Annotated in this window: 52 protein-coding genes, 3 pseudogenes and 1 riboswitch (1 of these 56 only partly in view); of the genes and pseudogenes, 25 read left to right on the top strand and 30 right to left on the bottom strand. The window is 73.1% G+C overall.

From position 1 onward, the window contains the following. Positions 1-71, top strand: partial view of an acyltransferase family protein gene (locus tag N8I86_RS23620; protein ID WP_263278652.1) — the 3' end only. 1,138 nt of this gene lie to the left of the window's left edge; the window shows 71 of its 1,209 coding nt (coding positions 1,139-1,209); its start codon lies beyond the left edge, outside the window; it ends in the stop codon at positions 69-71. A 50-nt stretch (positions 72-121) separates the two neighbouring features. After that, positions 122-1,054: a class I SAM-dependent methyltransferase gene (locus N8I86_RS23615; RefSeq protein ID WP_263278651.1), complete on the top strand. Its 933-nt coding sequence runs from the start codon at positions 122-124 to the stop codon at positions 1,052-1,054. Between the two features lie 8 nt (positions 1,055-1,062). Here N8I86_RS23615 and N8I86_RS23610 read toward each other — a convergent pair whose 3' ends face one another. After that, on the bottom strand, positions 1,063-1,713 hold the full coding sequence (locus tag N8I86_RS23610) for a TetR/AcrR family transcriptional regulator C-terminal domain-containing protein (RefSeq protein WP_073888916.1): 651 nt from the start codon (positions 1,711-1,713) through the stop codon (positions 1,063-1,065). A gap of 71 nt (positions 1,714-1,784) precedes the next feature. Here N8I86_RS23610 and N8I86_RS23605 point away from each other — a divergent pair, with 71 nt between their 5' ends. Continuing rightward, positions 1,785-3,176: an FAD-dependent monooxygenase gene (locus N8I86_RS23605; protein ID WP_263278650.1), complete on the top strand. Its 1,392-nt coding sequence runs from the start codon at positions 1,785-1,787 to the stop codon at positions 3,174-3,176. A 4-nt stretch (positions 3,177-3,180) separates the two neighbouring features. Here N8I86_RS23605 and leuE read toward each other — a convergent pair whose 3' ends face one another. After that, positions 3,181-3,831, bottom strand: a complete 651-nt coding sequence (leuE, locus tag N8I86_RS23600) for a leucine efflux protein LeuE (RefSeq protein WP_263278649.1) — start codon at positions 3,829-3,831, stop codon at positions 3,181-3,183. Positions 3,832-3,878: 47 nt separating this feature from the next. After that, positions 3,879-5,459 (bottom strand): acyl-CoA mutase large subunit family protein, encoded by a 1,581-nt coding sequence (locus N8I86_RS23595; protein ID WP_073888912.1) that lies wholly within the window; start codon positions 5,457-5,459, stop codon positions 3,879-3,881. A gap of 80 nt (positions 5,460-5,539) precedes the next feature. Here N8I86_RS23595 and N8I86_RS23590 point away from each other — a divergent pair, with 80 nt between their 5' ends. Further along, positions 5,540-6,358, top strand: coding sequence for a L,D-transpeptidase family protein (locus N8I86_RS23590; protein WP_123436897.1), 819 nt, complete (start codon positions 5,540-5,542; stop codon positions 6,356-6,358). 213 nt (positions 6,359-6,571) lie between these two features. Here the strand turns inward: N8I86_RS23590 and N8I86_RS23585 are convergent, their stop codons facing one another. The 4 genes from N8I86_RS23585 to N8I86_RS23570 form a co-directional block, all read right to left on the bottom strand. Next, the gene (locus N8I86_RS23585) at positions 6,572-6,913 is read right to left on the bottom strand and encodes a hypothetical protein (protein ID WP_263278648.1); all 342 of its coding nucleotides are present in this window, start codon (positions 6,911-6,913) and stop codon (positions 6,572-6,574) included. Positions 6,914-7,699: 786 nt separating this feature from the next. Next, positions 7,700-8,362 carry an RNA polymerase sigma factor gene (locus tag N8I86_RS23580; RefSeq protein WP_123436899.1) on the bottom strand — a complete coding sequence of 221 codons (663 nt, stop codon included), beginning with the start codon at positions 8,360-8,362 and terminating at the stop codon, positions 7,700-7,702. Positions 8,363-8,640: 278 nt separating this feature from the next. Next, entirely contained in the window at positions 8,641-9,594 is a 954-nt protein-coding gene (locus tag N8I86_RS23575) for a hypothetical protein (RefSeq protein WP_263278647.1), read from the bottom strand. Positions 9,595-9,735: 141 nt separating this feature from the next. After that, positions 9,736-10,368: an RNA polymerase sigma factor gene (locus N8I86_RS23570; protein ID WP_073888905.1), complete on the bottom strand. Its 633-nt coding sequence runs from the start codon at positions 10,366-10,368 to the stop codon at positions 9,736-9,738. Positions 10,369-10,578: 210 nt separating this feature from the next. Here N8I86_RS23570 and N8I86_RS23565 point away from each other — a divergent pair, with 210 nt between their 5' ends. Continuing rightward, on the top strand, positions 10,579-11,004 hold the full coding sequence (locus N8I86_RS23565; RefSeq protein WP_263278646.1) for a hypothetical protein: 426 nt from the start codon (positions 10,579-10,581) through the stop codon (positions 11,002-11,004). On the opposite strand, the gene N8I86_RS23560 is transcribed toward N8I86_RS23565, so the two are convergent. Further along, positions 11,001-12,029, bottom strand: coding sequence for a hypothetical protein (locus tag N8I86_RS23560; RefSeq protein WP_263278645.1), 1,029 nt, complete (start codon positions 12,027-12,029; stop codon positions 11,001-11,003). The genes N8I86_RS23565 and N8I86_RS23560 overlap by 4 nt on opposite strands. A 450-nt stretch (positions 12,030-12,479) precedes the next feature. On the opposite strand from N8I86_RS23560, the gene N8I86_RS23555 reads away from it, so the two are divergent. Next, a complete protein-coding gene (locus tag N8I86_RS23555) occupies positions 12,480-13,076 on the top strand; it encodes an FG-GAP repeat domain-containing protein (protein ID WP_263278644.1) in 597 nt (198 codons plus the stop codon). 55 nt (positions 13,077-13,131) lie between these two features. Here N8I86_RS23555 and N8I86_RS23550 read toward each other — a convergent pair whose 3' ends face one another. The 3 genes from N8I86_RS23550 to N8I86_RS23540 form a co-directional block, all read right to left on the bottom strand. Further along, complete coding sequence (locus N8I86_RS23550) at positions 13,132-13,518, bottom strand: hypothetical protein (RefSeq protein WP_073890373.1); 387 nt, start codon at positions 13,516-13,518, stop codon at positions 13,132-13,134. 192 nt (positions 13,519-13,710) lie between these two features. Beyond that, complete coding sequence (locus N8I86_RS23545; protein WP_073888846.1) at positions 13,711-14,292, bottom strand: hypothetical protein; 582 nt, start codon at positions 14,290-14,292, stop codon at positions 13,711-13,713. 116 nt (positions 14,293-14,408) lie between these two features. Then, positions 14,409-15,980, bottom strand: a complete 1,572-nt coding sequence (locus tag N8I86_RS23540; RefSeq protein WP_263278643.1) for a beta-N-acetylhexosaminidase — start codon at positions 15,978-15,980, stop codon at positions 14,409-14,411. 208 nt (positions 15,981-16,188) lie between these two features. Between N8I86_RS23540 and N8I86_RS23535 the strand changes: the two genes are divergently transcribed. The 10 genes from N8I86_RS23535 to N8I86_RS23490 all read left to right on the top strand — a co-directional run bounded on the left by N8I86_RS23535 (position 16,189) and on the right by N8I86_RS23490 (position 23,395). Further along, on the top strand, positions 16,189-16,737 hold the full coding sequence (locus N8I86_RS23535) for a 2-oxo-4-hydroxy-4-carboxy-5-ureidoimidazoline decarboxylase (protein WP_073888842.1): 549 nt from the start codon (positions 16,189-16,191) through the stop codon (positions 16,735-16,737). 191 nt (positions 16,738-16,928) lie between these two features. Further along, positions 16,929-17,309: a succinate dehydrogenase, cytochrome b556 subunit gene (gene sdhC / locus N8I86_RS23530; RefSeq protein WP_073888840.1), complete on the top strand. Its 381-nt coding sequence runs from the start codon at positions 16,929-16,931 to the stop codon at positions 17,307-17,309. Positions 17,310-17,314: 5 nt separating this feature from the next. Then, on the top strand, positions 17,315-17,797 hold the full coding sequence (locus tag N8I86_RS23525) for a succinate dehydrogenase hydrophobic membrane anchor subunit (RefSeq protein WP_073888838.1): 483 nt from the start codon (positions 17,315-17,317) through the stop codon (positions 17,795-17,797). 19 nt (positions 17,798-17,816) lie between these two features. Continuing rightward, entirely contained in the window at positions 17,817-19,571 is a 1,755-nt protein-coding gene (sdhA, locus tag N8I86_RS23520) for a succinate dehydrogenase flavoprotein subunit (RefSeq protein WP_123436905.1), read from the top strand. Beyond that, positions 19,571-20,350 (top strand): succinate dehydrogenase iron-sulfur subunit, encoded by a 780-nt coding sequence (locus tag N8I86_RS23515; protein ID WP_073888834.1) that lies wholly within the window; start codon positions 19,571-19,573, stop codon positions 20,348-20,350. The genes sdhA and N8I86_RS23515 overlap by 1 nt, the downstream gene beginning before the upstream one ends. A gap of 100 nt (positions 20,351-20,450) precedes the next feature. Then, positions 20,451-21,089 carry a Uma2 family endonuclease gene (locus N8I86_RS23510; RefSeq protein ID WP_073888832.1) on the top strand — a complete coding sequence of 213 codons (639 nt, stop codon included), beginning with the start codon at positions 20,451-20,453 and terminating at the stop codon, positions 21,087-21,089. 96 nt (positions 21,090-21,185) lie between these two features. Then, positions 21,186-21,596: a VOC family protein gene (locus tag N8I86_RS23505; RefSeq protein WP_263278642.1), complete on the top strand. Its 411-nt coding sequence runs from the start codon at positions 21,186-21,188 to the stop codon at positions 21,594-21,596. 118 nt (positions 21,597-21,714) lie between these two features. After that, positions 21,715-22,122: a hypothetical protein gene (locus N8I86_RS23500; protein WP_073888828.1), complete on the top strand. Its 408-nt coding sequence runs from the start codon at positions 21,715-21,717 to the stop codon at positions 22,120-22,122. A gap of 5 nt (positions 22,123-22,127) precedes the next feature. Continuing rightward, positions 22,128-22,649: a thiol-disulfide oxidoreductase DCC family protein gene (locus tag N8I86_RS23495; protein WP_263278641.1), complete on the top strand. Its 522-nt coding sequence runs from the start codon at positions 22,128-22,130 to the stop codon at positions 22,647-22,649. An 11-nt stretch (positions 22,650-22,660) separates the two neighbouring features. Beyond that, positions 22,661-23,395, top strand: a complete 735-nt coding sequence (locus N8I86_RS23490) for a TetR/AcrR family transcriptional regulator (RefSeq protein ID WP_263278640.1) — start codon at positions 22,661-22,663, stop codon at positions 23,393-23,395. 24 nt (positions 23,396-23,419) lie between these two features. Here the strand turns inward: N8I86_RS23490 and N8I86_RS23485 are convergent, their stop codons facing one another. From N8I86_RS23485 to N8I86_RS23475, 3 genes are all read right to left on the bottom strand, one after another. Beyond that, positions 23,420-24,964, bottom strand: a complete 1,545-nt coding sequence (locus N8I86_RS23485; protein ID WP_263278639.1) for an ABC transporter substrate-binding protein — start codon at positions 24,962-24,964, stop codon at positions 23,420-23,422. Positions 24,965-25,179: 215 nt separating this feature from the next. After that, on the bottom strand, positions 25,180-26,460 hold the full coding sequence (locus N8I86_RS23480; RefSeq protein ID WP_073888822.1) for a metallophosphoesterase: 1,281 nt from the start codon (positions 26,458-26,460) through the stop codon (positions 25,180-25,182). 16 nt (positions 26,461-26,476) lie between these two features. After that, positions 26,477-26,716: an SCO4848 family membrane protein gene (locus tag N8I86_RS23475; RefSeq protein WP_073888820.1), complete on the bottom strand. Its 240-nt coding sequence runs from the start codon at positions 26,714-26,716 to the stop codon at positions 26,477-26,479. Between the two features lie 91 nt (positions 26,717-26,807). On the opposite strand from N8I86_RS23475, the gene N8I86_RS23470 reads away from it, so the two are divergent. Continuing rightward, entirely contained in the window at positions 26,808-28,043 is a 1,236-nt protein-coding gene (locus N8I86_RS23470) for a D-alanyl-D-alanine carboxypeptidase family protein (RefSeq protein ID WP_079192310.1), read from the top strand. Here the strand turns inward: N8I86_RS23470 and N8I86_RS23465 are convergent. Beyond that, the gene (locus tag N8I86_RS23465) at positions 27,991-28,899 is read right to left on the bottom strand and encodes a YihY/virulence factor BrkB family protein (protein ID WP_123436910.1); all 909 of its coding nucleotides are present in this window, start codon (positions 28,897-28,899) and stop codon (positions 27,991-27,993) included. The two genes, N8I86_RS23470 and N8I86_RS23465, sit on opposite strands and share 53 nt — an antisense overlap. A 142-nt stretch (positions 28,900-29,041) precedes the next feature. Here N8I86_RS23465 and N8I86_RS23460 point away from each other — a divergent pair, with 142 nt between their 5' ends. Both N8I86_RS23460 and N8I86_RS23455 read left to right on the top strand, forming a co-directional pair. Next, positions 29,042-30,412 (top strand): FAD-binding oxidoreductase, encoded by a 1,371-nt coding sequence (locus N8I86_RS23460; protein WP_263278637.1) that lies wholly within the window; start codon positions 29,042-29,044, stop codon positions 30,410-30,412. A gap of 1 nt (position 30,413) precedes the next feature. Beyond that, on the top strand, positions 30,414-31,169 hold the full coding sequence (locus tag N8I86_RS23455) for a decaprenylphospho-beta-D-erythro-pentofuranosid-2-ulose 2-reductase (RefSeq protein ID WP_263278636.1): 756 nt from the start codon (positions 30,414-30,416) through the stop codon (positions 31,167-31,169). Positions 31,170-31,239: 70 nt separating this feature from the next. Here N8I86_RS23455 and N8I86_RS23450 read toward each other — a convergent pair whose 3' ends face one another. From N8I86_RS23450 to N8I86_RS23435, 4 genes are all read right to left on the bottom strand, one after another. After that, entirely contained in the window at positions 31,240-31,824 is a 585-nt protein-coding gene (locus N8I86_RS23450) for a 2'-5' RNA ligase family protein (RefSeq protein WP_073888810.1), read from the bottom strand. Between the two features lie 148 nt (positions 31,825-31,972). Beyond that, the gene (gene trpS, locus N8I86_RS23445) at positions 31,973-32,986 is read right to left on the bottom strand and encodes a tryptophan--tRNA ligase (protein WP_073890369.1); all 1,014 of its coding nucleotides are present in this window, start codon (positions 32,984-32,986) and stop codon (positions 31,973-31,975) included. Positions 32,987-33,155: 169 nt separating this feature from the next. Next, positions 33,156-34,604 (bottom strand): glycine hydroxymethyltransferase, encoded by a 1,449-nt coding sequence (locus N8I86_RS23440; protein WP_073888808.1) that lies wholly within the window; start codon positions 34,602-34,604, stop codon positions 33,156-33,158. A 31-nt stretch (positions 34,605-34,635) separates the two neighbouring features. Then, positions 34,636-34,725, bottom strand: a riboswitch (ZMP/ZTP riboswitch). Positions 34,726-34,822: 97 nt separating this feature from the next. Further along, a complete protein-coding gene (locus N8I86_RS23435; RefSeq protein WP_263278635.1) occupies positions 34,823-35,320 on the bottom strand; it encodes a nuclear transport factor 2 family protein in 498 nt (165 codons plus the stop codon). A 51-nt stretch (positions 35,321-35,371) separates the two neighbouring features. On the opposite strand from N8I86_RS23435, the gene N8I86_RS23430 reads away from it, so the two are divergent. After that, the gene (locus tag N8I86_RS23430; protein ID WP_263278634.1) at positions 35,372-35,947 is read left to right on the top strand and encodes a TetR/AcrR family transcriptional regulator; all 576 of its coding nucleotides are present in this window, start codon (positions 35,372-35,374) and stop codon (positions 35,945-35,947) included. A 43-nt stretch (positions 35,948-35,990) separates the two neighbouring features. Here N8I86_RS23430 and N8I86_RS23425 read toward each other — a convergent pair whose 3' ends face one another. Beyond that, a complete protein-coding gene (locus N8I86_RS23425; protein ID WP_263278633.1) occupies positions 35,991-37,175 on the bottom strand; it encodes a glutathionylspermidine synthase family protein in 1,185 nt (394 codons plus the stop codon). 14 nt (positions 37,176-37,189) lie between these two features. Continuing rightward, complete coding sequence (locus tag N8I86_RS23420; RefSeq protein ID WP_093475309.1) at positions 37,190-37,543, bottom strand: hypothetical protein; 354 nt, start codon at positions 37,541-37,543, stop codon at positions 37,190-37,192. 132 nt (positions 37,544-37,675) lie between these two features. Here N8I86_RS23420 and N8I86_RS23415 point away from each other — a divergent pair. Beyond that, positions 37,676-38,523: pseudogene (locus N8I86_RS23415) on the top strand (DMT family transporter). 16 nt (positions 38,524-38,539) lie between these two features. Here the strand turns inward: N8I86_RS23415 and pdxR are convergent. Continuing rightward, positions 38,540-39,962, bottom strand: a pseudogene (pdxR, locus tag N8I86_RS23410) (MocR-like pyridoxine biosynthesis transcription factor PdxR). 47 nt (positions 39,963-40,009) lie between these two features. Between pdxR and N8I86_RS23405 the strand changes: the two are divergent. Both N8I86_RS23405 and N8I86_RS23400 read left to right on the top strand, forming a co-directional pair. After that, positions 40,010-40,510: a carboxymuconolactone decarboxylase family protein gene (locus N8I86_RS23405; RefSeq protein WP_263278632.1), complete on the top strand. Its 501-nt coding sequence runs from the start codon at positions 40,010-40,012 to the stop codon at positions 40,508-40,510. Beyond that, on the top strand, positions 40,507-41,268 hold the full coding sequence (locus N8I86_RS23400) for an isocitrate lyase/PEP mutase family protein (RefSeq protein WP_263278631.1): 762 nt from the start codon (positions 40,507-40,509) through the stop codon (positions 41,266-41,268). Before N8I86_RS23405 ends, N8I86_RS23400 begins: the two co-directional genes overlap by 4 nt. A gap of 6 nt (positions 41,269-41,274) precedes the next feature. Here N8I86_RS23400 and N8I86_RS23395 read toward each other — a convergent pair whose 3' ends face one another. From N8I86_RS23395 to N8I86_RS23375, 5 genes and pseudogenes are all read right to left on the bottom strand, one after another. Continuing rightward, entirely contained in the window at positions 41,275-42,243 is a 969-nt protein-coding gene (locus N8I86_RS23395; RefSeq protein WP_263278630.1) for an ABC transporter substrate-binding protein, read from the bottom strand. Between the two features lies 1 nt (position 42,244). After that, on the bottom strand, positions 42,245-44,182 hold the full coding sequence (locus N8I86_RS23390; RefSeq protein WP_263278629.1) for an ABC transporter permease: 1,938 nt from the start codon (positions 44,180-44,182) through the stop codon (positions 42,245-42,247). Next, positions 44,182-45,441 (bottom strand): quaternary amine ABC transporter ATP-binding protein, encoded by a 1,260-nt coding sequence (locus N8I86_RS23385; protein WP_263278628.1) that lies wholly within the window; start codon positions 45,439-45,441, stop codon positions 44,182-44,184. Before N8I86_RS23385 ends, N8I86_RS23390 begins: the two co-directional genes overlap by 1 nt. Further along, positions 45,438-46,970, bottom strand: coding sequence for a GMC family oxidoreductase (locus tag N8I86_RS23380; RefSeq protein ID WP_073888786.1), 1,533 nt, complete (start codon positions 46,968-46,970; stop codon positions 45,438-45,440). The genes N8I86_RS23385 and N8I86_RS23380 overlap by 4 nt, the downstream gene beginning before the upstream one ends. 47 nt (positions 46,971-47,017) lie before the next feature. Continuing rightward, positions 47,018-48,537: pseudogene (locus tag N8I86_RS23375) on the bottom strand (aldehyde dehydrogenase family protein). A gap of 299 nt (positions 48,538-48,836) precedes the next feature. On the opposite strand from N8I86_RS23375, the gene N8I86_RS23370 reads away from it, so the two are divergent. Next, positions 48,837-49,778 carry a bifunctional helix-turn-helix transcriptional regulator/GNAT family N-acetyltransferase gene (locus tag N8I86_RS23370; RefSeq protein WP_263278627.1) on the top strand — a complete coding sequence of 314 codons (942 nt, stop codon included), beginning with the start codon at positions 48,837-48,839 and terminating at the stop codon, positions 49,776-49,778. Here N8I86_RS23370 and N8I86_RS23365 read toward each other — a convergent pair. Then, complete coding sequence (locus N8I86_RS23365; protein WP_073888780.1) at positions 49,775-50,689, bottom strand: LysR family transcriptional regulator; 915 nt, start codon at positions 50,687-50,689, stop codon at positions 49,775-49,777. The genes N8I86_RS23370 and N8I86_RS23365 overlap by 4 nt on opposite strands. A 100-nt stretch (positions 50,690-50,789) precedes the next feature. Between N8I86_RS23365 and N8I86_RS23360 the strand changes: the two genes are divergently transcribed. Continuing rightward, positions 50,790-52,178: an MFS transporter gene (locus N8I86_RS23360; protein WP_263278626.1), complete on the top strand. Its 1,389-nt coding sequence runs from the start codon at positions 50,790-50,792 to the stop codon at positions 52,176-52,178. A gap of 120 nt (positions 52,179-52,298) precedes the next feature. Here N8I86_RS23360 and N8I86_RS23355 read toward each other — a convergent pair whose 3' ends face one another. Together N8I86_RS23355 and N8I86_RS23350 are read right to left on the bottom strand one after the other, a co-directional pair. Further along, positions 52,299-53,288, bottom strand: coding sequence for a malate dehydrogenase (locus tag N8I86_RS23355; RefSeq protein ID WP_263278625.1), 990 nt, complete (start codon positions 53,286-53,288; stop codon positions 52,299-52,301). 391 nt (positions 53,289-53,679) lie between these two features. Beyond that, positions 53,680-54,966 (bottom strand): helix-turn-helix domain-containing protein, encoded by a 1,287-nt coding sequence (locus tag N8I86_RS23350; protein WP_263278624.1) that lies wholly within the window; start codon positions 54,964-54,966, stop codon positions 53,680-53,682. Positions 54,967-55,126: the final 160 nt, after the last annotated feature.

Below are 55,126 nucleotides of genomic sequence, written 5' to 3'. Positions count from 1 at the left end.
TCCGAACACCGGAAATCTCCTCGCAGTTCACCTCGGCGAAAGACGGAAAGGAATCGGCCGGTTCCGTGTGAGCGCCGGGAATTGGGCAGTCGTCGCCGTACCGAGGGAGTGCCTCCGCCGCATGGCCACCATCCAGGAAGCGACCCGACCGCCCCATCGTCTCGACGACGTCCCGGGGTGGTTCCCGGTCCTCGACCAGCTGCTCTTCGACTGGCTCCTGAACCGGCAGGAGGCCGCCGGAATGCGCGGCGACCTGCTGGAGATAGGGGTCTACCTGGGCAAGAGCGCGATCTTCACCGGCCGGCACCGCCGGCCGGGCGAGAAGTACACCGTGTGCGACCTCTTCGAGGGCGAGGCCCCGGACGACGCCAACCGGGCGGAGTCCGCCAAGTCCTACAGCGCGCTGACCCGAGGGCGCTTCGAGGCCAACTACCGGGCCTTCCACGACGAGCTGCCCCGGGTCCTGCAGGGGCCCAGCTCGCTGGTGGCCGCCGAGGTCGAGCCGCGGTCCTGCCGGTTCGTGCACGTCGACGGCTCGCACCTGTACGAGCACGTGCGCGACGACATAGGGGCGGCGCACGAGCTGCTGGGGCCCGAGGGCATCGTCGTGCTCGACGACTTCCGCTCCGAGCACACGCCGGGGGTGTCCGTCGCCCCGTGGGAGGCGGTGCTCAACCGCGGCCTGCGCCCCGTCTGCCTGAGCACGCAGAAGCTCTACGGCACCTGGGGCGATCCGGCGCCGGTCCAGCGGGAGCTGCTGGCCATGGCCCGCGAGCGGTCGGACTGCCATGTGAGCGTCCAGGAGGCCGCCGGGCACCGGATCGTCCGGCTGAAGTCCAAGGGCATGCCGGCGCCGGCGTTCCCGCTCTCCCGGCACGCGGAGGAAGCCGCGGAGCCGGCGCCCGGAGTGACCCTGCGGGCGGCGGCGCCCGCACCGGCGCCGGCCGCCCGGCCCGCTCCCCGCTACGGCCGGCGGGTCCGCCGGGTCGCCGTCGACCTGCTGCCGCCGGTCGTCACCCGGGCCATCCGCAACGCCCGCGCGGCCCGGGGCTGACCGCCCCCTCAGCCGATCCCGTACCGCGCCCCGACACCCGCGATCACCAGGGCCAGCCCCTCCTCGAACTGCTCGTCGTAGTCGTCGAAGAGCAGCTGCCCGGCCTCGGCCGCCAGCGGGTGGGCGGCCATGCGCCGGGCCCGCTCCGCCACGTCGTACCCTTCCCGGCGCTCGCCGGGCAGGGGGACGACGCCCTGTTCCTCGGTGACGAAGCCGATGGTGAACATGCTCGCGGTCCGGGCCGCGTTGACCGCCTGCGCGAGGCTGAGCCCGGCGGCCGTCAGCACCCTCAGGTGCTCCTCCATCCCGCGCGCGTGCTCGGTGCCCGTGAAGCGTGAGCCGCTGAAGACCTTGGCGCCGTCCCGGTAGCCGAGCAGCGCGGCCCGCAGCCCGCGGTTGGCCTTGAGCAGCCGCTCCCGCCAGGTGTCGGCCGGGTCGAACACCGTGCCGGCGACCATCCGCCGGTACATCTCCGTCGCCATCTCGTCGAGCAGCGCCTGTTTGTCCTTGAAGTGCCAGTAGAGGGCGGGCGCCTTGACGTCCAGCTCCTTGGCGATGGCGCGCAGCGTCAGCCCGTCCAGGCCGACCTCGTTCAGCAGGCGCAGCGCGGTCCGGGCGACCCGCTCGCGGTCCAGGGGCGTGCGTCGTTCCGTACTCACACTTGACAGCTTAACAGCGTTAAGGGCACGCTCGTCGGCAACGGAACTTAACGTTGTTAAGGAGACAGGTGATGGATGTCCTGATCGTGGGCGCGGGGCCGACGGGTCTCACCCTCGCCATCGACCTCGTCCGGCGCGGGGTGGACGCGCTGGTGGTGGAGCGGGCCGAGGGACTCTTCCCGGGCTCGCGCGGCAAGGGGATCCAGCCGCGCACCCAGGAGGTCTTCGACGACCTCGGCGTCCTCGGCGCGATCCGCGCGGCGGGCGGCCCCTACCCGGCGATGATGATCTGGAAGGACGGCGAACGCCAGGGCGAGCAGCGGATGTTCGACGCCGTGCCGGCGGACGGGCAGAACCCGTACACCGAGCCGCTGATGGTCGCGCAGTGGCGCACGCAGGAGGTCCTGTACGCGCGGCTGACCGAACTGGGCGGCCGGGTCGCCTTCGGGCACGAGGTGACCGGCCTGACCCAGGACGCGCAGGGCGTGACCGTGGAGTGCGCCGACGGCACGCTACTCGGCGCGCGGTACGTCGTCGCGGCCGACGGCGGCCGGTCCGTCGTGCGCCGGGCCCTGGGCGTCGGCATGACCGGGGAGACGGTCGACCCGGCGCCGTTCCTGGTGGCGGACGTGACGGTCCGGGGGCTCGACCGGAACCACTGGCATGTGTTCCCGACGGGCGAGGGCACCGCCGTCACCCTCTGCCCGCTCGCCGGGACGGACGTCTTCCAGCTGAGCGCGCGCTGCGCGGAGGGCACCGCGCCCGAACCGGCCCTGAACGGCGTCCGCGAACTGGTCGGCGCGGCCACGCACCTGGCCGCCGCGGACGTGACGGAGCTGCGCTGGGCCTCCGGCTTCCGGCCGCGCGCCGCCCTCGCGGACCGGTTCCGCGTCGGCCGTGTCTTCCTGGCGGGCGACGCGGCCCACGTCCACTCGCCGGCCGGCGGGCAGGGCCTGAACACCGGTGTGCAGGACGCCTACAACCTGGGCTGGAAGCTGGGCGCCGTACTGCGGGGCGGGGCGCCCGACGCCCTGCTGGACACCTACGAGGAGGAACGGCGCGCGAACGCCGCCGCCGTGCTCGACCTGTCGACGGGGGTCCACCGCGGCGAGGTGCGGCGCGGGAGGGCGACGGTCCAGCTCGGGCTCGGCTACCCGGAGTCCTCGCTGAGCGTCGACACCCGGGGCGCCGGCGAGGAGGCCACCGGAGTGCGCGCGGGCGACCGGGCACCCGACGGCGCGGTGGACGGCGTACGGCTCTTCGACGCCTTCCGCGGGCCGCACTGGACCCTGCTGGGGGCGGCCGGCGCCCTCCCCGGCGTGCGGACGCTGCCGGCCGCCCCGGACTCCTACGGCCCGGGGGTCTTCCTGGTCCGCCCGGACGGCTACGTCGGCTGGGCGGGCACCGGCACGGAGGGCCTGCGCGCGTACGCGGCGCGCACCGGGGCCCTCGTCGCGCCGTGAGGCGTCAGGAGCTCGCGAGCGACAGCTTCACCGCGAACCCGAGGAACAGCGCGCCGGCCGCCGAGGTCGCCGTCGCCGACAGCCGCTTGCGGCGGCGGAAGGCGGCGGCCAGGCGGGTGCCGCCGAAGATCAGCGCGGTGAGGTACAGGAAGCTGGCCACCTGGGCGAAGGCGCCGAGCACCACGAAGGACAGCGCCGGATAGGCGTACCCGGGGTCGACGAACTGCACGAAGAAGGCGACGAAGAACAGGATCGCCTTGGGGTTGAACAGGCTGACGACGAGAGCACGGCGGAAGGGCCGCTCCACGGTGCCGGCCGCCGTGACGGCGTCCTCCACGGCCTTCTTCCGCCGGGTGCGCCACATGGTCCACGCGGTCCGCATCATGCCGATCGCGAGCCAGGTCAGATAGCCGGCACCGGCGTACTTCACGATCCCGAACAGCACGGCGTTGGCCTGGAGGAGGGAGGCGACCCCGGCGGCGGACAGCGTCATCAGCACGGTGTCCCCGCACCACACGCCGGCGGCGGCCGTGTAGCCGGCCCGCACACCGCGGCGGGCGGCCACGGACAGGACGTAGAGGGAGTTGGGGCCGGGCAGCAGGACGATCAGCACGAGACCGGCCAGATAGGTGGGGAGATCGATGACGCCGAACATGAGAAGGAGTGTCGCACGGCGGTACGACGGCGTCTGCGGCGCCGGTCTCAGAACGCGTCGCTCGGCACGTGGCTCCCCCACACCTCGCGCAGCGCCCCGCACACCTCCCCCACGGTCGCCCGGGCGCGCAGCGCCTCCTTCATCGGGTACAGCACGTTGTCCTCGCCCTCGGCCGCCTTCTTCAGCGCGTCCAGGGCCGAGGCCACCGCCGCCCCGTCCCGGGCGGCCCGCAGCTCGGCCAGCCGTGCCGTCTGCCGGGCCTCGATGGCGGGGTCCACCCGCAGGGGCTGGTACGGCTCCTCCTCGTCGAGCCGGAAGCGGTTGACACCGACCACCACCCGTTCGCCCGCGTCGGTCTCCTGCGCGATGCGGTAGGCGTTGCGCTCGATCTCGCCCTTCTGGAAGCCCTGCTCGATCGCCGCCACGGCGCCGCCCAGGTCCTCGACCCTGCGCATCAGGCCGACGGCCGCCTCCTCCACGTCGTCCGTCATCCGCTCCACGGCGTAGGAGCCCGCGAACGGGTCGACGGTCGCCGGCACGTCCGTCTCGTACGCCAGCACCTGCTGCGTTCGCAGCGCCAGGCGGGCGCTCCTGTCGGTCGGCAGCGCGATCGCCTCGTCGAAGGAGTTGGTGTGCAGGGACTGGGTGCCGCCGAGCACCGCGCCGAGGGCCTGCACGGCGACCCGGACCAGGTTCACCTCCGGCTGCTGGGCCGTCAGCTGCACGCCTGCCGTCTGGGTGTGGAAGCGCAGCATCAGCGACTTCGGGTTCTTCGCGCCGAACTCCTCCCGCATCACCCGCGCCCAGATCCGGCGCGCCGCGCGGAACTTCGCGACCTCCTCCAGCAGCGTCGTACGGGCCACGAAGAAGAAGGACAGCCGCGGGGCGAAGTCGTCGACGTCCATGCCCGCCGCCACCGCCGTACGGACGTACTCGATGCCGTCGGCCAGCGTGAACGCGATCTCCTGCACGGGCGAGGCACCCGCCTCGGCCATGTGGTAGCCGGAGATCGAGATCGTGTTCCACTTCGGGATCTCCGCGCTGCAGTAGCGGAAGATGTCCGCGGTCAGCCGCAGCGAGGGACCCGGCGGGAAGATGTACGTGCCCCGCGCGATGTACTCCTTCAGTACGTCGTTCTGGATCGTGCCGGTCAGCCGGTCCGCCGGGACGCCCTGCTCCTCCGCCACCAGCTGGTACAGCAGGAGCAGCAGCGCCGCCGGCGCGTTGATCGTCATCGACGTGGACACCTCGCCCAGCGGGATGCCGTCGAACAGCACCCGCATGTCCTCGATCGAGTCGATCGCCACGCCGACCTTGCCCACCTCGCCGTGGGCGAGGGGCGCGTCGGAGTCGTGGCCCATCTGGGTGGGCAGGTCGAAGGCGACCGAGAGACCGGTGGTGCCGTGGGCGATCAGCTGCCGGTAGCGGGCGTTGGACTCGGCGGCCGTGCCGAAGCCGGCGTACTGCCGCATGGTCCAGGGGCGGCCGGTGTACATGGTCGGGTAGACCCCGCGGGTGAACGGGTACGCGCCCGGCTCGCCCAGCTTCGCGGCCGGGTCCCAGCCGGCCAGACCTGCCGGCCCGTACACCGGCTCGACCGGCAGTCCCGACTCCGACTCGTGCGTCATGGATGCCTCCGCGGTACGTGGTGCTCCCCCTCACCATGCCCCGTAGTTCGGCGGCGGTCACGCGGGGAAGCATCCCCGGCATGAGGAACACGGTCAGATCCGCCGCCGTACTCGCCTCGGCCGCCGCTCTCGCGGCCCTCTTCGGCTGCACCGTGCAGCCCGTGGGCCCGGACGGCAAGCGCTCCTTGCCGGTGCACGTCGAACTGCCGTCGAGCCGGGCTCCCGACCCCACCCGTTCGGCCGCCGGCACACCCCCCGCGTCGCCGTCGCGGGTGCTGTTCTCGCGCGGCGACAGCGGGCCGGGCGTACGGGAGCTCCAGGCGCGGCTGCGCCAGGTGGACTGGCTGTTCGACGGGCCGACGGGCACGTACGACGACCTGACCGAACGGGCCGTCAGCGGCTTCCAGGGCAAGCGGGGCCTGCCCCGGACCGGCGCGGCGGACTCCGTGACCTGGCGGCGGCTGCTGGCGATGACGCGCCCGCCGGGGAAGTGGGAGCTGTACCTGATGGGCGGTCAGCCGGCCGCCGCGCCCGATCCGCGCTGCATGACGGGACGGGTGCTGTGCATCAGCAAGACCAGCCGCACGCTGCGCTGGATGGTGGACGGGCGGACCCTGTCGACGATGTCCGTGCGCTTCGGCTCCCAGTACACCCCGACCCGCGAGGGGGTCTTCCGCGTCTACTGGAAATCACGGCACCATGTGTCGACGCTCTACCACTCGTCGATGCCGTACGCCATGTTCTTCAGCGGCGGCCAGGCGGTGCACTACTCCTACGACTTCGCGGCGCGCGGATACGCGGGCGGCTCGCACGGCTGTGTGAACGTCCGGGACGAGACGGCGGTCGCCGCGCTCTTCGCACAGGTGCGCGGGGGCGACAAAGTCGTCGTGTCCTGGTGAGAGAGGGATTCGGGGCGCGGGCGGGACCGGGGGAACGTGTCCCGCCCGCGCCAGGTGCACGAGCCGTAGGTACGGGGGGAACCCCGGCTCAGTGCGACGGCCGATGACCAGTCGGCTCACTCATTACTGCGTCGCGGGGTCCGGAAACGTCACACCTCGCGCCAAGAAATTTTCGCGATGTCTAAAACCGCAGGTCACAGGGGTGAGTAGGGCTCAGAGGGCGGAGTAGGTCGGGCTCGGTACCGAGGTCGGCGAGGTCCCGCCCGGGTGGCCGGGGGTCTTCGGGGCGAAGGCGGAGGGAGCGGGTACGGCACCCCGGCGGTGCCTCCCCCCGCCGCCGTCACCGTGCTCGCCGCCGCGCCGGCCGGGGTGGCTGTCGTCGTCCCCGCCCTGGCCGTCCCGGTCCTCGCCGTCCTTGCCCTTGTCGCGGTCCTTGCCGCCGCCCTTGCCCCGGTCGCCGTCGTCCTGGCCGCCGGCGTCCGTGCCGTCCTTGCCGCCGGTCGCGCCGCCGGGGTGCCCGCCGGCCGCGAGGACGACCTTGCAGTACCGGCTCACCCGCCCGGAGCCGCCCGCCAGGTGCTCCAGCGCGCGCTTGCGGACGGCGGCGGGTTCCCTGCCGTCCCGGAGGTCGCGGCAGGCGGCGGCGACGCCGTCCCACCCGGTACCGGAACTCGCGGAGGGCGGGGCGCCGGGGCCGGGGACGTCGCTCGCACCCGGGTCCTCGTCCGGGGCTGCGGCCTCGTCGGAGGCGCCGCCGGGGGTGCCGACGGCGCTGCCGCCCGGCGTGCCCGGCGCGGTGCCGGACGGGGTGCCCTGGGAGGGCGAGGCGAGCGGTTCCCCGGAGGTCCCGGCGCTGACGGTGACCGCGGGGCCGGGGGTTCGTCGTCGAACGGCGTGGGCAGCACCCCGCTCCCGGCGGCGACCGCGACTCCGCCGAGCGTGCCGACGGCCAGCGTCGCGGCGAGCGCGAAGCGTGCCGGGCGGGCCCAGCGGGGCGGCGCGCGCCGGTTCCGGTACGGCCCGCGCCGCCGATGCGGATCAGGCCCGCGTCGGCACCGTCCGCGGGGGTGCCGGAGCGCCGGCCGGGGGCGCGGGCGGCGAGATCCGCGGGGGTGCGCTCGGCGTCCGCGGCCTCGCGGGCCTTGCGGAACGCGGCCAGGGCGGCCTCTTCACCGGGGAGTTCCCCTGCGGCGGGGCCGGCTTCCGCGGCCAGTGCGCCGAGTGCCCGGGAGAGGCGTTCTGCCTGGTCACGCGCGCAGGGGTCGACGGCTTCCAGCGGCTCTCCGCGCAGCAGGCGTTCCGCCGTCTCACGGTCCAGCCACTTGTCCTGCTCGTCGGCCATCACATGTCCTTCTGCGTCCGCGCACGCGGATGCGTCACAGTGGCGGACGTCACCGCGCGACCGCGCGGTTCTCGCTGGGGTGGCAGCGCGTCGAGCACGCCCGCCGATTCCGGATCGTCGCCGAGCAGCTCCGCCAGCCGCTTCAGGCCCCGGTGCGCGGCGGTCCGTACGGCGCCCGCGCGTTTGCCGAGCGTCTCGGCCGCGCTCTTGGCGTCCAGGCCGACCACCACCCGGAGGACGACCGCTTCGGCCTGGTCCTGGGGAAGGCGCGCGATGAGGGAGAGGGCGCTGCCGGTCGCCAGGGCCTCGATGGCCTCGCCCGCCGTGTCGGACTCGGCGGCCCGGCCGGTCAGTTCGGTCTCGTCGCCGCCTATGGCGGGGCGGCGGCCGCGCATGCGTATGTGGTCCAGGGCGCGGTTGCGGGCGATACGGGCGGCCCAGCCGCGGAACCGGTCGGCGTCGCCGCTGAACCGGTCGAGGTCCCGGGCGATCTGCAACCAGGCCTCGGACGCGACGTCCTCGGCGTCCGGATCGCCGACCAGCGTGCGCACGTATCCGAGCAGCCGGGGATGCACCGCGCGGTACACCGTACGGAACGCGGTCTCATCACCGTTCTGTGCTGCACGTACTGCGGCGGTCAGCTCCGCGTCGTCCCCCAGCACCGCACTCCCTCTACGCCTGTCTTCGGTCGGCGCGAAAGGCACGTTACGGCGTGAAACCGCTCCTCGTCCATGTCTGTAGAAGATGCAACTAACTCGTGACCGGGTGCGGATGTGCGCAGGGTGAGGACCGGCCGTGGCGGGGTGTGACAGAAAACGCACTCATGGCGCTGTAGGAAGTACGGGCCCGCGCGGCCCGTCCGCGCGACGGCCGGGGCCTCTCCTGTGGGGGGTGGCGGCCCCGGCCGTTGCCTTCGCGGGGCACGGCCGGACGGCCGGACTCACTTCTTGGCGCCGGACCCGCTGTCCGCGGTGGGGCTATCGCCGTTCTTGCCGTTGTTCTCACGGTTGCCGGCATCGCCGTTCCGGTCGCTGTTGCCGGAGTTGTTCCCCTTGTTGGCGTTCGCACCGGGCGAGGCCCCGGCGTTCCGCCCCGGCGAGCCCCCCTGCCGGGCGGCCCGCGCGATCCGGTCGGCGCAGTAGGAGGCGACCTGTTCGGGTCCGCCCGCCGCCGCGGCCAGCCGCTGCCAGGCCGTCGCCTCCAGGGCGTTGCCCCGGTCACCGGCCCGTACGTAGGTACGGCAGTGGGCCAGGGTGTCCTTCGCGGTGTCCGGGTGCCCGGGCCGGGCGCCGGGAGCCGACGGGGACGCGCCGGCGGAACCGGGCGTGGTGCCGGGGGCCCGCGGGTTCGCGCGCACCGACGGGTGCGCGGACCGCGAGGTGTCCCGGCCGTCCGCCGTACCGGACCCGGCCGAGCCGATCGCGGCGACGGCGACCCCGCCCAGGGCGAGGCTCGCGAGCGCCACCGAGAGCCTGCCCTTCAGCGAGAACCGGGTCCGCCGGGCCGCCTTGGGACGCCAGTCGTCCCGGGTCCGCGTCCGCGCGCCGTGCGCCCCGGACTCGCGGGCGGCCCGGAAGGCGGCCAGCGCCCGGCGCTCGCCCTCGGGTTCGGCACCGGACACGGCACCGTCCGCGCGGAGAACGGCGCCGAAGTCCGCCTCGAAGCGGGCGAACTCGGCGGAGTCCGGAAGTGCGGGGGACCGGGTGAGTCCGGGAAGGCCCCGGTGCGCGCGGTGGCGGTGCTCGGGCGCGCCCTGACGCCCGGCGGCCCCGTCCGGACGGCCGGCCGGATCGGCGGGTCCGGGGGTCCCGGCGTGGGCCGACGGGGAGACGGTGCCGCCAGGGTGTGCCCGCCGGCGGCCGGGCAGCCCGCCGCCGCTGTGCCGTTCACCCATGTCCGTTCCCGTCCCTCTGCGATCCGCCCGGCCCACCGGACACGGGCGGTCCTCCGGCCCCGTCGCGGGGGCCGGAACCGATGGTTTTCCCGTATCCATACGGCCCGTGGCCGTCGCCGTTCATCTCACGGCCTGCGCCGTTCATGTCGACTCCCCCAGCGTGCGGGGGTTCGCATCCGTCACACCCTCGTCCGCGGCGTCCGGCACGCCCAGGTGCCGGGCGAGCCGTTTCAGCCCGCGGTAGGCGGCCGTGCGGACCGCGCCGGGGCGCTTGCCGAGGACCCTCGCGGCGGCGGGGCCGTCGAGGCCCACGACCACCCGCAGCAGCACGGCCTCGGCCTGGTCCCGCGGCAGCGCCCGCACCATCTCCAGCGCCCGCTCGGTGGACAGGGACTCCAGCGCCTGGTCGTACGTGCTGTGCCCGCCGGGAAGGTCCAGCACGCTCTGGTCGAGCGCGGCCGCCCGGGGCCGCACCCGCTGGCGGCGCAGGTGGTCCAGGGCGCGGTGCCGGGCGATGGTCGCGGTCCAGCCGCGGAATCCGGCGCCGTCGCCCTTGAACCGGCCGAGGTCGCGGGCTATCTCCAGCCAGGCGTCGGAGGCCACGTCCTCCGCGTCGTCGCCGACGATGCCCCGCAGATATCCCAGCAGGCTCGGCTGCACGATCCGGTAGGCCACGGCGAACGCGGTCTCGTCGCCGTCCTGGGCCCGCGCGACGGCGGCTCCCAGTTCCCCGTCCTGCGGCTGCAGGCGGCGGCGTTCCCCTCCGTGGCCCAAGACCGTCCTCGTTCGTGCCGAGTTCATGGCCACCGCGCGGCGCGTCCCTCACGGTGCGACACGCTCCGGCCGTGTCTCCGCCTTCCAGGATCATCAGCGTCGGGCCCCACAGAAATGTCACAGTCCCCTGCGGCCCGCCACCCGCGCTTGTCAGTGCCCTTCCCTACGCTGCTCGCGCACCGACGAGGAAGCACGAGGGAAGGCATCGGCATGGGCGGCAACTGCTGGACGGACACGGGCCCCTACCAGGAGGACCTGGCGGCGGCCTTCCGCCGGGCGCAGGCGGAGGAACTGGCCGCGGACGACCACGGCTTCGGCGCCGGACGGACCGCGGAGGAGCTGTGGCGCGACCCGGACTGGCAGGAGTACATCCTCACCGGCGGCACCGGCTCGGTCCTGGACTTCCCCCTCATGACCGACGCGGCGGACCCGGACGACGGCCCCTTCCTGCGCCCGCTGACGGAGGCCGAGATCCGCGCCTTCGCGCCCGGCGGCCGCCCCACCCTCGCCGAGTGGGACGCGGCCCTGGACGACGGGCGGCTGGACTTCCCCGACCGGGCGCAGGGCAGATGCACGGTGCTCTACACGGACGGTGAGCCGACCGGCATCGGCTACTGGGGCTGCACCGCGGACTAGCGGGCCGGCCGCGCGTCGAGGAGGCCGCCGACCACCACACCCGTGACGAGGAAGGCGGCCGCCGCGGACAGCAGACCGACCTCGTAGTACGCCGCCGGAGTCGCCCAGGCGGCGGCGCAGGCGGCGCCGGCCGCGTCGAGCACGGCGAGGCCGAGCCGTCCGGCGCCGACCGCCGCGTCGCGCCGCGCCAGGGCGACGGCGGCCACGGCCAGCACCAGCGCCGCCGCCCCGGCCACCGCGGGCGTCCCGAACGTCACGCCGTACCGGATGGCGAGGGCGGGCACGAGGAACAGGGCGAACCAGTGCCGCAGGGCCTGGCGCACCAAGGCGAGGACGGGGCCCGGCGCGGCCGGCTCGCGCAGCCGGGAGGCGGCACGGCGCAGTCCCACGAGCGCGAGGACGGCCACCGCGGCGACCGGCAGCCGCTCGCCGAGCCTGCCCGGGTTGTAGAGCAGGGCGGTGTCGTAGACGACGAGGACCAGGGCGCCCAGCGCGCCGAGCGAGCCGATGAGGACCAGCAGGCCCGGCATCGAGGCGGGGGTGCGGGAGGTCTCGCGGTCCCGGGCCGCGAGCCACCGCAGGAGGCAGGGGGTCACCACGGCCGAGACGGCCCGCACGGCGATGTCGTCGTTCGTGTACGGGTTGCGCAGGTCCCACTCCACCAGGCAGAACACGACCGTGTACGACACGGCGGCCAGCGGCAGCAGCACCGACCGGGCGATCGCCCGGTACAGCCCGGCGTCGAGCCACCGCACCACGACGGCGAACGCCAGCAGGACGAAGGGGAGTTCGAGGAAGGCCTGGACGCGCAGGACCGACGGGGCGAGGAGTCCGGGCGCCGGGAAGCCGTCGGCGAACCGGCGCAGCGCGGGGTGTGCCGGGGCGAGGTCGAACCAGCCCGGCGGCAGGTACCGCGCGACGAAGGACGGATCGCCGCCGTGCACGCGCAGCACGTACACGGTGAACAGCACCTGGTTCAGGTAGATCAGCGCGGTCACCACGGCGAGCGCGGCGAGCGGCGGCACGCGCCGGCCCGGGGACGGCCCCCGGGAGAACTCGGTGCGGCCGGCAGCCGCCGGGCGCGCAGCAGCGCGAGCACGGCGGACACGGCCACCACGGCGTCCACGAACACGCGCGTCCTCACAGCCGGTGCGTCGTGCGGGGAGCCCCGCGCCGGTCCGTCTCGACGTGCCCCGTCTCCCGCGCGCACAGCGCCCGTTCGCCCGCCTCGGTCACGGTCGGATTCTCCTCCGGTCGCCGCCAGGGGTGAACACGGATACGCCGCCCCCTCGTTGACCAAGCGGATGCCGGGCGCGGGGCGTCACGCGTGCGCGGAAGGTGACGTTCGATCGGGGCCCCGCGCTGTGCAGGTGGCACCTGTGACGGCTGGTGCTGTCGTGAACATCGTCCAGAGGTGGGTCAGTGGGTCCTCGCAGTACCCGTGCGTACACACCGCTCAGTCTGAGGAGACGGGCGTGGCTGACGGCCGGGGCGGTCGCGCTGAGCGGCGCGGGCATCGTCAGCTACGCGACGGCCGACCCGCCGGCGCAGTCCGCTCCGTCGCCTCGGCCGACTTCGACGCCGACGGCTACGACGACCTGGTGATCGGCCAGCCGTACACCGCCGAGTCCGGCGACGCCATGGGCTCCTCGGTCTCCGCCGGTGACTTCGACGGCGACGGCCACCCCGACGTGCTGACCGGCCTGCCCGGCGAGGACCTCACGCGCGGCGGGGTGAACCGCTCCGACGCCGGCGCGGTGCTGCTGCTGAAGGGCGGCGCCACCGGGCTCACCGGCTCCGGCGCGGTCGCGGTCTCCCAGGACACCGCGGGTGTCCCCGGTTCCAGCGAGAGCGGCGACCGGCTCGGCTCCTCGGTGTCGCTGACCGACCTGTCCGGCTACGGGCGCGCCGACCTCGTGTTCGGCGGGGCCGGTGAGGACGGCGGCGACGGCGTCCTGATGCACCTGCCGAGCGGCAGCACCGGGCTCGGGTACCCGCAGACGACCGTGTTCGGCAGGCCGGCGCTCGGTACCGCGCCGGGCGCGGCCCTCGGGGCGAACCTGGCGCCGTAGCCACCGCGACGCCGTCCGGCCGGGGCCCCTCGCCCGGGCGCCCCGGCCGGACGGCTCAGCCGAGGGCGGTCGCGTCCCGGCACAGCAGGCGCAGCGAACCGTGCCCCTCGAAGCAGCGCCGGGCCTCGTCCACCGGGTCCCACAGCCGGCCGTCCGGGGTGCGCACCCAGTGCTCGCCACCGGTCGCCCACCACTCGGCACCGGTCTGCCGGACGATCACCTCGCCCGCGTAGGCGCCGAAGCCACGCAGCACGTTCTCCACCGCCGCGTACGGCGGTCCCTCACGGCGTATCTCCTCGATCATCCGGTCCACCCGCCACAGGCTCTGCGCCGAGTAGTCGAGCCGTACCCGCGCACCCTCGCGCATGGTCGCGACCGTGTCCGCCGCCCACCGCACGGGCTTCGCCGCGGCGTGCGGCCTGGTCTCCTGCTGTGCTGTCACGTACTGGGCTGTCACATAGGGAAGAGCGAGCCGGGGATGGCATCCGTCACCGCGATCGGCGACGTTTCACCGACCGTCGCAGGACCGCCCCACGTCCACCGCACCGCTGACACAGGATCGGCCGGTCCGTGAGGTCCGGGGCAGCGGGGACGCCGACGGCCGGAACGACGGGATCCGCTTCCTTCGGCGGCCTCACACGCCCGGCAGGGCGGTACCCCTGGCCCGGCGGGAGACCACCGCGCGCAGGACCCGGCGCCCCTCGACCGAGACGTCCAGTGCGCGGCGCAGCCCCTGCGGGCCGTGCTCGGCGAGGAGTTCCAGGACGGTGACCTGCCGGCGCAGCTCGGCGGCGACGAGCGGGGGCAGATCGCCGGTGTTGCCCGCACGCCCGGCGTCCAGGCCGTCGTCGCCGCAGGCGTCCTCCGCGGCGGGGTCGAGCAGCCGGTGGATGCGCAGGGAGGCGACCGAGCAGGCGTCGGCCCAGACGCGGACGGCGTCGGCGCCGCGCTCGGCGGGGGCCGCGTCCAGCATCCGGCGGGCGAGCCGCCCGGCCTCGTCGGTCCCGCCTTCCCCGTCGGGCCGTGCGGAACCGAGCGCGTCGCGGGCCTTCTCCAGGCCGCTCCCCCAGTCGGACCCGTCGGCGAGGCTGGCCCACAGCGGGCGCAGCAGCTCGTCGTCGCCGCCGAGCAGCGGCAGACACCGATCCAAACTGGCCAGACCGCTGGCCGCCAGACCGCGTTCGTCGGCCTGTGCGATCAGTTCCACCAGGCTCATGAAAGCCTCCCTCGCCAGGGCCCATCCGGTACGGAGCCCGCACTTCCCCTTACTGCGTGCAACGGCGCGGGAGTGTCACAGCCGGAGGTTTTCGGCCAAGAACCGGACGAGGCGCCTCAGTCCAGTCCGTCCGCCAGCCTCTTGAACCCGGCCCAGGACAGGGCCGGCCTGTCCGGGTCCCACAGCTTCTGGATCGTGGCCCGCAGGGGCATCCGGATGCCGGCGGCGACCTGTCCCTCGCTCTGCGCACCGGGGAAGTCGCTCCACACCGCGAACGAACCGCCGAGGATCTGGCCGTCGTAGCGCGCCGGCACGGCGGTCGTGCCGCGCAGCACCCGCGGGTTCCACTGCTCGTAGATGCGCTGTCCCGTCGGGTACACGAAGGTCTGCGGCTGTCCGAGCACGTAGTAGAGGTACTCGTCGTTGTAGTTGAGCACCTCGCGTCCCGCGCTCAGGTACTCCACCGGCTGCCGTGCCCCGATCTCCTTGCCGGTCCAGTAGGCGACCTGGAGGTCCTTGGCCGGCCGCACGGAGGTGCCGCGGTAGAAGCCGTCGTTCCACGCCCGCATGGTCCGGTCGTGGGCACGGACGGTGTCGGCGCGGTCGTTGAGCCAGCCGGTGGCGAGGTCGGCGACGGTGCCACCGGAGCCGTAGGCCTTCCGGGCGGCGGTGGCCAGCTGCGGATACGAGGCCTGCGGGTCCTTCACTGTCAGCGCCTGGTACTCGTCGCCGCCGAGGTGCCACTGGCTCCCGGGGAAGACCCCCGCGTACTCGTTCAGCAGGTCGTCGACGAGTTTCGCGGAGCCCGGCTCGGAGATGTCGATCGCGCCCTTGGTCGGCACCCCGCTCGCGTTGCGCAGCTGGAGTTCCGGGTGGGCCGCGAGAACGGCGCCCAGGTGCCCCGGTGAGTCGATCTCGGGGACGACGGTGATGTGCCGGCTGTTCGCCAGGTCCACGATCTTCTTGACCTGCGCCTTGGTCAGGTGGTCCCGGGAGACGATCTCGGGGTGGCTGCTGGACTCGATCCGGAAGGCCTGGTCGTCGGAGAAGTGCAGCCCCAGCTCGTTGTACTTCAGATCGCCGAGCTCACGTATCCGGTCCTCGATCCAGGCGGCGCTGTACGGCTTGCGCGCGATGTCCACCATGAACCCGCGCCGCGGCTTGGCGGGCTCGTCGCGGACGACGCCCTCCGGTGCCGTGCCGCCTCCGTGCACCGCCTGCTTCAGGGTGCGGGTGCCGTAGAAGACCCCCGCCTCGCCCGGCCCGCTGATCTCCACCCGTCCGTCGCGGACGGTCATCGCGTACGACTCCTGGTTCCCGCCCCCGCCGCCGAGCGCGAGCCGCACGTCACCGGCCCGTGCGTCGTCCTTCTCCCCCGCGTAGGCGAGCCCCAGCTCGCCGGCTATGAGCCGCCCCTCGTCGGCCAGCGCGGGGTCGCCGACGACCACCCGCTCACCGTGCCGGGGTTTCCAACCCGGGCCCCGCGCCGGCGTGTGGGAGCGCACGGCGGGGATGGTGCGCGGCGCCTCGGACATCGGATAGGAGCGGCTGGGCTCCGGACTGGCCGAGGGCGTGGCCGCGCGGCCGGAAACGGCCGCGTCGTGCCCGGCCGGCTCCCCGCCGGTCGCCGCCCACACGCCCACGCCCGTGCCGAGCGCGACCGTGCCGACCACCGCGGCGGCGATCACCGTCCGCTTCCTCACCGCTTGCCTCGCCGGTCCCCGGCGCCTGTGCTGGGCCACCCTGCCAACGTACGACCGATCGCCGCCCCGTTCGTCACCCGGGCGCTCCGAAACTCTCCCGTCCGGGTGAAATTCAGGTATCACACGGACACACAGTGACCACTCTCGATAACCTGGCGACACACATTTCACAGCATCCCCTGCCACACCACATGTGACGCGAGGACCTACGCTGCCCGCCCACCACCTCCCGTATCTCCCCAAGCCTCTCGACGCCTTCAACACGGCGCCGGGCGCCGAGGCGCGCGCGCTTCTGCTGCACTGCCTGGACAGCCTGCGCTGGTCCCACCGGATCGCGGACCACCGCCCCTATCCCGACGTGGAGGCCCTGCTGGCCGCGGCGGACGAGGCGGCGTACGACCTCTCCCCGGCCGACCTGGCGGAGGCCCTGGCCGGGGAGTCGCTCCCGGAGCTCCCCGAGGACACCTACTCGGCGGCCCACATGGCGCTGAGCGCGGCCCACGCGGCCTACGAGGCCAGATTCGGACACGCGTTCGTCATCTCCCTGGGTGATGTGCCGCCGGAGGAGGCCCTCGACCACATCCTCCAGGGCATCCGGTCACGATTGACCAACGATCCGGAGGAGGAGCGGGTCATAGCGGCCGAGGAGCTCCGGCGCCTCGCACGGGAACGGCTGCTGCTCCTGCTCCGGGCCGCGCGCGACTGCGCGACCAGCTCAAATGCCCCCTCACCCGGCAAATAGCGCAAGAACCCACCCCCGCGGTGTCCCCCGCTAGCCCAACCGCGTGCCACTTTGATCACACCGGTAGGCCCCCCGTCAGGCACGGCGCGGCGTCTCGCTACGATGCTGGGGGCCGGTGGACCGTACCCGGCCGGGCCCGACCGACAGTGAAGCCGGCGCGGCCCTAGTCCCCGCTCCCGGAGGGTTCTTCCGTGCCGGCTGGAACGCTGTACCGCGGCCGGGAAGGAATGTGGTCCTGGGTGGCTCACCGAGTCACCGGCGTCCTCATCTTCTTCTTCCTGTTCGTTCACGTGCTGGACACCGCTCTCGTGCGTGTCTCCCCCGAGGCCTACGACAAGGTCGTGGCCACGTACAAGACGCCGATCGTCGCGCTGCTGGAGTACGGCCTCGTCGCCGCCATCCTCTTCCACGCGCTCAACGGCCTGCGTGTCATCGCCGTCGACTTCTGGTCGAAGGGCCCGCGCTACCAGAAGCAGATGTTCTGGACCGTGATGGGTGTCTGGATCGTGCTGATGGCCGGGGCGATCTACCCCGTCCTCGGCCACGCCGCCCGTGTCCTCTTTGGGAGCTGACGCCGATGTCCACGACTGAAACCCCCGCGTCCGGAGTCGGCCCCGTCGAGGGCGCCCCCGTCTACACCGTCGACAACCCGGCCCCGCTGATCGAGGCGCCGCGCAAGCGCACCAAGAAGTCCCCCAAGTCGACCCGGGGCAACTTCGAGCTGGCCGCGTGGCTGTTCATGCGCCTGTCCGGCGTCGTGCTGGTCGTCCTCGTCATCGGCCACCTGCTGATCCAGCTCGTGCTGGACGGCGGCGTCTCCAAGATCGGCTTCGCCTTCGTGGCCGGCCGCTGGGCGTCCCCGTTCTGGCAGGTCTGGGACCTGCTGATGCTGTGGCTCGCCATGCTGCACGGCGCGAACGGCCTGCGCACGGTCATCAACGACTACGCCGAGCGGCCGAACAGCCGGCTGTGGCTCAAGGGCCTGCTCTACACCGCCACGGTGTTCACCATCCTGCTGGGCACGCTGGTGATCTTCACCTTCGACCCGAACATCCGCTAGGCACGGGGCTGCGAGAATCATGAAGATCCACAAGTACGACACCGTCATCGTCGGCGCCGGTGGCGCGGGCATGCGCGCCGCCATCGAGTCGACGAAGCGCAGCCGCACCGCCGTGCTGACCAAGCTCTACCCCACCCGCTCCCACACGGGCGCCGCGCAGGGCGGCATGGCCGCCGCGCTGGCCAACGTGGAGGAGGACAACTGGGAGTGGCACACCTTCGACACGGTCAAGGGCGGTGACTACCTGGTCGACCAGGACGCCGCCGAGATCCTGGCGAAGGAGGCCATCGACGCCGTCCTCGACCTGGAGAAGATGGGCCTGCCGTTCAACCGGACGCCGAACGGCACCATCGACCAGCGCCGCTTCGGCGGTCACTCCCGCAACCACGGCGAGGCCCCGGTCCGCCGGTCCTGCTACGCCGCGGACCGCACCGGCCACATGATCCTCCAGACGCTGTACCAGAACTGCGTCAAGGAGGGCGTGGAGTTCTTCAACGAGTTCTACGTCCTCGACCAGCTGATGACCGAGGTCGACGGCGTCAAGAAGTCGGCCGGTGTCGTGGCGTACGAGCTGGCCACCGGTGAGATCCACGTCTTCCATGCGAAGTCCGTGATCTACGCCTCCGGCGGCACCGGCAAGTTCTTCAAGGTGACCTCCAACGCGCACACCCTCACCGGTGACGGCCAGGCCGCCGTCTACCGCCGGGGCCTGCCGCTGGAGGACATGGAGTTCTTCCAGTTCCACCCGACCGGCATCTGGCGCATGGGCATCCTCCTCACCGAGGGTGCGCGCGGTGAGGGCGGCATCCTCCGCAACAAGGACGGCGAGCGCTTCATGGAGAAGTACGCGCCCGTCATGAAGGACCTCGCCTCCCGCGACGTCGTCTCCCGCTCCATCTACACGGAGATCCGCGAGGGCCGCGGCTGCGGTCCCGAGGGCGACCACGTCTACCTGGACCTGACCCACCTGCCGCCGGAGCAGCTGGACGCCAAGCTCCCGGACATCACCGAGTTCGCGCGCACGTACCTCGGCATCGAGCCCTACACGGACCCGATCCCGATCCAGCCGACCGCGCACTACGCGATGGGCGGCATCCCGACGAACGTCGAGGGTGAGGTCCTGGCGGACAACACCACCGTCGTCCCCGGTCTGTACGCGGCCGGCGAGGTCGCCTGCGTGTCGGTGCACGGCGCCAACCGCCTCGGCACCAACTCGCTGCTGGACATCAACGTCTTCGGCCGCCGCGCCGGCATCGCCGCCGCCGAGTACGCCCACACGGCGGACTTCGTCGAGCTGCCGGAGAACCCGGAGTCCCTGGTCGTCGAGCAGATCGAGCGGCTGCGCACCTCCACCGGCAACGAGCGGGTGGCGACCCTGCGCCGCGAGCTGCAGGAGACCATGGACGCCAACGTCATGGTGTTCCGCACCGAGCAGACGATCAAGACGGCGGTCGAGAAGATCGCCGAGCTGCGTGAGCGCTACAGGAACGTGGCGATCCAGGACAAGGGCAAGCGGTTCAACACCGATCTCCTCGAGGCGATCGAGCTGGGCAACCTGCTCGACCTGGCCGAGGTCATGGCCGTCTCGGCCCTGGCCCGCAAGGAGTCCCGCGGCGGTCACTACCGCGAGGACTACCCGAACCGCGACGACGTCAACTTCATGCGGCACACCATGGCGTACCGCGAGGTCGGCGCCGACGGTTCGGAAACCGTCCGTCTCGACTACAAGCCGGTCGTCCAGACCCGCTACCAGCCGATGGAGCGTAAGTACTGATGGCAACCCCCGTTCTGGACAAGGAAGAGGCGGCCGGCCGCCCCGAGCCCGGATTCGCCGACTCCCCCTACATCACGGTCACCTTCCGGATCCGCCGGTTCAACCCGGAGGTCTCGGCGGAGGCCGTCTGGGAAGACTTCCAGCTGGAGATCGACCCGAAGGAGCGTGTCCTCGACGGCCTCCACAAGATCAAGTGGGACGTCGACGGCACCCTCACCTTCCGCCGCTCGTGCGCGCACGGCATCTGCGGCTCGGACGCGATGCGGATCAACGGCAAGAACCGTCTCGCCTGCAAGACGCTGATCAAGGACATCAACCCCGAGAAGCCGATCACGGTCGAGCCCATCAAGGGCCTCACGGTCCTGAAGGACCTGGTCGTGGACATGGAGCCGTTCTTCCAGGCGTACCGGGACGTCATGCCGTTCCTGATCACCAAGGAGACGAACGAGCCGACGCGTGAGCGTCTGCAGTCCGCCGAGGACCGCGAGCGCTTCGACGACACGACGAAGTGCATCCTCTGCGCGGCCTGCACCTCCTCCTGCCCGGTGTTCTGGAACGACGGCCAGTACTTCGGTCCGGCCGCGATCGTGAACGCCCACCGCTTCATCTTCGACAGCCGTGACGAGGCGGGCGAGCAGCGTCTGGAGATCCTCAACGACCGCGACGGCGTGTGGCGCTGCCGCACGACGTTCAACTGCACGGACGCCTGCCCGCGCGGTATCGAGGTCACGAAGGCGATCCAGGAAGTCAAGCGCGCGCTGATCACGCGCCGCTACTGACCGCCTGGGATCCATGCACCCGAGGGCCCCGTCTCCTCCTGGAGGCGGGGCCCTCCGGCCTACGATGATGCTCTCGACACCCGCCCACGGGAGGCACCTGATGTCCGCAGCATCCGTCGAGCAGCCCTTCGAGCACGAAGAGCCGGTCAGCCTCGCGACCATCGCCGACGAGATCATGGAGCGCCATCCGGGCTACCGCGTCGAGATCATCGGAGGATTCCTCCTCGTGACCCCGTCCCCGGACGTGCCCCACGCCCGCGCCCTGACCGGCCTCATGATCCCCTTCATCGCGGCCGGACTGCACGACGGCGAGACCGAAGTCCTGCAGAACGTGGGGCTCTGGCTCCCCACCGGGGACGAGGACTACGCCATCCCCGACCTCGTCGTGGTGGACGCCGACATCGACGACCACCTCATCGAGAACAACGCCTACGATCCGGCGTGCTTCCGCCTCGTCCTTGAGGTCACCTCCAGGAACTGGAAGAACGATCTGAAGACCAAGGTCGCCGCCTACGCCGCGGCCAAGGTCCCGGTGTACGTGATCGTCGACCGCAAGCACCAGCGCGTCCACGTCCTCACCGACCCGGCGGGAGACACCTACGAGCACCACCGCCCCTACGCCCCGGGGGAAACCGTGTCGCTCCCCGACTCCATCGGCGCCAAGGTCACCCTCGACGTGACCGAGATCCTCGCGGCGGGCCGCCCCCGGCCGGCGCAGGACGCGCAAGGGCGCGACTAGCGCGAGAAGGGCGCCGAACCCCCTGCCGAGCCCCACCGGACATCCGCTCCGGTGGGGCTCCTCGCATCCGTGCGGCACGCCTTCTAATCTGACGACATGTCAGACGAAGAGTCGTACGAACTGCTCGGTTTCGACAACGTCCTGCTGCCCGTCGGCGACCTCGCCGAGGCCGTCGGGTTCTACGAGCGGGCCGGGTTCACCGTGGCGTTCCGGTTCGACGCGGCCGGGATCGCCCTGCTGCGGGTCGGCGGGGAGACGCCCGGCATCCTCTTGCGCGCCGAGGAGGCGCTGAGCCGCCGCACGCCGCCCTGGGCCTCCTCACGCCTCTGGCTGGAGGTACCGGACGCCCGGGCGGCGGCACGGCACCTGGCCGCCGCGGGCATCGAACCCCTGGACCCGGCGTTCCAGGTGGCCACCGGCTGGACCGTGGAGATCGCCGACCCCTGGGGCAACATCCTCGGCCTCACGGACTACACCAAGCGCCCGGAGCTGGGCCGCAGGGCCTGAGCCGTGCCCCCTGCCGAGCCCGCCCCGGCCGGCCCGTGCCCTTGAGTTGAACATGTTCAAAAGCAGGGCTACAGTCATCCCTGTCAGCGTTTTGAACGCGTTCAAGAAGGGGTGGGGCATGGACCGCACCGTCATCGCCTACGTCATCTACCTGATCGTCAGCGTCGCCCTGACCGTCTGGGTGGCCCGCACGCTCAGCCGCAACGGCCGGATCTTCCTGGCCGACGTCCTGCACGGCAACGAGAAGCTCGCGGACGCCGTCAACCACCTCCTGGTGGTCGGCTTCTACCTGGTCAACCTCGGCTTCGTGGCGCTGTACCTCGGGGACGACGAGACGATCGAGGACACCCGCGGCATCTTCGAGGCCCTGTCGACCAAGCTGGGCGTGGTGCTGCTGGTGCTCGGCGTGATGCACCTGGGCAACGTGTACGTGCTCAACAGGATCCGCCGGCGCGGGGTGATGGAGCGGGAGCAGCTGCCCCCGGTCGCCCCGCAGGAGTGGATCGCCCCGACGGCCGGCGCGTGACCGGCATGACCGCCGCGACCGCCACGCAGGGCCGGGGTGCCGCGCGCACCCCGGTCCACGGGCTCACCGTCCTGTACGACGCGGAGTGCGCCCTGTGCACCCATCTGCGCGGCTGGCTGGAGCGTCAGCCGCAGCTGGTGCCGCTGGAGTTGCTGCCGGCGGGCTCGGCCGGGGCCCGCGCCCGCTTCCCCGGCCTCGACCACGCCGCCACCCTCGACGAGGTCACCGTCGTCGGCGACTTGGGGCAGGTCTACCGGGGCTCCCGCGCCTGGATCGTCGTCCTGTGGGCCCTGCGCGAACACCGGCCGCTCGCCCACCGGCTGTCCACCCCGGCAGGCGCCGTACTGGCCCGCGGGGCGGTGCTGGCGGCGGCGAAATGGCGCGGCGCCCAGTGGCAGGGACAGGCGCGCGGCGGACAGTGGGGAGGCCGGGTGTACCGGCGCGGCGACGGATGGGTCTACCGCCCGGACACCGGCTGGACCTACGAGCCGCCGTCCTGCGCCGACGGCGGCTGCGCGACTCGTTAGGCTCTTCTCTCGTGCCCGCGAAGAACGACGGCCCCGAGGCCGGCCCCCAGAGCAAGTCCGAGCAGACCCGTGCGCTGATCCTGGAGACCGCGATGCGGTTGTTCCAGGAACGCGGGTACGACAAGACGACCATGCGGGCCATCGCCACGGAGGCGGGGGTCTCCGTGGGCAACGCCTACTACTACTTCGAGGGCAAGGAACACCTGATCCAGGGGTTCTACGACCGGATCGCCGCCGAGCACCGGGAGGCGGTCCGCGAGGTCCTGGACCGCGAGACCGACCTGGAGGCACGGCTCGGCGGTGTGCTGACCGCGTGGCTGGACATCGCCAAGCCGTACCACGAGTTCGCCGTGCAGTTCTTCAAGAACGCCGCCGACCCCGACAGCCCGCTCAGCCCCTTCTCCCCGGAGAGCGAGCACGCCCGCGAACAGGCCATCAGCGTGCACCGGGAGGTGCTCGCCGGCTCGAAGTCCAAGGTCGCCCCCGAACTGCGGGACGTCCTGCCCGAGTTGATGTGGCTCTCCCAGATGGGACTGGTCCTGTACTGGGTCTTCGACCGCACGCAGGAGCGGGAGCGCAGCTACCGGCTGGCGCGGCGCGGGGCCCGGCTCACCGCGCGCGGTGTCGCCCTGGCCCGGTTCCGCGTCCTGCGCCCGCTCGTCCTGGAGGTCCACGAGCTGTTCACGGACTTCCTGCCGGGCATGACGAAGGTGCTGCCGGACCCGGGCCGCGACCGGGGCGAGTGACCGCCCCGGCCGGGGACCGGAGGGTCAGATCCACTCCAGACGCCACAGCCGGAACACGCCCGTGCCGTCGTCCAGGTACTGCCCCCCGCCCACGTCCTCGGTGCTGACCACGTACTCCTTGCGCTGCCAGAGCGGGATCAGCGGCACATCCTCGGCCACGTCGGCCTGGATGTCACGGAAGTCGTTCGCGGCCCGGCTGCGGTCGGCGAACTGCTGGCTGTCCAGGATGAGATGGTCGACCGTCTTGTTGCTGTAGCCGGTGGCCATCGTGGAGCCGGTGCCGACGAGCGCGGCGCCGAAGGTGTCCGGGTCGGGATAGTCGGCCACCCAGCCGACCGCCCACGCGTCCATCTTCCCGGCGGCCCAGCTCTTCTGGAAGTCGGTCCACTCGTATCCCTTGACGTCCACCTTGAACAGGCCGCCCGTCTCCAGCTGCTTCTTCAGCGAGGCGGCCTCCTCCTTGCCGGCGCCGCGCCCGATGCCGTAGCCGAAGGTGAACCGCACCGGCAGGGTGACCCCGGCCTGGGTGAGCAGCGCGCGCGCCTTCTTGACGCTCTGCTTCGGGTAGCCGTCGAAGAACGCCGTGGTGTGGCCGGTGATGCCGGTCGGGATCAGCGAGTACAGCGGGTCGACCGTGCCCTCGTAGACCGTCGCCGCCAGTTCCTCGCGGTTGACCAGCCAGGCCATCGCGCGGCGCACCCGAGCGTCGTGCAGCGGGGAACCGGCGCGGGTGTTGAGGTACAGGTTGCGGGTCTCGGCGCTGTCCGACTCGGTGACCCGCATCCCGGAGTCGCTCGGGTTCAGGTCCGCGAGCACGTCCGGGGACAGCGTCCGGGTGGCGACGTCGACCTGCCGGGCCTTCCAGGCGCTGTCCAGCTTCCTGGAGTCGGCGTAGTAGCGCAGCGCGATCGGGCGGCCGGTGCCGTCGAGGTAGCCCTTGTAGCGTGTGTTGGGCGCGAGGTCGGCCCGCTGGTCCTTGACGTACCCGGTCAGCGTGTACGGGCCGGTGCCGTCGATCGAGTCGCCGGTGCGCAGGGCGCGCGCCGGGTACTTCTCCTTGTCGACGATCGAGCCGGCCCCGGTGGCGACCTTCAGCGGGAACGTGGCGTCCGGGGACGACAGGTGGAAGGTGACGGTCCGCGCGCCGTCGGCGGTCACCGAGCCGAGCGTGGAGAACAGGGACGCCGGTCCGACGTCGGAGTTGATCTTCCTCACCCGGTCGAAGGAGAACTTCACGTCCTCGGCCGTCATCGCGCGCCCGCTCGGGAAGCTGATCCCCTCGCGCAGGGTGCACTGGTACGTCTTCAGCCCGCTGCCCCGGAACGCGCAGCTCTGCGCCGCGTCCGGGACCGGCTCGACCCCGCCGGGCTCGAACGTCAGCAGCGTCTGGAAGACGTTGCTGAACAACGCCCAGGAACCGGCGTCGTAGGCACCGGCCGGGTCGAGCGCCGTGACGGCGTCCGTCGTCCCGACGGTGATGGTCTTGTTCTTGTTCTCCTGCGACGGCAGCAGTTGCCAGCCGCCCACCCCCACGACCGCGAGCACGAGCAGCGTCATGAGAATCCGCATGCGAACAGATCGCATGGTGGTGCCCTCCCCAAGGGCCCCTCGGGGCCCTACCCCTGGCCAGCACGAATCGCGCCACTCCCCTAAGCGGCGCGGCTCACCTAATCACACCTGTTTCGCCCGGGGGAAGGGCTTTCTGACCGGATGGGAAAGAACTTACCGAGGTGTTGTTTGCGCCGGGTTTCACAGCGCCTTCACAGGCTCGGGGGCGCTCCCGGTCACGCGCGTGCGGCGGCCAGTTCGATCACCGTGACGTCCGACGGCGCCCCCACCCGGGTGGGCGGGCCCCAGGCGCCGGCGCCCCGGCTGACGTACAGCTGGGTGTCGCCGTAGCGGTCGAGTCCGGCGACGGTCGGGTTGGCAGCGGCCGCGATCAGGCTGCCGGGCCAGAGCTGGCCGCCGTGGGTGTGGCCGGAGAGCTGGAGGTCGACGCCGTGCCGGACGGCCTCGTGGATCTGCACCGGCTGGTGGGCGAGCAGCACGCACGCGCGTGCCGGGTCCCGGCCGTCGAGGGCCCTGTCGAAGTCCGGCCCCTGCCCCTCGCTCTCGCCCTGCAGGTCGTTCACCCCGGCCAGGTCGAAGTGGGGCAGCTCGGTGCGGGCGTTCTGCAGCGGGTGCAGGCCGAGGGTGCGGACCTCCTCGACCCACTGCTCGGCACCGGAGAAGTACTCGTGGTTGCCGGTGACGAAGTACGCGCCGTGCCGTGCGGTGAGCCCGGCGAGGGGGGCGGCGGCCGGGCCGAGGTCCTTGACGCTGCCGTCCACCAGGTCGCCGACGACCGCGATCAGGTCCGGCTGGGTCGCGTTGACCGTGTCGACGACCCGCTGCGCGAAGCTCCGGCCGAGGACGGGCCCGAGGTGGATGTCGCTGACGACCGCGATCCGGAAGCCGTGCGCGGCTCGCGGGAGTCTGGCCAGCGGCACGGTGACCCGCTTCACCCGGGGGCCGCGCAGCACCCCGTGGGTGCCGAGGCCGACGGTCGCGACGGCGGTGGTGGCGGCGGCGCCGGCGACGACCCGGGAGACGAAGAGGCGACGGGTGGGACCGGGCGCCTCGGCGCGCTCCGGCCCGTCGGGCCCGGGTCCGTGCGCGGGGGCCCGCGCGTCGGGTCCCGGTCCGTCCGCCGGCTCCCCCGCCGGTACCGTCTCGGGTTCCGGTACGGGGGCGGCGGCCCGGGCCCGCCGAACCGGGAAGCGGCGCAGCAGGGGGCGTACGGCCTCGCCCGCCACCACCGCCAGCAGCAGGTACAGGGCGAGGGCCATCCACAGGAAGCCCGGCCAGGCCAGGGCGCGTTGGAGCGCGAACGGCGCGCCGGAGCGCTCCGCGACCAGGGCGGCGACCATCAGGACCGGACCGGCGACGAACACCGCCGTGCCGGCGCGGCGGGCCGGGCCCGGGCCGCGCGTGGTGTCGCGGACCAGACGCCGCCACACGTACCAGTGCAGGACCGCCACGACGGCCAGGACGGCCAGGGCGACGAGCGCGAAGACGATGACCACCCCGACCGGTCCCCCGCTATGACGTCCGGCGCAGTGCGCGCAGTCCGCGCAACCCGATGACCCCGACGACCGTCCCCAATACGAAGGAGACGACCGCCAGCAGCAGATGCACCCAGAAGTACGCGGTCGGGTGACCGTCGTCGAAGGCGAGTCCGCTGCCGTCCTTGACCAGGTTCTTGACGAAAGTGACCCAGATGACCCAGCTCCACACCCCGAAGGCGAGCAGGAACCAGGAGACCGGGCGGCTGAGCTTCATGTCTCCAGTATCGCCGTCCCGATTCCGGTTCCGTGCCGGGGGTGGGGCGGGGCGCGGGACTTCACCGAGCGCTCCAGGTACGTTCTCGACCGTGTTCGCTCCCCAGAAGACCGGCCGGCGATCGCTGCTGGTCACCTCCGCCACCGTGCTGACCCTGTCCGTCACCGCCCCCGCGGCGCTCGCGGCCCCGACCCCGCCGGCGAGTCCGTCGGCCACACCCCCGGCCGGGATGTCCACCCTCGGCGGCGCCCGGCTCGGCATGGCCGGCACCCAGGTCGACCTCGCGCCGGGCGTGCCCGTGCTGCCCAAGGACCTGACCGCCCGCTCGTGGATCGTCTCCGACGCGGAGTCGGGCGAGGTGCTCGCCGCGCACAACGCGCACTGGCGGCTGCCCCCGGCGAGCACGCTGAAGATGCTGTTCGCGGACACCGTGCTGCCCCGGTTCCCCAAGGGCACCCGGCACAAGGTGGTGCCGTCGGACCTCGCGGGCATGGGCGTCGGCTCCAGCGTGGTCGGGATAAAGGAGGGCAGGAGCTACACCGTCCACGATCTGTGGCTCGGGGTCTTCCTGCGCTCGGGCAACGACGCCGTGCACGTGCTGTCGGCGATGAACGGCGGGGTCCGGCAGACCGTCGAGGACATGCAGGACCACGCCGAGCAGCTGCAGGCCCTGGACACGCACGTGGTCTCCCCGGACGGCTACGACGCGCCGGAGCAGGTGTCGTCGGCGTACGACCTGACGCTGTTCGCCCGTTCCGGGCTGCAGAAGAAGGACTTCCGCGACTACTGCTCGACGGTGCGGGCGCCGTTCGGGTCGTCCGAGATCCAGAACACCAACCGGCTGCTGAGCGGCGACTCCGACGTGCCCGTCTACCAGGGCATCGCCGGCGTGAAGAACGGCAACACCACCCACGCGGGCGCCACCTTCACCGGCGTCGCCGAACGGGGCGGCAAGGTGCTGCTCGTCACGGTGATGAACCCGGAGAAGCGCGAGCACAACGAGGTCTACAAGGAGACCGCGAAGCTGTTCGACTGGGGTTTCCAGGCGGCCGGCAAGGTCGCTCCGGTGGGGGTGCTGGTGCCGCCGAGGAGCGCCGCGCAGCCCACCGCGCCGCCGAGCGGGGGGCCCGCCACGGGGGAGGCGGCCGCGGGGACCGGCGGGTCGGGCTCGAAGCCGGTGGCGAGCGCCACCGCGGGGACCGGTTCGGGCGTCGGCACCGCGCTGGCCGTCGCGGGCGGGCTGCTGGTACTCCTCGGGGGCGGGGCGTTCCTGGTCAACCGCCGGTGGCCGCTGCCGGACCTGATGCGCCGTCGGACCCGTTCCTGAGACCGGTCTCCTTGCTCGGCGTCGCCGTCCAGGAGGCGCAGAACAGGACGAGTTTCGCGGTGAAGTTGATCCACAGCAGCAGCGCCACCGGCACACCGAACGCGCCGTACATGCTCTTCGCGGCGACCCCCTGGATGTACCCGCTGATCAGGAGCTTCAGTAGTTCGAAGCCGATCGCGCCGAGCATCGCGGCCACCAGCAGACGGCGGCGCTGCGGCTCGACGCCGGGCAGCAGGGTGAGGACGTAGAGCAGGACGAGGAAGTCGGCGAGCGCGGCGACGGCGAACGCGGTGACCTGGAGCAGCAGGCTGCCCCAGCCGTGCTCCTGGAGGCCGAGCTGCCGGGACACGAGGCCGACCGCCGCCGAGGCGAGGGCGGACGTGGCGAGCGTGACCAGCAGGGCGCCGCCGAGGCCGAGGAGGATGCCGGCGTCCTTGGCCTTGGTGACGAGCGGGTTCTCCTCGCGGTCGGGCAGCTCCCACACCGCGCGCAGGCAGTCCCGTGTCTGGCCGACCCAGCCGATGCCGGTGAACAGCAGCACGGCGCCGGCGATGACGCCGACCGTGCCGGCGTTGTCCACCAGCGCGCCGATGTCCAGCTGCTGGGAGAGGCCGGGGAACTGGTCGGCGATGCGGTTCTCGACGGTCTTCTGACCGGACGGGCTGAGCGTGGCGGCGGTGATCGCGGCGGCCACGGTCAGCAGCGGGAACAGCGCGACGAAGCTGACGAACGTCATGGCGGCGGCCAGCCGGGTCCATTTCACCCGGTCGAGTCGCTCGTAGCTCCGCCACGCGTGCGTCGTCATCAGCCGTGTGACGAGCGGCCCGATGCCGGGCAGTCTCTTCAGCCAGTCCATGATCCGTCCCTGCCCTCGCCGCGCTCCTCCACACCGCTCAAATGACGTCAATATCAGGGGACATCCCACTAATCACCCGTTTCCAGGACGAAGGAGATGTTTTTTAACTAACCGCCTGTATAAGGGCGATACGGTCGCCAGCATGTCTGGAGACACCGTTCCCGTCACCGGCTGGGGCCGCACCGCCCCCACCGTCGCCCGTGTGATCCGCCCGCGCACCTACGAGGAGGCCGCGGCGGCCGTCCGGGACTGCGGGACGCGGGGCGCCGTCGCACGGGGTCTCGGACGGGCCCACGGGGACGCGGCGCAGAACGCCGGCGGCGCCGTCCTCGACATGACCGGCCTGGACCGGGTCCACGTGATCGACGCCGCCGAGGGCATCGTGCTGTGCGACGCCGGGATCTCCCTGCGGCGGCTGACCGAGGTGCTGCTGCCGCTCGGCTGGCTCCCGCCGGTCGCCCCGGGCACCCGGCACGTGACCGTGGGCGGTGCGATCGGCGCCGACGTCCACGGCCGCAACCAGCACGTCTCCGGCTCCTTCTGCCGCCATGTGCTGTCCCTGGAGCTGCTGACCGCCGACGGCGAGGTCCGCACGGTACGCCCCGGCACCCCGCTGTTCGAGGCGACCACCGGCGGCCTCGGCCTGACCGGAGTCATCCTGACCGCCACCTTCCGGCTGCTTCCGGTCGAGACGGCGTACCTCACGGTCCGCACCGAACGCGCCGCCGGCCTCGACGACCTGCTGGCCCGGATGACCACCGGCGACCACCGCCACCGCTACTCGGCCGCCTGGATCGACCTGCTGGCCCGGGGCCCGGCGACCGGACGCGCGGTCCTCCGCCGCGCCGACCACACCCCGCTCGACGCCCTCGGCGGGCACACGCGCGTCTGGCGGCAGCCCCTGTCCGCCGGCCCGCGCCGGCTCCCGGCCCCCGCCGCCCTCGTCCCGGACGGTCTGCTCGGCCGCACCACCGCGGGGCTCCTCAACGAGCTCCGCCACCGCACGGCGCCCCGCGCGCGCACCGGCCGGATCCAGCACCTGTCCGCGTACTTCCACCCCCTGGACGGTCTGCCCCACCGCAACCGTCTCTACGGCCGCGGGGGGTTCGTGCAGTACCAGTTCGTCCTCGGCCACGGCCGGGAGGAGGTGCTGCACCGGGTCGTGCGGCGCATCGCCGCCCACCGCTGCCCGTCCCTCCTCGCCGTCCTCCAGCGCTTCGGGGACGGCGACCCCGGCTGGCTCTCCTTCCCGGTGCCCGGCTGGAGCCTCGCCCTGGACGCGCCGGCCGCGCTGCCCGGACTCCCCTCGCTGCTCGACGGCCTCGACGAGGAGATCGCCGCGGCCGGCGGGCGCGTCTGCCTCGCCAAGGACTCCCGGCTGCGCCCCGAACTGCTGGCCGCCATGTACCCGCGCGTGGCCGACTTCCGGGCCCTGCGCGCGGAGCTCGACCCCCGCGGGGTCTTCGTCTCGGACCTCGCCCGCCGACTCGACCTCCACACCCCTAGGAGCTGACGTGAAGGACGCCTTCGGTCTTCCCCAGTCACTGCTCGTCCTCGGCGGCACGTCCGAGATCGCGCTGGCCACGGCACGCCGGCTGATCGCCCGGCGCACCCGCACGGTGTGGCTGGCCGGCCGCCCCTCGCCCGCCCTGGAGCAGGCCGCCGGGAGTCTGCGCGCGCTCGGCGCCGACGCCCGCACGGTCGCCTTCGACGCCCTGGACCCCGGGTCCCACGAGACCGTCCTCGGCAAGGTCTTCGCCGAGGGCGACGTCGACGTGGTGCTGTTCGCCTTCGGTGTCTGCGGCGACCAGGCCGAGGACGAGCGTGATCCGCTGCGCGCGGTCCGGGTCGCCCAGACCAACTACACCGGGGCGGTGTCGGCGGGCCTGGTCGCCGCCCGCGCCCTCCAGGCGCAGGGGCACGGCTCCCTGGTGGTCCTGTCCTCCGTCGCGGGCGAGCGGGCCCGCCGCGCCGACTTCATCTACGGCTCCAGCAAGGCCGGTCTCGACGCCTTCGCCCAGGGCCTCGGCGACGCCCTGCACGGCACCGGCGCGCACGTCATGGTCGTACGCCCCGGAGAGGTCCGTACGGGGGCGGCGGCCGGGCGGTCCGGGAGCCCGCTGTCGACCACGCCGGAGGCGGTCGCCACCGCGATCGAGCTGGGACTGCGCCGCCGCTCCGAGACGGTGTGGGTGCCGGGGGTCCTGCGACCGGTGATGTCGGCCCTGCGGCACGCCCGGCGCTCGCTGTTCCGCCGGCTGCCGCTGTAGTCACCCGGGAGAGGGACGCGCCGACGGCGGCCGGGCCCCCCGCGGGGAGTACGGCCGGTCCGCGGGCGGGCTAGCGGCTGGCGATCGACCCGCGTCCGACGTCGGCGTGGCCCGCCTGCGGGGGCACCACGGAACTGCCGAAGGCGTACTCCCGCAGCTTGCGCCAGACCCCGTCGGCGCCCTGCTCGTAGAGCGCGAACCCGGTGCAGGGCCACTCGGCCTCGAAGCCCGCCAGTTCCTCGAAGGCGCGGTCCATCGCCGCGTCGTCGATGCCGTGCGCGACCGTGACGTGCGGGTGGTACGGGAACTGCAGCTCGCGCGCGACGGGCCCGGAGGCGTCGCGCACCCGCTGCTGGAGCCAGGTACAGTCCTCGGCGCCCTGGACGATCCGGACGTAGACGACCGGGGACAGGGGACGGAACGTGCCCGTGCCGGACAGCCGCATCGGGAAAGGCCGGCCGGCCGCGGCGACCGCCGTGAGGTGCGCGTCGACGGCCGGCAGAGCGGTCGCGTCGACCTCGGTCGGCGGCAGCAGCGTGACGTGCGTGGGGATGCCGTGAGCAGCGGCGTCGCCGAAGCCCGCGCGCCGCTCCTGGAGCAGGCTGCCGTGAGGCTCCGGGACCGCGATCGACACGCCGATCGTTACGGTCCCCACGTCGTCTCCTGTCGTCGCGTCTGTTGTGTTCTCAGTCGTCCGGCTATCGACTGTAAGGCCATGACCGTCCTGTGGGCAGGCGCAGCGGAAGTGATGTGCAGCGCTCCGCCCGTGCGGACGTGTGTGCGGTCGTACGCCTCGGTGGCGTTCAGTGCTTCGCCGGCAGGAAGCCCACCCGCTCGTACGCCTGCGCCAGGGTCTCCGCGGCGACCGCGCGGGCCTTCTCCGCGCCCTTGGCGAGGATCGAGTCGAGGGTCTCGGCGTCGTCCAGGTACTGCTGGGTGCGCTCGCGGAAGGGCGTCACGAACTCGACCATGACCTCGGCGAGGTCGGTCTTGAGCGCGCCGTACATCTTGCCCTCGTAGTCCTGCTCCAGCTCGGCGATCGTCCGGCCGGTGAGCGTGGAGTAGATGGTGAGGAGGTTCGACACGCCCGGCTTGTGCTCGGCGTCGTAGCGGATCACGGTGTCCGTGTCCGTGACCGCGCTCTTGACCTTCTTCGCCGTCGCCTTCGGCTCGTCGAGGAGGTTGATGAGGCCCTTCGGCGTGGACGCCGACTTGCTCATCTTGATCGACGGGTCCTGCAGGTCGTAGATCTTCGCCGTCTCCTTGAGGATGTACGGCTTCGGGACGGTGAAGCTGTGGCCGAAACGGCCGTTGAACCGCTCGGCGAGGTCGCGGGTCAGCTCGATGTGCTGGCGCTGGTCCTCGCCGACCGGCACCTCGTTGGCCTGGTACAGCAGGATGTCCGCGACCTGCAGGATCGGGTACGTGAACAGGCCGACGGAGGCCCGGTCGGCGCCCTGCTTGGCGGACTTGTCCTTGAACTGGGTCATGCGGGAGGCCTCGCCGAAGCCGGTGAGGCAGTTCATGACCCAGGCGAGCTGGGCGTGCTCGGGGACATGGCTCTGCACGAAGAGGGTGCAGCGGTCCGGGTCGAGGCCGGCGGCCAGCAGCTGGGCGGCGGCGAGCCGGGTGTTGGCGCGCAGCTGGGCCGGGTCCTGGGGAACCGTGATCGCGTGCAGGTCTACGACCATGTAGAACGCGTCGTGGGTCTCCTGCAGGGCCACCCACTGGCGGACGGCGCCGAGGTAGTTGCCGAGGTGGAACGAGCCTGCGGTGGGCTGGATTCCGGAGAGCACGCGGGGTCGGTCAGTGGCCATGTCCACCATTCTCTCAGGTGTCGGGGCCCGGTTCGGAACTGGTCGGGAACAGCGGGCCGTCGTGAAGGGCGTGCCGCGCCGGCGCCCGCCCTCGGTCCCGGAGCCGACGCGCCGCGCGGCGGCCCGGCGCAGTGCCGGACCGCCGCGAGGGGAGCGGGGAGGTGCCTCGTCAGCCGAGGTCGATCTCCGGGTAGAGCGGGAAGCCGGCCACCAGGTCGGTCGCCCGGCGGGAGATCTCGTCCGCGACCTTGGGGTCGAGGACGTGCTGGGCCTTGGACGGGGCGCCCTTGCTGGTGGTGCCCGGCTCGGTGGTGGTCAGGACCCGGTCGATGAGACCGGCGACCTCGTCCATCTCCGCGGTGCCGAGGCCACGGGTGGTCAGGGCGGGGGTGCCGATGCGGATGCCGGAGGTGTACCAGGCGCCGTTGGGGTCGGCGGGGATGGCGTTGCGGTTGGTGACGATGCCCGAGTCCAGGAGGGCGGCCTCGGCCTGACGGCCGGTGAGGCCGTAGGAGCCGGCCACGTCGATGAGGTTGAGGTGGTTGTCCGTGCCGCCGGTCACCAGGGTGGCGCCGCGCCGCATGAGGCCCTGGGCCAGGGCGCGGGAGTTGTCGACGATGCGCTGGGCGTAGTCCTGGAAGGCGGGCTGCCGGGCCTCGGCGAGCGCGACCGCCTTGGCGGCCATGACGTGCGGCAGCGGACCGCCGAGCACCATCGGGCAGCCCCGGTCGACCTGGTCCTTGAGGGAGTCGTCGCACAGGACCATGCCGCCGCGCGGGCCGCGCAGCGACTTGTGGGTGGTGGTGGTGACGATCTGGGCGTGCGGGACCGGGTCGAAATCGCCGATGAGGACCTTGCCGGCGACGAGACCCGCGAAGTGGGCCATGTCGACCATCAGGGTCGCCCCGACCTCGTCGGCGATCTCGCGCATGATCCGGAAGTTCACGAGCCGCGGGTAGGCCGAGTAACCGGCGACGATGATCAGCGGCTTGAACTCGCGGGCCTGGGCGCGCAGGGCCTCGTAGTCGATGAGGCCGGTGGCCGGGTCGGTGCCGTAGGAGCGCTGGTCGAACATCTTGCCGGAGATGTTCGGGCGGAAGCCGTGGGTGAGGTGGCCGCCGGCGTCCAGGGACATGCCGAGCATGCGCTGGTTGCCGAAGGCCTGGCGCAGTTCGGCCCAGTCGGCCTCGCTGAGGTCGTTGACCTGGCGGACGCCGGTCTTCTCCAGGAAGGGCGCCTCGACCCGGTCGGCGAGGACGGCCCAGAAGGCGACGAGGTTGGCGTCGATGCCGGAGTGCGGCTGGACGTAGGCGTGCCGGGCGCCGAAGAGCTCCCGGGCGTGCTCGGCGGCCAGGGCCTCCACGGTGTCGACGTTGCGGCAGCCGGCGTAGAAGCGGCGGCCGACGGTGCCCTCGGCGTACTTGTCGCTGAACCAGTTGCCCATCGCGAGGAGGGTCGCCGGGGAGGCGTAGTTCTCGGAGGCGATGAGCTTGAGCATCGCGCGCTGGTCGACGACCTCCTGGCCGATGGCGTCGGCGACCCGCGGCTCGACGGCGCGGACGACGTCGAGAGCGGCGCGGAAGGCGGTGGACTCGGTGGAGAGATGCTGCTCTGGCATGGGGACCTCCGGACGTGGCGTTCGGCGTGTTCGGTTCGGCCCAGGCGCACGGCACTCATTCGTGCTCGGGCCGCTCCCCGATGGTCGGTCCCATCCCAGCGCGCCAGTCACGGCCCGCTGATCAGCCTACCCGGCGGGCCGGAGCCGTGAGATCCCGCGTCCACCATGCGAGCGAGCGCGGGAGGGCGGCGGGCGACGCGTCCGCAAGGGCCGTGAGGTCAGTGCAGCGGGAGGTCGGTGCCGTGCTCCGCGGCGGGGCGGGGACCGAAGATGCGCCGGTCGGACTCGCGGATCGGCACGTCGTTGATGCCGGCCTCGCGGCGGCGCATCAGGCCGTGCTCGTCGAACTCCCACAGTTCGTTGCCGTAGGAGCGCCACCACTGCCCGTCGGCGTCGTGGCACTCGTACTGGAAGCGGACGGCGATCCGGTCGTCGTGGAAGCTCCACAGGCTCTTGCGCAGGGCGTAGTCGAGTTCGCGCTCCCACTTCCCGGTCAGGAAGGCGACGATCTCCTCGCGGCCGGTGAGGAACCGGTCCCGGTTCCGCCAGACCGAGTCCGGCGTGTACGCCTGGGCCACCCGGTGGGGGTCGCGGGTGTTCCAGGCGTCCTCGGCCGCCTGCACCTTCCGGCGGGCGGTCTCCTCGGTGAACGGCGGGACGGGCGGACGGTCTTCGGGCACGGCGGCCTCCTCAGGTCGAGAACGAACGTTCTCCATCGATGCGGCTAACCTAGAGAACGACCGTTCTCATAGTCAAGGAGCACGCCGATGCCCGCCCCGATCACCGAGGAACAGACCCGCCTGGACCGGGCGGCGCTCCTGGACGCGGCGGAGGCGCTGTTCTACGCGCACGGCATCCAGGCCGTCGGGATGGACCGGGTCCGCGAGGCGTCCGGACTGCCCCTGAAGCGGATCTACCGGCTGTTCGCGACCAAGGAGGACCTCGTGGTCGCCGTGCTCCGGCGGCGCGACCGGCGCTGGCGCGAGAGCCTGACCGCCCATGTGGAGGGTGTCCGGGACCCGCGGGAGCGGGTGCTCGCGGTCTTCGACTGGCTCGCCGGATGGTTCGGCGAGCCCGGCTTCCGCGGCTGCGCCTGGATCAACGCCTTCGGCGAGCTCGGCTCGTCGTCCGAGCCGGTGCTGGCCGAGGTGCGGTCCCACAAGCAGGCCTTCCACGACCAGCTCGCGGCCTGGGTGCGGGCCACCGGGGTGCCGGTGGCCGAGCCGGTGTTCCTGCTCGCCGAGGGCGCCGTCGTCACGGCCGGGCTCAGCGGCGATCCCTCGCCCGCGGCGCACGCCCGCACGGCCGTCGAGTCGCTGCTCGCGAGCGGCGGAACCCGCTGAGACCCCCCGGCGGGGGCCGTCGCCCGGCGCCGGTCCCGGTGCGCTAGAGGATCACGTGGGGCAGGAAGCGGGCGTACTCGTCGGTGATCAGGCCCGAGGACTCGCGGATCCCGAGGCCGGCCGACTCATCGCGGACGACCCAGGCGCCGAGGACCACGTGGTTGCCGTCGAAGGCGGGCAGCGGGGCCAGCTGCTGGTAGCAGCAGGGTTCGTCGCGGAGCACCGCGGGCGCGCCGGGCGGGTGCACGGTGACGCCCTCGCCCTCGCGGCCCAGGAGGGGCTTGGAGACGTAACCGGCCGGCCCGGCCAGCTCGCGCGGGCCGTCGAGGTAGGCGGGGAGGAGGTTGGGGTGGCCGGGGTACAGCTCCCAGAGGACCGCCAGGAGCGCCTTGTTGCTCAGGAGCATCTTCCAGGCCGGTTCGATCCACAGGGTGCTGCCGGTGCCGCCGCCGTTGTCGAGGGTGTCCAGCACGTGCCCGCCGAAGGCGTCCGTGGTGAGCCACTCCCAGGGGTAGAGCTTGAAGATGCCCCGGATGAAGCGGAGCCGGTTGTCGACGAAGCGGCCGGCGAGGGTGTCCCAGCCGATCTCCTCCATGGAGATCCAGTCGGTGTCCAGGCCGGCCTGCTCGGCGGTCTCCTTGAGGTAGGCGACCGTCATCAGGTCCTCGCCGAGTTCGTCGGCGCAGGAGTGCGCGAAGTGCAGGGGGCTGCCGGGCGGCAGCAGCGCGGCCTGCGCGCGCCAGGCGTCGACGAGGCGTTCGTGCAGGGAGTTCCACTGGTCGGCGCCGGGGAACCGGTCCTCCATCCAGAACCACTGGGGCGAGGCGGCCTCCACCAGGGAGGTCGGGGTGTCGGCGTTGTACTCCAGCAGCTTCGCCGGTCCCGTGCCGTCGTAGCGGAGGTCGAACCTGCCGTACAGGGAGGGGAGTTCGGCACGGCGGTGCCAGGCCTCGGTGACCGCGGCGGCCACGCGCGGGTCGGTGATGCCGAGGTCCCCGAGGCGGTCCTTCGCCACGATGTGCCCGGCGGCCGCCAGGCACATGCCGTGCAGTTCCTCGACGGTCTCCTCCAGGGCCTCGACCTCGTCGAGGGTGAAGACGTAGTAGGCGCTCTCGTCCCAGTAGGGGCGCAGCGAGCCGTCGGGGTGACGGGTGAGCGGATAGACGAGTCCCTGCTCCTCGACGGTCCGCTGCCAGCCGGGGCGGGGTTCGATCGTGCGGCGTTCCATCTCCTGTGCCCGGCTCAGCCGCCGGAGCCGCCCTTGCCGCCCCCGAAGCCCCCGCGGTGGACACCGCCGCCCGAGCCGCCGCCCGAGCCCTTGCCGGGCTTGGTGAAGGAGCCGTCGCCCACGAACGAGCCCTTCTTCGTGCCGCCGTAGTACCAGGTGCCGTGCGAGGAGGACTTGGTGGACTTGCAGTTCTTGTCGGAGACGACCTTGTAGCCCTTGCCGTACGTGTAACTGTCGCGGTCCACGCAGCGCTTGTCCGGGTCCGAGGAGGAGCAGGCGGTCAGGGCGGTCGCCAGCAGGCCCATGCCGCCGAGGACGACCGTGCCGGACCGCAGCCGCCGGCGCGTGCGTGGCTGTGCTGTGCTCATGTCTTCGTCTCCCCCGTGTGTCGGCCGGCCGATGCCGGTCTCGCTGCGGGCCAGCCTAGGCACCGGTGGCACCGGCAGGGCAGGGGGCCCCGCGAATTCCCGCTCCCCTAGAGTCGCTTCGTGCTGTTTGGAATGGTGTGCGCCCTCGGCGCGGCGGTCTGCTTCGGTACCGCGACGGTGTTGCAGGCGGTGGCCGCGCGGGAGGCGGCCGCCGCGGGGACGGCGGCGGGGACGCGGCGCTGCTGCTGCGGGCGCTGCGGCAGTGGCGGTACATCGCCGGGCTGGCGCTGGACGGTCTGGGCTTCCTGCTCCAGATCGCGGCGCTGCGGTCCGTGCCGATCTACACGGTGGGCGCGGCGCTGGCGGCGAGCCTCGCGGTGACCGCCGTGGTGGCGGCGCGGCTGCTGCGGGTGCGGCTGAGCGGGCTGGAGTGGGCCGCCGTGGGGGTGGTGTGCGCGGGTCTGGCGATGCTCGGGCTGGCCTCGGGCACCGAGGGCGAGGAGCAGGGCCCGAACTGGCTGCCGTACGCGATGGTGGCGGCCGCGGTCGGTGTGCTGCTGCTCGGCGCGGTCGGCGGGCGGCTGACCGGCCGGACCCGGGCGCTGCTCCTCGGACTGGGCGCCGGGTTGGGGTTCGGGGTGGTGGAGGTGTCGGTACGGCTGATCGACTCGCTACGTCCGGCGGACCTGTTCACCGACCCGGCGGCGTACGCCCTGCTGATCGGTGGCGGTGCCGCCTTCCTGCTGCTCACCTCCGCCCTGCAGCGGGGCTCGGTGACGACGGCCACGGCCGGCATGGTGATCGGCGAGACGGTCGGCCCGGCGGCGGTCGGCGTGGTGTGGCTCGGCGACCGCACCCGGGAGGGTCTGGCCTGGCTGGCGGTCCTGGGCTTCATGGTGGCGGTGGCGGGCGCGCTGCTGCTGGCGCGGTTCGGCGAGGCACCCGCGGCGGAGGGCGCCCCGCGGCCGGACGAGGCCTGAGCGGGTCCGGCGACGGCTACGGCAGCACCCGGCACAGGGCCTCCAGAGCGGCCCCCCACGCGCTGTCCGGCGGGGTGCCGTAGCCCACGACCAGCGCGTCCAGGTGTTCGGTGACGGCCTGCGGATGGCGGTGATGGGCCAGGCCGTGCAGGGCCAGTCCCTGCCAGAGGGCGGCCTGGACCACCGACTGCTCCGTGCCCGGCGGCAGTCGCAGCACCGCGTGCAGGCCGGCCGCGATCCCGGTCACCCGCACGTCGGGCGCGTGCTCGGCCACCGCCGCGGCCAGGGCGTCGCGGCGGCGCCGGTACCGCAGCCGCGAGGAGCGGACGTGGCGGTCGTAGGCGCCGGAGGAGATGAACTCGGCGAGGGTGAGCTGTTCCAGCACGCCCACCGTGTCGGTGCCGCCCTTCGCCGCGGCCGCCTCCTCGGCCAGGGACGGCGGCAGCACCATCCAGCCCAGCCGCAGTCCGGGCGCGAGGGACTTGCTGGCGGTGCCGAGGTGGACGACCCGCTCGGGATCGAGTCCCTGGAGCGCGCCGACCGGCTGGCGGTCGTAGCGGAACTCGCCGTCGTAGTCGTCCTCCAGGACCAGTCCGCCGGTGCGCCGTGCCCGGTCCACGACGGCGGCCCGGCGGTCGGGGTGCAGGGCCGTGCCCATCGGGAACTGGTGGGCGGGAGTCAGCAGCACCGCCCCGGCGTCGCCCCACGGCTCCGGGTCCGTGCCGAGCGCGTCGTACGGCAGCGCGGGGGTCGCGAGGCCCGCGTCCCGCAGGAGCCGCCGGTGCGGGGCGAGGCCGTACGACTCGACCGCCACCGCCCGCACGCCGCGGGCCCGCAGCACCCGGCCGAGGACGGTCAGGGCGTGCGAGAAGCCCGCGGTGATCAGCACGCTGTCCGGGTCGGCGCGGACCCCCGGGCGCGGGCGAGGTAACCGGCGAGTGCGGTGCGCAGCTCGGGCCGGCCGCGCGGGTCGCCGTAGCCGAGCGCGTGGTAGGGGGCGGTGTTCAGGGCGCGGCGGGCGGCCTTGAGCCACTCGGCGCGCGGGAAGGCGGCGAGGTCGGGGGTGCCGGGGACGAGGTCGTGGGTGGGGCGGCCGGGGTCCCGGCGCCGGGCTGCCGTCGGTCCGGCGGCCGGTCCCGGGGCGTGCGGCGCGGCGCGGCGGACGGGGCGGGCGCTCCCGCGGCCACCCGGGTGCCGGAGCCCTGCCGGGCGGTGAGCCAGCCCTCCGCGACCAGGTCGGCGTAGGCCTCGGCGACGGTGTTGCGGGCGATGCCGAGGTCGGCGGCGAGGGACCGGGAGGAGGGCAGCCGGGTGCCGGGGGCCAGGCGGCCGGTGCGGACGGCGTCCCGCAGCGCGTCGGTCAGGCCCCGGCGCAGGCCGCCCGGACCGGCCGGTTCGAGGTGCAGGTCGACGCCCGAAGTGGCCCACGTTCTCGCCATGGAAATGGACCATACTCCTGGGCTGCCCGGCTCCTAGGGTCGAGGGCATGAGCACTGCACAGGAAACCGTCGAGTACGCCACCGAGCACACCCCGCGTCTGAGCTGGGCCGAACACGCACCCGAGGTCTACAAGGCGATGGTCCGCCTGGACACCGCCGCGAAGAAGGGGCTGGATGCGAAGCTGTACGAGCTGGTGAAGATCCGCGCCTCGCAGGTCAACCACTGCGCGTTCTGCCTCGACATGCACACCAGGGACGCGCTCGCGGCCGGCGAGAGCGTCGAGCGGATCGTGCAGCTCGGCGCGTGGGAGGAGTCGCGGCACTTCTACACGGAGAAGGAGCTGGCGGCGATCGAGCTGACCGAGGCGGTCACCGTCCTGACGGAGGGCTTCGTCCCGGACGAGGTGTACGAGAAGGCGGCCAGGCACTTCGAGGAGGCCGAGCTGGCGCAGCTGATCGCCGCGATCACGGTGATCAACGCCTGGAACCGGTTCGGCGTGACCACCCGGATGGTGCCGGGCCACTACCGGCCGGGACAGCACGCGTGACGGCCGCCCCCGCCGCGGGACCCGGGAGGCCGGCCGCGCCGGGCGGGGCGGACGCGTTCCGCGCGCTGCACCGGGGGCGTGCCCCGGGCGACCCGCTGGTCCTGCCCGGGCCGTGGGACGCGGCCAGTGCCCGGGTGTTCGCGGAGGCGGGGTTCCCCGCGCTGGCCACGCCCAGTGCCGGGGTGGCCGCCTCCCTGGGGTACGCCGACGGGGCCACCCCGGCCGACGAGATGTTCGCGGCGGTCGCGCGGATCACCCGGGCCGTGGACGTGCCGGTGTCGGCGGACGTCGAGGGCGGCTACGGGCTCCGGCCCGAGGAGCTGGTGGAGCGGCTGCTGGAGGCGGGGGCCGTCGGCTGCAACCTGGAGGACTCCGCGGGGGGCGTCCTGAAGGACCCGCACGAGCACGCCGACTATCTGGCCGAGGTCCGCTCGGCCGCCGCCGGCCGGCTCTTCGTCAACGCCCGCGTGGACACCTTCGTGCACGGCGACGGCGATCCCGGGCGTGCCGTCGAGCGGGCGGCGGCGTACGTGGCGGCGGGCGCGGACTGCGTGTATCCGATCCTCGCCCCGCAGGCCGTGCTGCCGCTGCTGCGGGCCGGGATCCGGGGCCCGCTGAACGCGCTGGCCCGGCTGGACGGGAGCGGCCCCTCGCCCGCCGCGCTCGGCGAACTCGGGGCCACCCGCGTCACGTTCGGGCCGGGGTTCCAGCTGCGGGCCGCGGCCGCCCTGCGGGAGATCGCCGCGGGGGTTGGCTGAACCGGCTCAGGACAGCCACTTCTTCCACACGTCGGGGTGGCTGTCCACCCACTTCTTCGCCGCGTCCTCGGGGCTGAGCTTCTCCTGCGCGATCAGCAGCGCGACCTCGTCCTGGTCCTGGGTCGTCCACCGGAACTTCTTCAGGAAGGCCGCCGCCTTGCCGCCGGACTTCGCGAAGTCCGCGTTGAGGTACTTCTGGAGCGGGGTGTGCGGGTAGGCGCAGGCGATCTTCGCCGCGTCCGCGTCGCAGCCCTCCTTGTACGGCGGCAGCTTCACCTCCGTCATGGGGACCTTCTTGAACAGCCACTGCGGCGAGTACCAGTACGTCAGGAAGGGCTTCCTGTCCTTGGCGAACTGCTTGATCTGGGTGATCTGCGCCGCCTCGGAACCGGCGAAGACGACCTGGTAGTTCAGCTTCAGGTTCTTCACCAGCGCCTTGTCGTTGGTGACGTAGGACGGGGAGCCGTCCATCAGCTGGCCCTTGCCGCCGCTCTCCGCGGTGCGGAACAGCGAGGCGTACTTGTTCAGGTTCCGCCAGTCGGTGATGTCGGGGTGCTGCTTGACCAGGTAGGTCGGCACGTACCAGCCGATGTGGCCGGTCACCCCGAGGTCGCCGGCGTGCCGGATCGTCCTCTTGTCCTCGACGTACCGCTTCTCCTGGTCCGGGTGGCCCCAGTCCTCCAGGAGGGCGTCGACCCGGCCCTGGCTGAGGGCGTCCCAGGCGGGCACCTCGTCGACCTGGACGGTGTCGACGCGGTAGCCCAGCTTGTGTTCGAGGATGTACTGGGCGACGGCCACGTTGGCCTGGGCGCCCACCCAGGACTGCACGGACAGCGTGACGCTCTTCGCGCCCTGGGCGTTGGCGAACGGGCTGGCCTGCTTGGTCATGTCGGCGGCGCCGCAGCCGGTGGTCAGACCCAGGACCGCGAGGGCGACGGCGACCGGGCCGGTCGTACGGAATCGACGGAATCGCATGTCAGGCTCCCTTCTTCGCGCGGCGCCCGGTCGGCTGGGTCACCCGGTCGAGCATCAGGCCCAGGCAGACGATGGCGGCGCCGGCCACCAGGCCGGTCGCCAGGTCGCCCTGGGCGAGACCGAAGGCGACGTCGTAGCCGAGGGCGCCGCCGCCGACCAGACCGCCGATGATGACGACGGCGAGGACCAGGACCACGCCCTGGTTGACGGCGAGCAGCAGCGAACGCCGGGCGAGCGGGAGCTGGACCTGCCAGAGCTGCTGGCGGCCGGTCGCGCCGAGCGAGCGCGCGGACTCCAGGGCGGCCTGGTCGACCTGGCGCAGGCCCTGCGCGGTGATCCGGACGACGGCCGGCAGGGCGTAGACGACGGCCGCGGCGACGGCGGGGGCGCGGCCGACGCCGAACAGGGCGACGACCGGGATCAGGTACACGAACTGCGGCATGGTCTGGAAGACGTCCAGGACGGGGCGCAGCGCACGCTCGACGCGGTCGCTGCGGGCCGCGGCGATGCCGGTGGCGAAGCCCAGGACGAGGGTGACGGCCACGGCGGCCAGCACCTGGGAGAGGGTGTCCAGGGACGGCTCCCACACACCGAGCACCCCGATCGCGGCCATGGCGAGGACGGCGGTCAGCGCGGTGCGCCAGGTGCCGATCAGCCAGGCCAGGGCGGCCACGATCAGCAGGACCGACCACCAGGGCAGCCACTGCAGACCGGAGCGGACCGGGTCGAGGACCCAGGTGGTGAAGTGGGCCGCCCACTCGGCGGTGCCGCCGACGACGGGGACACCGGAGTACAGGTGGTCGACCATCCAGTCCTTCGCGGTGTTCACCGGACCGGCGATGTCCAGGGTGGCGCCGGCGGGCCAGTCGAGGGCGCCGAGCAGCCGGGCGGCCAGCGCGACGGCCACGGTGACGGCGAGGGCGTACGGCCAGCCGATCGTGCGGGAACGGGTGTGCCCGTCCCCGGCGGCCGCGGTGACGCGGTCCAGGACGACGGCGAGCAGCACGATCGGGATGCCGGCCGCGAGGGCCGCCCCTACGTCGACCGAGGCGAGGGCCTGGTAGACGCGGTCACCGAGACCGCCGGCGCCGATGACCGAGGCGATGACGGCCATGCCCAGCGCCATCATGATCGTCTGGTTGAGGCCGAGGAGGAGTTCCTTGCGGGCCAGCGGGATCCGGGCGGTCAGCAGCCGCTGGCGACGGGTGGCGCCGAGCGACTCCACGGCCTCCAGGACTTCGGGGTCGGCTCCGCGCAGGCCGAGCGCGGTCAGGCGGGCCATCGGCGGGGCGGCATAGACCACGGTGGCGAGGACGGCCGCGGGGACGCCGATGCCGAAGACCAGGACGACGGGGAGGAGGTAGGCGAACGCCGGGAGCACCTGCATGGTGTCCAGCACCGGGCGCAGGGCGCGGTCCAGGCGGTCGGAGAGACCGGCGGCGAGGCCCAGGAGCACGCCCACGGCCACGGAGACGAGGACCGCCACGACCATGAGTGCGAGGGTCTGCATGGTGGGGATCCACATGCCGAGGACGCCGCAGGCGAGGATCGCCGCGGCGGTGCCGGCGGCCAGCCGGACACCGGCCACGCGCCAGGCGACGAGGGCGCCGAGGACCGTCACGCCGGCCCAGCCCGCGGCGAGCAGGGTGAGGTAGACGGCGCGGACGGAGAGGACGACCGCGTTGCTGACGTACCCGAAGAAGTACAGGAACAGGGGGTGGCTGTCCCGGTTGTCGATGACCCAGTCGCTGGCGCCGGCCAGCGGCTTGGAGAGGTCGACGGTGAGGGCGTGGGGCCAGCTGGCGCCGGGCCAGTGGGTGGCCGCCCACGGGGCGAGGACCGCGGCGACGAGGGCGAGCAGGAGGAGCTTGCCCGCGGCCCGGCTTCTGAGGACGCGGGGCTTGTCGGCGCGGGAGGTGGGGACGGTGAGCGTTGCCATCAGACGGCCTCCGGACTGGTCCGGGGGCGCGGCGGTGCCGCCTGCCCGCTCTTGCCGGGGGCGCCGTCGGCGGCGGCCGCCGTCCGGGCGGCGGCGGTGTCGGCCGCCGCGGGGACGGGCTTCGCGGTGGCGTCGGCCGGGGTGGTGCCGGCGGCCGGTGCGGCCGGTGTGGCTTCCGGTGCCGTCGGTGCGGTTTCCGGTGCCGTCGTTCCCGCGACCACCGAGAGGAGGGCGTCGGAGTCCACGACGCCCAGGCAGCGGCCGTCGTCCATGACGCGGGCCGGGGCTCCGGCGCGGGCCACCGCCTCGATGGCCTCGGAGACCGTGGCCTCGGGGCGGACCGCCGGGCCGGTCCCCGGGTCGGCGCCGGACGCGGGGCGCATGGCCGTACGGACCGTCAGCACCTGTTCGCGCGGGACGTCGCGGACGAACTCGCGGACGTAGTCGTCGGCCGGGGAGCCGACGATCTCCTCGGGGGTGCCGAGCTGGACCACCCGGCCGTCGCGCATGAGGGCGATGCGGTCGCCGAGCTTCAGCGCCTCGCTCAGGTCGTGGGTGATGAAGACCATCGTGCGGCCCTCCTCGCGGTGCAGGCGGACCACCTCTTCCTGCATGTCGCGCCGGATGAGCGGGTCGAGCGCGCTGAACGGCTCGTCGAAGAGCAGCACTTCGGGGTCGACCGCGAGGGCGCGGGCGAGGCCGACGCGCTGGCGCTGGCCGCCGGAGAGCTGGCCGGGTCGGCGCTTCTCCATGCCGGCGAGGCCGACCTTGGCGACGACCTCGGCGGCCCGTTCGCGCCGCTCGGCACGGCCGACGCCCTGGATCTCCAGGCCGTAGGCGACGTTGTCGAGGACGGTGCGGTGCGGGAGCAGGCCGAAGTGCTGGAAGACCATGGCGGCGCGGTGGCGCCGCAGTTCGCGCAGGCGGGACTTGTCCATCGCGCGGACGTCCTCGCCGTCGATGGCGATCGTGCCGGCCGTCGGCTCGATCAGCCGGGTCAGACAGCGGACGAGGGTGGACTTGCCGGAGCCGGACAGGCCCATGACGACGAACACCTCGCCCTTGCGCACGTCGAAGGAGACGTCGCGCACGGCGGCGGTGCAGCCGGTGCGGGAGCGGAGCTCGGCGGGGCTCAGCCCGGTCAGTTCCGGGTCGGCGGGGACGCGGCCGGCCTTCGGGCCGAACACCTTCCACAGGCCGTCCACGGAGAAGACGGGGGCGTCGGTGGGGGGCTTGCGTGTGGGAACCGTGAGAGTCATCGGGACTCACCTCCGATCAGGTCGACGGCCTTCTCCCCGACCATGAGCACCCCGATCATCGGGTTCACGGCGGTCATCGTCGGGAAGACGGACGCGTCGGCGATGCGAATGCCGTCCAGGCCGCGGATGCGCAGCTCCGGGTCCACGACGGCGAGTTCGTCGTCGGCGGCGCCCATCCTGCAGGTGCCGGCCGGGTGGTAGACGGTGTGCGCGACCTTGCGGGCGTACTCGCTCAGTTCGGCGTCGCCCTGGACCTCGGGTCCGGGGCACACCTCGCGCTTGAGCCAGCCGGCCAGCGGCTCGCTCCGGGCGATCTCACGGGCGATGCGGATGCCGTCGACCAGGGTCCGGGCGTCGTAGTCGTCCTCGTCGGTGAAGTACCGGAAGTCCAGGGCGGGCTTCACGGCCGGGTCGGCGCTGGTGAGGTAGAGCCGGCCGCGGCTCTTCGGCTTGGGGATGTTGGGGGTCATGGAGACGCCGTACCGCGGGCGTTCGTAGCCGAGGCGCTCGGGGTTGTCGGTGAACGGGATCTGGTAGAAGTGGAACATCAGGTCGGGGCCCGCGTGTTCGGGGTCGCGGCGCACGAACAGACCGGCGTCGGAGTCCATCGCGGAGTTCTCCGGGATGGGGCCGTTCGTCTCCCAGACGATGACGGACTCGGGGTGGTCGAGCAGGTTCTCGCCGACGCCCGGCAGGTCGGCGACGACCGGGATGCCGAGCGCTTCGAGGTCCTCGCGGGGGCCGATGCCCGAGTGCAGCAGCAGGCGCGGGGAGTCGACGGCGCCGGCGCACAGCACGACCTCGTTGCGGGCCCGGATCAGCAGTTCCTCGCCGTCCTTGGTGCGCACGTGGACGCCCTCGGCGCGGGTGCCGTCCAGCTCCAGCCGGTACGCCCAGGTCTCCAGCAGGAGGTGGAGGTTGGGGCGTTCGTCCATGACCGGGTGCAGGTAGGCCACGGAGGCGGAGGACCGCTTGTTGTTCTCCGGGTGGTAGGCGAGGTCGAAGAATCCGACGCCCTCGGTGAACGGCTTGTGGTTGAAGCCCTCGACCCGGGGTACCCCGAGTGCCGACTGGGCGGCGTCGACGAAGTCGCGGGCGATGGCGTTCCGGTCCTTCTCGTCGACGGAGACGATGTTGTTCTTCAGGCGGGCGAAGTAGGCCTCCATGGGGACGGCGCCCCAGCCCTTGGCGCCGGCGGCCTCCCACTCGTCCCAGTCGGAGGGCAGGGGCTTGAAGGAGATGAGGGTGTTGTGGGAGGAACAGCCGCCGAGGACGCGGGCCCGGCTGTGCCGGATGTGGGAGTTGCCGCGGGGCTGTTCGGTGGTCGGGTAGTCGTAGTCGAGGTCGCCGCCGAGCAGACCCATCCAGCGGCGCAGCGTGAGGACGTCGTCGCGATCGACGTCGCTCGGGCCGCCCTCGATGACGGCGACGGTGACGTCGGGGTCCTCGGTGAGGCGGGAGGCGATGACGGAGCCCGCGGTTCCGCCGCCGATGACGACGTAGTCGTAGACATGGGGGGTGTGGGACATGGTGGTACTTACTCCAGGTGGGACGTGCCGCTCGCGCGGTCGGGAGGTCAGCCGGCGAACCAGCGCACGGGCTTGGGCGCGAGGTTCTGGTAGACGTGCTTGGTCTCGCGGTACTCGGCGAGTCCGGCGGGACCCAGTTCGCGGCCGGTGCCGCTCTTGCCGAAGCCGCCCCATTCCGCCTGCGGCAGGTAGGGGTGGAAGTCGTTGATCCAGACGGTGCCGTGGCGCAGCCGCCCGGCGACCCGGCGGGCCTTGCCGGGGTCGGTGGTCCACACGGCGCCGGCGAGGCCGTACTCGGTGTCGTTGGCGAGGAACACCGCCTCGTCCTCCGTGCGGAAGGTCTCCACGGTGAGGACGGGGCCGAAGACCTCCTCGCGCACGACCGCCATGTCGCGGTGGCAGGCGTCGAGGATCGTCGGCTCGTAGAACCAGCCGGTGCCGGGCCGCTGCGGTGCCGGCTGCGGGCGCTTGCCGCCGCAGCGCAGGACCGCGCCCTCGGCGAGGGCGCCCGCCACGTACGTCTCGACCTTGGCGCGCTGCTGCTCGGAGACGAGCGGGCCGCACTCGACGCCGTCCTCGGTGCCGCGGCCGAGCCTGATCCGCTGGGCCCGGCGGGCCAGTTCGGCGACGAAGCGCTCGCGGACGGACTCCTCGACGATGAGCCGGGCGCCGGCCGAGCAGACCTGGCCGCTGTGGATGAAGGCCGCGTTGAGGGCCTGGTCGACGGCGGTGTCGAAGTCCTCCTCGGTGGCGCAGGCGTCGGCGAAGACCACGTTCGGGTTCTTGCCGCCGAGTTCGAGGGCGACCTTCTTCACGGTCGGCGCGGCGGCCTGGGCGACCTTGGTGCCGCTGATCAGACCGCCGGTGAAGGAGACCAGGTCGACGTCGGGGTGCTCGGCGAGCCGGGCGCCGACGGTGTGGCCGGGGCCGGTGACGATGTTGGCCACTCCGGCGGGCAGTCCGGCCTCGGTCAGCAGGTCGATCAGCGCGATGGTGGTCATCGGGGTGATCTCGCTGGGCTTGACGACGAAGGTGTTGCCCGCCGCGAGGGCCGGGGCGATCTTCCAGCTGGCCTGGAGCAGGGGGTAGTTCCAGGGAGTGATCAGCGCGCAGACGCCGACCGGTTCGTGCACCACGACGCTGTGGACGTCGGGCGTCCCCGCGTCGACCACCCGGCCCGGGGACTCGGCGGCCACCTGGTCGGCGAAGTACCGGAAGGCGTCGGCGACACAGTCGATGTCGACGCGGCCCTCCTCGACGGTCTTGCCCGCGTCCCGGCTCTCCAGCAGGCCGAGCTCCTCGCGGTCGCGCACGAGGAGGTCGGCCACGCGGCGCAGCAGCGCGGCGCGCTCGGCGACCGGGGTGCCGGGCCAGGGCCCTGGTCGAAGGCCCGGCGGGCGGCGGCCACCGCCCGGTCGGTGTCCTTCTCGTCACCCTCCGCGACCACGGCGAACGGCCGGGCGTCCGCGGGGTCGAGGATCTCGCGCGTGGCACCGGAGACCGATTCCAGCCACTCGCCCCCCGCGTGAATGGTCGCCTCGGCCTGTCGTATCGTTCTGTCCGCCATGATCGGTATTGCCTTCCGTTCCTGATCCGTGCCCCTGTGTCACACGCATGTCACGCTCGGGGACCGCGAACGCATGCCCGGAGCCCGCGCATTGCATGCGCAATCGGTGGCCGAAAGTGCGCCGCGTCACTGAAAATGCGGTCGAAAACGAACAAAACCGGGCACCTAGCGGGCGCTTGGATGGCTATGGCACGTAAATATCGGTGCACAGTGCAGCCTTGGCGTCACCGCGGCCGGCGCGAACCGGCCGCCCGGCGTCACCCGTGGACGGCCCCGGAACCGCTGGCTACAGTCGGGGGATGGAGACCTTTGACGGCAGTCAAAGAACCGCAGCCCCGGCGTCCCCGGTCCCGGCGGACGACGTGGCCGCCCTCCGCCGCTTCAACCGCTACTTCACGCGCCGTATCGGCGCCCTGGACGACCACTACCTCGGTCAGGACCGGCCGCTCGGTGAGGCCCGGCTGCTCTTCGAGATCGGGGAGGGAGTCTCCCTGCGGGAGCTGCGCGGCCGGCTCGGCCTGGACGCCGGATACCTCAGCCGGATGGCGAAGGCCCTTGAGGCACAGGGGCTGGTGCGCGTCGGCGTACCCCCGCACGACAACCGGCTGCGGGTGATCGAGCCGACCCCGGCCGGCCGCGCCGAGGTCGCCGAGCAGCAGCGGCGCGCCGACGCCCTCGCCGCCGGCCTCCTCGAAGGGCTCGACCCCGCCCGGCGGGCCGAACTGACCGCGGCCCTGACCACCGCGGAACGGCTGCTGCGGCTGGCGTCGATCACCGTCGAGGTGGTCGACGGCGCCTCGCCGGACGCACTGGCCTGCCTGGACGCCTACGCCGCCGACATCGACGCGCGCTTCCCCGAGGGCTTCGACAAGGCCGCCCTGGTGCGGCCCGAGGAGGTGACCGGGGACGCCGGCGCCTTCCTGGTGGCGTACGAGGAGCAGCGCGCCGTCGGCTGCGGGGCGCTGCGCCGGCTGGAGCCGGGGACCGGCGAGATCCGGCACGTGTGGGTGCACCCGCGGGCCCGCCGGCTGGGGCTCGCGCGACGGCTGCTGTCCGGGCTGGAACGGGAGGCGCGGGCACGCGGTCTGGACGCCGTGCGCCTGGACACCCACGCCGAGCTCACCGAGGCCCAGGCGATGTACCGGGCGTGCGGCTACACGGAGATCCCGGCCTACGACGACAACGTCTACGCCTCGCACTGGTTCGAGAAGCGGCTGGGCACCGGTTCGAGAAGCGGCTAGCCGGCTGACTCCCGGAGCATCAGCTCGCGCACGCAGCCGCGCAGCCAGGCGTGCGCGGGGTCGGCGTCGTGCCGGGGGTGCCAGGCGAACCCCAGCTTCACCGCGGGCAGTCGCAGCGGGATCTCGAAGGTGACCAGGCCGAGGGTGTCGGCCAGGGGGCGGCCCCAGTGGCTGACGAGGCCGATCAGGTCGGTCTCGTGCACGACGAAGAGGGAGGCCGGGTAGGAGCCGACGCTGCCCACCACCCGCCGCTGCAGGCCGAGTTCGGCGAGGGCGTCGTCGATCGGGCCCTGCAGCCTGCCGCGCCGGGAGACGATGAGGTGACCCGCCGCCCCGGCGAACCGCTCGGGCGTCAACTCGCCGGTGAGCAGCGGGTGTCCGGCACGCACGACCCCCAGCATGCGGTCCTCGTAGACCGGTTCCACGTGCACCTCGGGCGCGGCCGAGTCGATCACCCCGACCTCCAGGTCGGCGGTGCCCTGGCGCAGGAACGGGGCGTCCAGATGGCTCTCGGACAGGAAGCGCAGCCGGATACCGGGGGCCTCACGCGCGGCACGGGCGAAGAGGGCCGCGCCGTGGGTCGCGGCGATCGCGTCGTGCCCGAGGATCGTGAAGGTGCGGGTGACGTCCCGCAGATCGGCGTCCCGGTCCGGCGCGAACAGGGCCCGGGCCCGCTCCACCACCGCGCTCACCTCGGCCCGCACGGCCAGCGCGTGCGGGGTGGGCACCATCCGGCGTCCGGCACGCACGAGGACCGGGTCGCCGAGCGCCTTGCGGATCCGGCCGAGGGTGCGGCTCATGGCCGGCTCGGACAGGTGGAGCCGGGCGGCGGCGCCCCGCACGCTCTGCTCCTCCAGCAGCACGTCCAGCGCGACCAGCAGATTCAGGTCCAGTCCGGCGGATTGCGTCATGTGCAGGTATTCCTTGCGAAGGTTGCACTGGCAAGCAGGTCACGCGCGAGCCTACGGTGAGAACGCATCCCACACCACCATCCAGCTCCCGGGAGGAGCCGTGCCCCCGCACGCCCTGAAACGCCCCACCCTGCTTTCGCTGTGCGCCTGCGTCCTGGTCGCCCAGAGCATGGTCGCCGCCATCAACCTGCTGATACCGCAGTTGAGTTCGTCGTCCCTGCACCCGTCGCACACCCAGGTCCTGTGGACGGTCGACGCCTACGTCATCGTCTTCGCGGGGCTGCTCGTCCCGGCCGGCGCGCTGGGCGACCGGTACGGCCGCAAGGGCGCCCTGCTCGCCGGGCTCGGCCTGTTCGCGGCGGGCGCCGCCACCAGCGCGCTCGCCACCGGTCCGGCCGTGCTGATCGCGGGCCGGGGACTGTCCGGCGCCGGGGCGGCCCTCATCACCCCGGCCACCCTGTCGATCCTGATGCGGCTGTCCGCACCCGAGCACCGGGCCCGTTCGATGGGCGCCTGGACGCTGTCGATCGGCCTCGGCGGCGCGGCGGGCAACCTGGGCGGCGGGCTCGCCGGCCAGTTCCTCACCTGGCGCGCCCTGTTCGCGGCGATGGTCCCGCTGGCCGTCCTGCTGGCCGTCGCCGTCGTGGTCACGACCCCGCGCACCGAGCGCTCCCCCGACGGCCACCCCGACCCGCTCGGCACCCTGCTGCTGACGACGGGTCTGGTCGCGGTCCTGTTCGGCATCATCGAGGGCCCGGTGCACGGCTGGACCTCCGCGCGCATCCTCGGCGCCTTCACGGCGGGCGCGCTGCTGATCGCGGGCTTCACCGGACACGCCCTGCGCTCCCCGGCCCCGCTGTTCGACCCGCGCGCCTTCGCCTCGGCTCGGCTGCGGGCGGCCTGTCTCGGCACGGCCACCGGCTTCTTCGGGCTGTTCTCCCTCTTCTACGTCAACTCGCAGTACCTGCAGGGTGTGAAGGGGTTCGGCGCCGCCGTCACCGGACTGGCGATCATGCCGCTGGTGTTCGGGATGGCGGCCACCCAGAAGCTGGCCACCCGCTGGGCCGGCCACCCCCGGGCCGTCGTCGGCACCGGTCTCGCCCTGATCGGCCTCGGCCTGCTCGGCGCGTCCACGGCGGACGCGGGCACGCCCTACGCGGTGTTCGTCTGCTGGCTGCTGGTCATCTCGGCCGGCGCCGGACTGTCCATGCCGGCCCTCACCCTGGGCGTGGTCACCTCGCTCCCGCCCCACCGGGCGGGCCTCGGCTCGGGTCTCGGTACGACGGCCCGGGAGACGGGTGCCGCACTGGGCGTCGCCGTCACCGGCACCGTCCTGTCCGCGCACGCCGACCTGCCGCACGGCATGGGGCCGGCGCTGCGGACGGTGGGTGTGGTGGTGCTGGCCGCCACGGCGCTCGTGGTGGCCGGGTACGGCCCGCCCGCCCGGAGGGTGCCGCGCTACGCGGCCGACGGCACCGCGGCCCCCTGAGGTGCGGGGCCGTCCCGGTGGGCGGCGCGGGCGCGAACCGGCCACGACGGACCCGCACACGACGAACGCTCGGCACCCCTGGGACGGGGTGCCGAGCGTCGGCCGCGTGGTGCGGAAGTCCTAGAGCAGGCCGAGGGAGCGAACCGCCTCGCGCTCCTCCGCCAGCTCCTGGACGGACGCGTCGATGCGGGCGCGGGAGAACTCGTTGATGTCCAGGCCCTGGACGATCTCGTACTTGCCGTCCTTGGTGGTGACCGGGAAGGAGGAGATCAGGCCCTCCGGGACGCCGTAGGAGCCGTCCGACGGGATGCCCATGGAGGTCCAGTCGCCGTCGGCGGTGCCGTTGACCCAGGTGTACACGTGGTCGATGGCGGCGTTGGCGGCGGAGGCGGCCGACGAGGCACCGCGGGCCTCGATGATCGCGGCACCGCGCTTGGCGACGGTCGGGATGAAGTCCTCGGCCAGCCACCTCTCGTCGTTGACGACCTCGGCGGCGTTCTTGCCGGCCACGGTGGCGTGGAAGATGTCCGGGTACTGGGTGGCGGAGTGGTTGCCCCAGATGGTCAGGCGCTTGATGTCGGCGACCGTGGAGCCCGTCTTCTTCGCGAGCTGGGTCAGCGCGCGGTTGTGGTCCAGGCGGGTCATCGCGGTGAAGCGCTCGGCCGGCACGTCCGGCGCGGCGGCCTGGGCGATCAGCGCGTTGGTGTTGGCCGGGTTGCCGACGACGAGGACCTTGATGTCGTCCGCGGCGTGGTCGTTGATGGCCTTGCCCTGCGGCTTGAAGATGCCGCCGTTGGCCTCCAGCAGGTCACCGCGCTCCATGCCCTTGGTCCGCGGACGGGCGCCCACCAGCAGGGCCACGTTCGCGCCGTCGAAGGCCACGTTCGGGTCGTCGGTGATCTCGATGCCCTGGAGCAGCGGGAAGGCGCAGTCGTCCAGCTCCATGGCCGTGCCCTCGGCGGCCTTCAGCGCGGGGGTGATCTCCAGGAGGCGCAGCTTGACCGGTACGTCCGCGCCGAGCAGCTGGCCGGAGGCGATGCGGAAGAGCAGGGCGTAACCGATCTGGCCGGCCGCGCCGGTGACGGTGACGTTCACGGGAGTGCGGGTCATGGCGTTCTCCGTATGACAGCTGGCGGTGGGGCGTCACTGCCCCGGGCGGATGATCGATCTCTTGGTATCAAGAGATCGATCCAGCGGTCAGGCTATCGCGCATCCGGCATGCGAGACGTCCCGGGCCGTGTGGCTCACCCCACAAGAGGATCACCGGGGCGGGACGCCGGGGGCGGCGGGGCCGCGGGGGACGAAAAGGCGGCCGCCCGTCCGGGAGAGGAGGGACGGAGACGGCCGCCGGTGGGGGTACCGAAACACCGGACTCCCGTGGGGGTACTGCTCGCGTGCCCGGGATCGGGTCCGCCATGCGCGCCGGAAGGGAATTTCACCCTTCCGGCTCCCCGGGGCGGTGCCTACCGCGCGCGAGGAGCCGTACGGACACGGACGGCCGTCACGGCGTGCAGCCGGTCCGCCCGGACGCCAGGGTCGCGCAGGCCTTGGCCTCCGCCGGGTTCTTCACGGCGACCATCGGGGTGTACGCGATGGCGTCCCCCACGGCGGTGATCTCCCCGGTCTGCTTCACCTTGCCCGAGGACACCTGCACCTCGTCGCCCTGTGTGGCACCGGTGATGCGGCCCCAGACGGTGCCGCACGACTTGCTGTAGCGGACCTCCAGGGTGGTGGTGCCGACGGTGGCGGTCTTGGCGGTGGTGACCAGGTCGCCGCTGCACCCCATGGCCTCGGCGTCCTTGCCGTCGCACGCGGAGCCGGCGCACTTCACGCCGGGCGGCAGCTTGACGTGGGCGCTGGCGGAGGGGGCGGGGGACTTGGCGGCGCCGCCCTTCCCGCCGTGGCCGCCCTGGTTCACGAACCAGAGGACGCCGGCGACGACGACGAGCACGCCGACGAGCCCCGCGAGGAACATCGTCAGCCGCTGCCGGCGGCCCGGACCCCCGGCGGAGGCGCGGTCCGCGGGCCGGGGCGCCCCCGGCTGCCCCTGGTGCGGGACCGGGATGCCCGGGACCGGGATGCCCGGGGCGGGGTACCCGGGGCCTGCGTGCCCGGGCTGCGTGCCGGGAGCCGGAGTGCCCGGAGCCGGGCCGGGACCGTCGACCGGGGCCGGGGGCCGTATCCCCGTGCCGGGACGGCTGCTCGCCGGCGAGGGACCTCTGTACCCGGCCAGCTTCCAGGAGTTGACGCCCGAGTCCGCGCCGTCCGCGCCGTCCGCGGCGTCGGCCGGTTCGCCGCCCGCCTCCTCGCGGGCGTCGCCGCCTGCGTCGGGGGCCGCCGGCCGGACGGGGACCGCCGGGGAGACGCCGGCCGGACCGGCCACGCCCGGGGTCACGGCGGTGCCGCCGCCCTGGCCCGCGGACGGGCCGCCGGTCGCCTCGGCCGCCCCGAAGTCGCCCAGCGCGGCCCGCGCCTGGGAGATCCGGATCGCCTCCATGGTGCGGTCGTGCCGCATCTCCGCCCGGCTCCAGGCCCGTTCGGCCAGCTCCCACATGGTGGTGAGATGGACCGGGCTGGAGCCGGTGACCTCGGAGAGCGCGACGATCGCGCCCTTGGGCGCGAGGAGCCGGCCGCTCAGATAACGCTCCCAGGACGTCTTGCTGTATCCCGTACGGTCGGCCAGTGCCGCGATGCTCAGGCCGCTGCGGTCCACGAGCCGGCGCAGCTGGCTCGTGAACTCCTTGATCTGCGGGTCCAGATCCTCGGGCAGATCTTTCCAGCGAGGCATCGTTTCCCCCTCTTCCCCCCGGTCGGTGCATGTCGTCTCGCGCGCGGCCCCCCGGCTCGCCCCCGCGTGCCGGTACATGTGCCGGCTACCCACAGGGATGCGCTGACCAAGGATCCCAGTTCCCGGTGCGGGGGCGCACGGGGGCATGGGTCGCCGCGGC

The organism is Streptomyces albidicamelliae (assembly GCF_025642175.1).
GTDB classification, from domain to species: Bacteria; Actinomycetota; Actinomycetes; order Streptomycetales; family Streptomycetaceae; genus Streptomyces; species Streptomyces albidocamelliae.
The sequence above is the reverse complement of the archived record's forward strand: the minus strand, read 5'-3'. Positions and strand labels throughout refer to the sequence as shown.

What these genes read in the sequence shown, in the direction of transcription:
- N8I86_RS23615 (WP_263278651.1), top strand. Translation starts at nt 122, where the DNA reads ATGGCCACCATCCAGGAAGCGACCCGACCGCCCCATCGTCTCGACGAC.
- N8I86_RS23605 (WP_263278650.1), top strand. Translation starts at nt 1,785, where the DNA reads ATGGATGTCCTGATCGTGGGCGCGGGGCCGACGGGTCTCACCCTCGCC.
- leuE (WP_263278649.1), bottom strand. Translation starts at nt 3,831, where the DNA reads ATGTTCGGCGTCATCGATCTCCCCACCTATCTGGCCGGTCTCGTGCTG.
- N8I86_RS23595 (WP_073888912.1), bottom strand. Translation starts at nt 5,459, where the DNA reads ATGACGCACGAGTCGGAGTCGGGACTGCCGGTCGAGCCGGTGTACGGG.
- N8I86_RS23590 (WP_123436897.1), top strand. Translation starts at nt 5,540, where the DNA reads ATGAGGAACACGGTCAGATCCGCCGCCGTACTCGCCTCGGCCGCCGCT.
- N8I86_RS23575 (WP_263278647.1), bottom strand. Translation starts at nt 9,594, where the DNA reads ATGGGTGAACGGCACAGCGGCGGCGGGCTGCCCGGCCGCCGGCGGGCA.
- N8I86_RS23565 (WP_263278646.1), top strand. Translation starts at nt 10,579, where the DNA reads ATGGGCGGCAACTGCTGGACGGACACGGGCCCCTACCAGGAGGACCTG.
- N8I86_RS23545 (WP_073888846.1), bottom strand. Translation starts at nt 14,292, where the DNA reads ATGAGCCTGGTGGAACTGATCGCACAGGCCGACGAACGCGGTCTGGCG.
- N8I86_RS23525 (WP_073888838.1), top strand. Translation starts at nt 17,315, where the DNA reads ATGTCCACGACTGAAACCCCCGCGTCCGGAGTCGGCCCCGTCGAGGGC.
- sdhA (WP_123436905.1), top strand. Translation starts at nt 17,817, where the DNA reads ATGAAGATCCACAAGTACGACACCGTCATCGTCGGCGCCGGTGGCGCG.
- N8I86_RS23515 (WP_073888834.1), top strand. Translation starts at nt 19,571, where the DNA reads ATGGCAACCCCCGTTCTGGACAAGGAAGAGGCGGCCGGCCGCCCCGAG.
- N8I86_RS23510 (WP_073888832.1), top strand. Translation starts at nt 20,451, where the DNA reads ATGTCCGCAGCATCCGTCGAGCAGCCCTTCGAGCACGAAGAGCCGGTC.
- N8I86_RS23505 (WP_263278642.1), top strand. Translation starts at nt 21,186, where the DNA reads ATGTCAGACGAAGAGTCGTACGAACTGCTCGGTTTCGACAACGTCCTG.
- N8I86_RS23500 (WP_073888828.1), top strand. Translation starts at nt 21,715, where the DNA reads ATGGACCGCACCGTCATCGCCTACGTCATCTACCTGATCGTCAGCGTC.
- N8I86_RS23495 (WP_263278641.1), top strand. Translation starts at nt 22,128, where the DNA reads ATGACCGCCGCGACCGCCACGCAGGGCCGGGGTGCCGCGCGCACCCCG.
- N8I86_RS23485 (WP_263278639.1), bottom strand. Translation starts at nt 24,964, where the DNA reads ATGCGGATTCTCATGACGCTGCTCGTGCTCGCGGTCGTGGGGGTGGGC.
- N8I86_RS23475 (WP_073888820.1), bottom strand. Translation starts at nt 26,716, where the DNA reads ATGAAGCTCAGCCGCCCGGTCTCCTGGTTCCTGCTCGCCTTCGGGGTG.
- N8I86_RS23465 (WP_123436910.1), bottom strand. Translation starts at nt 28,899, where the DNA reads ATGGACTGGCTGAAGAGACTGCCCGGCATCGGGCCGCTCGTCACACGG.
- N8I86_RS23460 (WP_263278637.1), top strand. Translation starts at nt 29,042, where the DNA reads ATGTCTGGAGACACCGTTCCCGTCACCGGCTGGGGCCGCACCGCCCCC.
- trpS (WP_073890369.1), bottom strand. Translation starts at nt 32,986, where the DNA reads ATGGCCACTGACCGACCCCGCGTGCTCTCCGGAATCCAGCCCACCGCA.
- N8I86_RS23440 (WP_073888808.1), bottom strand. Translation starts at nt 34,604, where the DNA reads ATGCCAGAGCAGCATCTCTCCACCGAGTCCACCGCCTTCCGCGCCGCT.
- N8I86_RS23435 (WP_263278635.1), bottom strand. Translation starts at nt 35,320, where the DNA reads ATGGAGAACGTTCGTTCTCGACCTGAGGAGGCCGCCGTGCCCGAAGAC.
- N8I86_RS23430 (WP_263278634.1), top strand. Translation starts at nt 35,372, where the DNA reads ATGCCCGCCCCGATCACCGAGGAACAGACCCGCCTGGACCGGGCGGCG.
- N8I86_RS23425 (WP_263278633.1), bottom strand. Translation starts at nt 37,175, where the DNA reads ATGGAACGCCGCACGATCGAACCCCGCCCCGGCTGGCAGCGGACCGTC.
- N8I86_RS23420 (WP_093475309.1), bottom strand. Translation starts at nt 37,543, where the DNA reads ATGAGCACAGCACAGCCACGCACGCGCCGGCGGCTGCGGTCCGGCACG.
- N8I86_RS23405 (WP_263278632.1), top strand. Translation starts at nt 40,010, where the DNA reads ATGAGCACTGCACAGGAAACCGTCGAGTACGCCACCGAGCACACCCCG.
- N8I86_RS23395 (WP_263278630.1), bottom strand. Translation starts at nt 42,243, where the DNA reads ATGCGATTCCGTCGATTCCGTACGACCGGCCCGGTCGCCGTCGCCCTC.
- N8I86_RS23390 (WP_263278629.1), bottom strand. Translation starts at nt 44,182, where the DNA reads ATGGCAACGCTCACCGTCCCCACCTCCCGCGCCGACAAGCCCCGCGTC.
- N8I86_RS23385 (WP_263278628.1), bottom strand. Translation starts at nt 45,441, where the DNA reads ATGACTCTCACGGTTCCCACACGCAAGCCCCCCACCGACGCCCCCGTC.
- N8I86_RS23380 (WP_073888786.1), bottom strand. Translation starts at nt 46,970, where the DNA reads ATGTCCCACACCCCCCATGTCTACGACTACGTCGTCATCGGCGGCGGA.
- N8I86_RS23370 (WP_263278627.1), top strand. Translation starts at nt 48,837, where the DNA reads ATGGAGACCTTTGACGGCAGTCAAAGAACCGCAGCCCCGGCGTCCCCG.
- N8I86_RS23365 (WP_073888780.1), bottom strand. Translation starts at nt 50,689, where the DNA reads ATGACGCAATCCGCCGGACTGGACCTGAATCTGCTGGTCGCGCTGGAC.
- N8I86_RS23355 (WP_263278625.1), bottom strand. Translation starts at nt 53,288, where the DNA reads ATGACCCGCACTCCCGTGAACGTCACCGTCACCGGCGCGGCCGGCCAG.
- N8I86_RS23350 (WP_263278624.1), bottom strand. Translation starts at nt 54,966, where the DNA reads ATGCCTCGCTGGAAAGATCTGCCCGAGGATCTGGACCCGCAGATCAAG.